The organism is Parabacteroides sp. TM07-1AC (assembly GCF_003480915.1).
GTDB classification, from domain to species: domain Bacteria; phylum Bacteroidota; class Bacteroidia; order Bacteroidales; family Tannerellaceae; genus Parabacteroides; species Parabacteroides chongii.
Window position 1 is genome coordinate 115,343 of record NZ_QUKD01000006.1, and the last position, 57,671, is coordinate 173,013.

At 45.3% G+C, this 57,671-nt stretch carries 38 protein-coding genes (2 of these 38 running past the window's edge); 16 read left to right on the plus strand and 22 right to left on the minus strand.

What is annotated here, in order from left to right:
• The 7 genes from DXD68_RS13745 to DXD68_RS13775 all read left to right on the plus strand — a co-directional run.
• On the plus strand, positions 1-367 hold the 3' portion of the coding sequence (locus DXD68_RS13745; protein ID WP_075559572.1) for a YitT family protein. The gene continues 524 nt to the left of window position 1, outside the view; only the last 367 of its 891 coding nucleotides appear in the window; its start codon lies off the left edge, out of view; its stop codon occupies positions 365-367.
• A 481-nt stretch (positions 368-848) separates the two neighbouring features.
• A complete protein-coding gene (locus DXD68_RS13750; RefSeq protein ID WP_122362137.1) occupies positions 849-1,397 on the plus strand; it encodes an RNA polymerase sigma factor in 549 nt (182 codons plus the stop codon).
• A gap of 66 nt (positions 1,398-1,463) precedes the next feature.
• Positions 1,464-2,546, plus strand: a complete 1,083-nt coding sequence (locus DXD68_RS13755; protein WP_122362138.1) for a FecR family protein — start codon at positions 1,464-1,466, stop codon at positions 2,544-2,546.
• 121 nt (positions 2,547-2,667) lie between these two features.
• The gene (locus DXD68_RS13760) at positions 2,668-6,132 is read left to right on the plus strand and encodes a TonB-dependent receptor (protein ID WP_122362139.1); all 3,465 of its coding nucleotides are present in this window, start codon (positions 2,668-2,670) and stop codon (positions 6,130-6,132) included.
• Positions 6,133-6,151: 19 nt separating this feature from the next.
• A complete protein-coding gene (locus DXD68_RS13765) occupies positions 6,152-7,942 on the plus strand; it encodes a RagB/SusD family nutrient uptake outer membrane protein (RefSeq protein ID WP_122362140.1) in 1,791 nt (596 codons plus the stop codon).
• A gap of 159 nt (positions 7,943-8,101) precedes the next feature.
• Positions 8,102-9,043, plus strand: a complete 942-nt coding sequence (locus DXD68_RS13770) for an endonuclease/exonuclease/phosphatase family protein (protein ID WP_122362141.1) — start codon at positions 8,102-8,104, stop codon at positions 9,041-9,043.
• 4 nt (positions 9,044-9,047) lie between these two features.
• Positions 9,048-11,525, plus strand: a complete 2,478-nt coding sequence (locus DXD68_RS13775; protein ID WP_122362142.1) for a PQQ-binding-like beta-propeller repeat protein — start codon at positions 9,048-9,050, stop codon at positions 11,523-11,525.
• Between the two features lie 57 nt (positions 11,526-11,582).
• Here DXD68_RS13775 and DXD68_RS13780 read toward each other — a convergent pair whose 3' ends face one another.
• The 8 genes from DXD68_RS13780 to DXD68_RS13815 form a co-directional block, all read right to left on the minus strand.
• Complete coding sequence (locus DXD68_RS13780) at positions 11,583-13,748, minus strand: glycoside hydrolase family 3 C-terminal domain-containing protein (protein WP_233577160.1); 2,166 nt, start codon at positions 13,746-13,748, stop codon at positions 11,583-11,585.
• A gap of 42 nt (positions 13,749-13,790) precedes the next feature.
• Positions 13,791-15,056 carry a glycoside hydrolase family 5 protein gene (locus DXD68_RS13785; protein WP_122362144.1) on the minus strand — a complete coding sequence of 422 codons (1,266 nt, stop codon included), beginning with the start codon at positions 15,054-15,056 and terminating at the stop codon, positions 13,791-13,793.
• A 5-nt stretch (positions 15,057-15,061) separates the two neighbouring features.
• A complete protein-coding gene (bglX, locus tag DXD68_RS13790) occupies positions 15,062-17,314 on the minus strand; it encodes a beta-glucosidase BglX (RefSeq protein ID WP_122362145.1) in 2,253 nt (750 codons plus the stop codon).
• A gap of 95 nt (positions 17,315-17,409) precedes the next feature.
• Complete coding sequence (locus DXD68_RS13795; RefSeq protein WP_122362146.1) at positions 17,410-18,846, minus strand: PKD domain-containing protein; 1,437 nt, start codon at positions 18,844-18,846, stop codon at positions 17,410-17,412.
• 33 nt (positions 18,847-18,879) lie between these two features.
• Entirely contained in the window at positions 18,880-20,409 is a 1,530-nt protein-coding gene (locus tag DXD68_RS13800; RefSeq protein WP_122362147.1) for a RagB/SusD family nutrient uptake outer membrane protein, read from the minus strand.
• 21 nt (positions 20,410-20,430) lie between these two features.
• Positions 20,431-23,640 (minus strand): SusC/RagA family TonB-linked outer membrane protein, encoded by a 3,210-nt coding sequence (locus tag DXD68_RS13805; protein ID WP_122362253.1) that lies wholly within the window; start codon positions 23,638-23,640, stop codon positions 20,431-20,433.
• Between the two features lie 214 nt (positions 23,641-23,854).
• Positions 23,855-25,567 carry a DUF6377 domain-containing protein gene (locus DXD68_RS13810; protein WP_122362148.1) on the minus strand — a complete coding sequence of 571 codons (1,713 nt, stop codon included), beginning with the start codon at positions 25,565-25,567 and terminating at the stop codon, positions 23,855-23,857.
• A 124-nt stretch (positions 25,568-25,691) separates the two neighbouring features.
• Positions 25,692-26,594: an MBL fold metallo-hydrolase gene (locus DXD68_RS13815; RefSeq protein WP_122362149.1), complete on the minus strand. Its 903-nt coding sequence runs from the start codon at positions 26,592-26,594 to the stop codon at positions 25,692-25,694.
• Between the two features lie 293 nt (positions 26,595-26,887).
• On the opposite strand from DXD68_RS13815, the gene DXD68_RS13820 reads away from it, so the two are divergent.
• Positions 26,888-28,105, plus strand: a complete 1,218-nt coding sequence (locus DXD68_RS13820; protein ID WP_122362150.1) for an ATP-binding protein — start codon at positions 26,888-26,890, stop codon at positions 28,103-28,105.
• 313 nt (positions 28,106-28,418) lie between these two features.
• Here the strand turns inward: DXD68_RS13820 and DXD68_RS13825 are convergent, their stop codons facing one another.
• On the minus strand, positions 28,419-31,229 hold the full coding sequence (locus tag DXD68_RS13825; RefSeq protein ID WP_122362151.1) for a M16 family metallopeptidase: 2,811 nt from the start codon (positions 31,227-31,229) through the stop codon (positions 28,419-28,421).
• A 26-nt stretch (positions 31,230-31,255) separates the two neighbouring features.
• On the minus strand, positions 31,256-31,834 hold the full coding sequence (locus DXD68_RS13830) for an HU family DNA-binding protein (RefSeq protein ID WP_122362152.1): 579 nt from the start codon (positions 31,832-31,834) through the stop codon (positions 31,256-31,258).
• Between the two features lie 596 nt (positions 31,835-32,430).
• On the opposite strand from DXD68_RS13830, the gene DXD68_RS13835 reads away from it, so the two are divergent.
• Genes DXD68_RS13835 through DXD68_RS13850 form a run of 4 tightly spaced genes read left to right on the plus strand, consistent with a single transcriptional unit; the run spans position 32,431 to position 38,651 of the window.
• Positions 32,431-35,673 carry a DUF2723 domain-containing protein gene (locus DXD68_RS13835; RefSeq protein ID WP_122362153.1) on the plus strand — a complete coding sequence of 1,081 codons (3,243 nt, stop codon included), beginning with the start codon at positions 32,431-32,433 and terminating at the stop codon, positions 35,671-35,673.
• 3 nt (positions 35,674-35,676) lie between these two features.
• Complete coding sequence (locus DXD68_RS13840) at positions 35,677-36,288, plus strand: polysaccharide deacetylase family protein (protein WP_122362154.1); 612 nt, start codon at positions 35,677-35,679, stop codon at positions 36,286-36,288.
• Between the two features lie 30 nt (positions 36,289-36,318).
• Positions 36,319-37,365 carry a tRNA epoxyqueuosine(34) reductase QueG gene (queG, locus tag DXD68_RS13845; protein ID WP_122362155.1) on the plus strand — a complete coding sequence of 349 codons (1,047 nt, stop codon included), beginning with the start codon at positions 36,319-36,321 and terminating at the stop codon, positions 37,363-37,365.
• Entirely contained in the window at positions 37,362-38,651 is a 1,290-nt protein-coding gene (locus DXD68_RS13850) for a S28 family serine protease (RefSeq protein WP_122362156.1), read from the plus strand. The genes queG and DXD68_RS13850 overlap by 4 nt, the downstream gene beginning before the upstream one ends.
• 3 nt (positions 38,652-38,654) lie before the next feature.
• Here DXD68_RS13850 and DXD68_RS13855 read toward each other — a convergent pair whose 3' ends face one another.
• The 11 genes from DXD68_RS13855 to DXD68_RS13905 form a co-directional block, all read right to left on the minus strand.
• Positions 38,655-39,797 (minus strand): DUF4221 family protein, encoded by a 1,143-nt coding sequence (locus tag DXD68_RS13855; RefSeq protein WP_122362157.1) that lies wholly within the window; start codon positions 39,795-39,797, stop codon positions 38,655-38,657.
• Positions 39,798-40,014: 217 nt separating this feature from the next.
• Positions 40,015-40,464 (minus strand): YqaA family protein, encoded by a 450-nt coding sequence (locus DXD68_RS13860; protein ID WP_122362158.1) that lies wholly within the window; start codon positions 40,462-40,464, stop codon positions 40,015-40,017.
• Positions 40,449-41,459 (minus strand): hypothetical protein, encoded by a 1,011-nt coding sequence (locus DXD68_RS13865; protein ID WP_122362159.1) that lies wholly within the window; start codon positions 41,457-41,459, stop codon positions 40,449-40,451. The genes DXD68_RS13860 and DXD68_RS13865 overlap by 16 nt, the downstream gene beginning before the upstream one ends.
• Positions 41,460-41,559: 100 nt before the next feature.
• Positions 41,560-42,828, minus strand: coding sequence for a phosphoribosylamine--glycine ligase (purD, locus tag DXD68_RS13870; RefSeq protein ID WP_122362160.1), 1,269 nt, complete (start codon positions 42,826-42,828; stop codon positions 41,560-41,562).
• 119 nt (positions 42,829-42,947) lie between these two features.
• Complete coding sequence (locus DXD68_RS13875; RefSeq protein WP_122362161.1) at positions 42,948-45,149, minus strand: S9 family peptidase; 2,202 nt, start codon at positions 45,147-45,149, stop codon at positions 42,948-42,950.
• Entirely contained in the window at positions 45,133-46,704 is a 1,572-nt protein-coding gene (locus DXD68_RS13880) for a class I SAM-dependent RNA methyltransferase (protein WP_199715678.1), read from the minus strand. Before DXD68_RS13880 ends, DXD68_RS13875 begins: the two co-directional genes overlap by 17 nt.
• 24 nt (positions 46,705-46,728) lie before the next feature.
• Positions 46,729-47,628, minus strand: a complete 900-nt coding sequence (locus DXD68_RS13885) for a serine O-acetyltransferase (protein ID WP_122362162.1) — start codon at positions 47,626-47,628, stop codon at positions 46,729-46,731.
• Positions 47,629-47,687: 59 nt separating this feature from the next.
• Positions 47,688-48,125, minus strand: coding sequence for a hypothetical protein (locus DXD68_RS13890; protein ID WP_122362163.1), 438 nt, complete (start codon positions 48,123-48,125; stop codon positions 47,688-47,690).
• Between the two features lie 13 nt (positions 48,126-48,138).
• Positions 48,139-48,621: a pyridoxamine 5'-phosphate oxidase family protein gene (locus tag DXD68_RS13895; protein WP_122362164.1), complete on the minus strand. Its 483-nt coding sequence runs from the start codon at positions 48,619-48,621 to the stop codon at positions 48,139-48,141.
• Positions 48,622-48,676: 55 nt separating this feature from the next.
• The gene (locus DXD68_RS13900) at positions 48,677-50,314 is read right to left on the minus strand and encodes a TlpA family protein disulfide reductase (protein ID WP_122362165.1); all 1,638 of its coding nucleotides are present in this window, start codon (positions 50,312-50,314) and stop codon (positions 48,677-48,679) included.
• A gap of 141 nt (positions 50,315-50,455) precedes the next feature.
• The gene (locus DXD68_RS13905) at positions 50,456-51,817 is read right to left on the minus strand and encodes a phosphatase PAP2 family protein (RefSeq protein WP_233577152.1); all 1,362 of its coding nucleotides are present in this window, start codon (positions 51,815-51,817) and stop codon (positions 50,456-50,458) included.
• 274 nt (positions 51,818-52,091) lie between these two features.
• Between DXD68_RS13905 and DXD68_RS13910 the strand changes: the two genes are divergently transcribed.
• The 3 genes from DXD68_RS13910 to DXD68_RS13920 are packed head-to-tail and all read left to right on the plus strand — an operon-like array spanning position 52,092 to position 55,575.
• Positions 52,092-52,817 carry a succinate dehydrogenase/fumarate reductase cytochrome b subunit gene (locus tag DXD68_RS13910; protein ID WP_122362167.1) on the plus strand — a complete coding sequence of 242 codons (726 nt, stop codon included), beginning with the start codon at positions 52,092-52,094 and terminating at the stop codon, positions 52,815-52,817.
• 31 nt (positions 52,818-52,848) lie between these two features.
• Positions 52,849-54,792, plus strand: a complete 1,944-nt coding sequence (locus DXD68_RS13915; RefSeq protein WP_075559508.1) for a fumarate reductase/succinate dehydrogenase flavoprotein subunit — start codon at positions 52,849-52,851, stop codon at positions 54,790-54,792.
• Positions 54,793-54,819: 27 nt separating this feature from the next.
• Positions 54,820-55,575 carry a succinate dehydrogenase/fumarate reductase iron-sulfur subunit gene (locus tag DXD68_RS13920; RefSeq protein ID WP_122362168.1) on the plus strand — a complete coding sequence of 252 codons (756 nt, stop codon included), beginning with the start codon at positions 54,820-54,822 and terminating at the stop codon, positions 55,573-55,575.
• A gap of 299 nt (positions 55,576-55,874) precedes the next feature.
• Here DXD68_RS13920 and DXD68_RS13925 read toward each other — a convergent pair whose 3' ends face one another.
• The gene (locus DXD68_RS13925) at positions 55,875-56,720 is read right to left on the minus strand and encodes a helix-turn-helix domain-containing protein (RefSeq protein ID WP_122362169.1); all 846 of its coding nucleotides are present in this window, start codon (positions 56,718-56,720) and stop codon (positions 55,875-55,877) included.
• Between the two features lie 240 nt (positions 56,721-56,960).
• Between DXD68_RS13925 and DXD68_RS13930 the strand changes: the two genes are divergently transcribed.
• Positions 56,961-57,671, plus strand: partial view of a radical SAM protein gene (locus DXD68_RS13930; protein WP_122362170.1) — the 5' portion only. The gene runs 504 nt beyond the window's last position; the window shows 711 of its 1,215 coding nt (coding positions 1-711); the start codon lies at positions 56,961-56,963; its stop codon lies off the right edge, out of view.

Here is a 57,671-nt window from a genome sequence, read left to right on the forward strand (position 1 = left end):
CAGTTATTTTGTCCTGCATGATTGGGAAAAGGTGGTTTATGGTTTTGCAACATTGTATATTTCCAGCTTTGTACTCGACCAGGTTGTGAACAGCGCCCGTCAATCCGTGCAATTTTTTATAATCTCCAAGAAACATGAAGAGATAGGACGTCGTATCAATAAAGATCTTCATCGGGGTGTAACGGTTATAGACGGAACCGGCTTGTATACAGGGCTCGGAGTGAAGATGATGTTCGTATTGGCAAAAAAGCGGGAGTCGACTACTATTTTCCGTTTGATCAAAGATATAGATCCGGAAGCCTTTGTTTCACAGAGTGCCGTTATCGGTGTGTATGGAGAAGGGTTCGATCATATCAAAGTAAAATAAATAACTCTTTATAATTACTTCTATTCAGGCACGGGATTTATATATTCCGTGCCTGAATAGTTTGTAGAAAAGGCTTTTATACTTAGTTCTCCCCACTGCAATGGGGAAAAGAACCCACTATAATGGGGATAAACCCCCACTGGTATGGGGGAAATTCCCCGCTTAAGAAAATAAGTGGGGAATTTTAATGACAATTTAAGACGTACATTCTTCTTCCCGATTTAACCTATTGTAATATAAAATGAGCTATATTTGCATCCGTGAGGTTGTTAATTCTAGCAGGATTATTTCCGACCTTTTATTTTTAAAGAGGTAGATGCGTTAAGAGTGTAATACTATTTATGAGCTTATGAAATTATATGATCCGGATACTAATATTTACTTAATTTTGATGTAATATGAGTGTAATAATGCATTTTTATTTTTGCGCCCTAATTGTTGTTGAAAGACTGTTACAATAATTATATAAGTAGATATTTATATGCAAATATCCGATGAAAAATTATGGGGATTATGTTTGACAGGGGATAGAGAGGCTTTTAGAGAAATCTATTGCCGCTTCTATTCTTTATTGTATAATTATGGCTCCAAATTGGTCTCGGATAAGGATTTAGTAAAGGATTGCATCCAGGATATTTTCATAAAGCTAATTCAGAACTACCAGTCTCTTTCTGCTACCCCGAACGTGAAAGGGTACTTGATCAAAGCCTTACGTAATAAATTATATGATACACTCGAAAAAGAGAAAGCCACCGACGATATCTCCCTGTATGAAGAAGTGTTCGTGACCGATGAACTGATGCCGTTGCTTTCTTTTGATGAATCGGAAGCTGATAATCAAGCAAAACTTCTGATGCAGGCCTTTTCACAATTATCTTCCCATCAACAAGAGGTTATTTACTTATATTATGTGAATGAGTTAAAGCATGATGAAATAGCCGAGATTATGGGAATAAATTATCAATCTAGTAAAAATCTGCTATTCAGGTCATTATCTAGTCTTCGGAAATTATATCAAAAAAATAATTGATTTTATTCAAAAAAAGTGAGTACCAAATGAACTCTTTCCCGTAATAGGAGTAAAAAGAGGTTACTCGTGAATAGAAAACAAAAAATATCAGATAAGAAATCGTTCGAACAGGCCGGTAAGGACTTGCTCCGGAAAATACATGAAGCAGAGCCCGATCGTCGGCAGGAAGCATTGGCGTCCTGGCAGGAGATAGAGGCTGGCTTGAGTCGGCCACATACTTCATTCCGGTTGCGCTCCCGCTTTATATGGTCTGTTGCTGCCTCAATAGCCGTACTTCTTTCTGTCGGTCTTTATTTTTGGACAGACGGAAAAAAAGATTCTTCCATGTCGCTAGCTTTGCTTGAAAATAACACATCTTCCTTGTCCGGTAATGAAATTGTTCTGATTGAAAGTAAAGAGAAGTTGCAGCTGAAAGACGAATCGTCTATTACATACGATGCAGAAGGAAAGTCGAACGTGGAAGAACACGTTGTAAAGAAAGAAACGGCGGAAGATAGAAAAGAGAAAAAAGAAGAAATAAACCAGATTATTGTACCAAAAGGCAGAAGGGCGGACATTACTTTTTCGGATGGAACGCGGATGTATGTAAATGCCGGTACACGTGTTTTCTATCCTGCTGTATTCAAAAAAGATAAAAGGGAGATTGTCGTCGAAGGCGAGGTTTATTTGGATGTGGCGAAAGACCCTTCGCGCCCATTTATTGTCAAAGCGAACGGTTTCGATGTCAAAGTGCTTGGTACACAGTTTAATGTTTGTGCTTATAAGGAAGATGCGTCGGCTTCCGTAGTCTTGGTCGATGGACGGGTAGAAGTTAGCTCCGGTAAGAATACTAAATCTATACTCTCTCCTAATCAAATGATTGAAATAAATGATAAAGGGACGGATGTAAAGGAGGTAGATGTTTTTGAATATATCTGTTGGAAGGATAACATGATGATGTTAAGTGACCGGAAAGTAGGAGAGACGCTGGACCGGTTGTCTCGTTATTACGGACGTAAGATTTGGTATAATGAAGAGATTGGGAATATCCCCATTTCCGGGAAGCTGGACTTGCGAGAAAATATGGAGGATGTGATCAGTATCCTCTGCCAGTCCCTATTCCTTCAGTATAAAACAGATGCGAATAATAATATAATAATATCAAAATAGAATGCCTATGGGGAAGACATTTAATTAAAAAAGAACCGAACGATACGGCCATATCACTCGGTTCTAAAGTCTCTTGTTTAATCTATTAATTTATGTATCAAAGAAAAAACATTACAAATGTATGAAAAAGAATGAAGAATTCAGCCGAAAACCGGCTCATTTTCTTAAAAGTGCATGTTTAGCCTTATGTCTGGTTAGTTATGGAGGATCTGCCATCTACGCAGCATCGGCCTATGCGGAGCAAACCACATTGACCGTTCGTATGAACAACCGGACCGTAAAAGATGTATTTAATTACATCGAAAAGAACAGTGAATTTATTTTTGTGTATCACGGTTCAAATATCAATTTGAACAGGAAAGTAAGTGTGGACGTTCACAACCAGACGGTTGAAATGATACTGAAGAATATGTTCGAAGGAACAGACATCGAGTATATCATCAACGATCGTCAGATTATCATTCGCCGCAATGAAAAAACTAACAGATCTGTTAGTTTTGCTGCTGAACTTCAGCAGCAAAAGAAGATAACTATTACTGGTAATGTGAAAGATGCAACTGGCGAGCCGTTGATCGGTGTGAACGTGCTGGTGAAGGGGACAACTATCGGTGGGATTACGGATATGGATGGTAATTTCTCTTTGTCGGATGTGGATCCGAATGCGACAATCAGTATTTCTTATATTGGTTATAGAACACAGGATATTGCGTTAAAAGGGAAAAGTGCATTGAATATTACTTTGAGTGAAGACAGCGAGGCGTTGGAAGAAGTGGTTGTTATCGGTTACGGTACACAGAAGAAAGTGGATTTGTCCGGAGCAGTAGCAACTGTTTCAACTAAGGTGTTGGAAAACCGTCCGGTCTTGACAGTCGGACAGGCCTTGCAGGGTTCAGTTGCTAATATGACCGTTTCTATCGGTAGTGGCCAGGCAACGGATTCACCTACATTTAATATACGTGGTACGACTTCTATCAATGGGGGTGATCCGCTGATTGTTATTGACGGTGTTGTCTCTACGGGAGAGGAGCTGAACCGTATGAACCCTTCTGATATCGGAAGTATTTCTGTTTTGAAAGATGCTGCTTCGGCAGCTATCTATGGTTCACGTGCTGCATTTGGTGTAATTTTGGTAACAACGAAGACGGCGGGACAGGAAAAACTGACCGTAAATTATAGTAACAATTTTGCCATGCGTAAGTTGAGTAGTATGGCAGAGGTGATTACAGATCCTTATACGGTGGCAACGGCGCGTAATGATTTCTATTATCCGTGGGGTGTGAATCACAACCAGGAAGAATTGGAATATGCGAAGCGTGTTTCATCTGATCCGAGCGTATCCCCTTATTTCCTGAAGCCGGATGGAACTTATGCTTATTTCGGTCAGACCGATTGGTTTGGTGAAGCCTATAAGAACCTGGCATTCTCAACGAATCACACTGTCGATGTCTCCGGAAAGACCGATCGTCTGAATTACTATTTCTCTGCTGGTTATAACTTCCAGGATGGTATGGTTTCGCAAGGGACGGATAAGTTTAACCGATACAATTTGCGTTCCAAGCTGGATTTCAAACTGACTGATTGGTGGACGTTGGGTAATAATACCAGTTTGGTAATTTCCGATTATGATGCTCCTTACTTTTTGGGGGATGATTATTATTGGGCTGTAAACCGTCGTAATGCGCTGGTGCCTATAAAGAATCCGGATGGTTCTTATACTGAAGACGGCGCCGCTATCATGGGACGTTTTGCGGAAGGCGGACGTAAGAAAGAAAACAAAACTACTTTGACAACGCAGTTTACGACTAAGCTGGACATTATTAAAGATGTTCTTTTTGTAAACGGTTCGTTTGCCTATGTCGCTAACCGGAACAATAAGGACGGTGCGCAATTGTCTGTTCCTTACCGGAAAGGTCCGGAAACTCCTATTCTGTATCAGAACTCGGTTTCTTCTGCTTTCTTCGATAATACTGAAGCGTCAACGGTTACTTTCGATGCGTATGCAACTTTCCATAAGTTGTTTAATGATAAGCACGATTTCACGGCTATGGTGGGTTACAACCAGGAAAGCTGGAGTGAATCTTATGAGTATGCCCAGCGAAAGGAGCTAATTACAGACGGACTGCCTACACCTAATTTGGCTACGGGCGACATGACTGTTACTCAACGTATCAGAGAATTGTCTTTCCGAAGTGTTTTCGGCCGTTTGAATTATACGTATGATAATCGTTATATCCTGGCGGTGAATGCCCGTTATGACGGCACTTCACGTTTCCCGACAGATTCCCGCTTTGTTTTCAACCCGTCCGGATCTGCTGCATGGGTCATTTCACAGGAAGGTTTCTTTGAGCCTCTTAGAGATGTGGTTAACTTCCTGAAATTACGTTTTTCTTACGGTAGTTTGGGTAATCAATATCTGAAAGACAACTATTATCCCTATTTGGCAACAATGGGTTCCGATAAGTCGAAAGTCATATTGGATGGCAAACAGCCTGTCTATGTTTCTTCTCCGGGGTTGGTAGCCGGCGATTTGACTTGGGAAACGGTGACGACTTCCGACTGGGGTATGGATGTCAACTTCTTTAATAATCGCTTGACGGCTACTGTCGATGGTTATATCCGCCGTACGAAAGATATGTTGAGAAGCGGTGCGAAACTGCCGTCAGTATTGGGTACGGCTGTTCCGCTGGAAAATGCGGCCGACTTGAAGACTACCGGTTGGGATTTGACAATCAGCTGGCGTGACCAGTTTAAACTGGCAGGCAAGCCGTTCAACTATGGCGCGAGCTTTAATATCGGCGACAGTCGTTCTAAGATCACAAAATATGCCAATGAAACAGGTAGTTTAGGCGATCATTATGTAGGTAAAGAATGGGGTGAAATCTGGGGATTGGTGAATGATGGTTTCTTTACTTCTCAGGAAGATATTGACAACAGTGCCGACCATACAGAAGTCGATCCGTATCCCGGTACGCCGCCTATGGCTCCGGGTGATGTCAAATATAAGGACTTGAACGGCGACGGCAAGATCAATAAAGGTGCCAACACATTGGCTGACCATGGTGACTATAAGGTCATCGGTAATGATCAGGCCCGTTATGCTTTCGGTTTCACAGCCAATGGTGATTGGAACGGATTCGACTTCAGCATATTTATACAGGGTATTATGAAAAAGGATTACTATCCGACCCGTGACCCGTATTTCTGGGGTATGTATTATGATCCGTGGACAAATCTTACGTATGGTAACTATAACGACCATTGGACAACAGAAAATCCGAATGGATTCTTCCCGCGTGTCAAGTCTTACCAGGCCTATGTCGCTAACAGAGGATTGGCTATTCCGCAGACACGTTATTTGCAAAATGCGGCCTATGCCCGTCTGAAGAACTTGACGTTTGGTTATACGCTTCCTCAGAAGTGGGTGGAAAAGGTTAATATCAGCCGCCTTCGTGTTTTCTTCTCCGGCGATAACCTGTGTGAAATCACTGGTCTCTACAAATACTATAAGATGGATCCGGAATGTTTGGGCGGACAGATTTATCCGTTGCAGCGCTCCTATTCTTTCGGTTTAAATGTTACATTCTAATTTTAGCAAGACATAAGTTATGATCAAGAATAATATAAAAATATGGATGTTCGGGTGCATCGGTCTTTTAGGTTTAAGCGGATGTAACGACTCTTTTTTGGAAAAACATCCGGAAACTTCAATCACGGAAGACGGATTTTTCAACAACACAAGCGATTTGGAAGCCTATACAAACGGTTTGTATGAAAAGATTACTTCCGGCTACTCGGATGCTCCTTCCGATAATATGATTTATACGGAAAGTAAGGATATTTACAGCATGATGCGTGGCGAGGTGAATCCAGATAACCGGAGCACCTGGGATTGGGAAGATATTCGGGATGTCAATTTTATGTTGGCCAGAGCCGGTAAGGCACAGGGCGATCCTACGGAAATCAACCATTATATTGGATTAGCTCGTATGTTCCGTGCGAAATTGTATTATGACAAGGTTTTGTCCTTCTCGGATGTGCCTTGGTATAGTCGTGATTTGCAGACAACAGACAAGGATTTGCTCTATAAGACACAAGATCCTCGCGCCTTGGTTGTAGACTCTATCATGGCGGATTTGGAGTTTGCCGTTAATAATATGACAGCCGGAACCAGCCGGACTCGTTGGTTTAAGAATGGCGCTTTGGCCATGCAGGCTCGTATTGCCCTGGATGAAGGTTGCTGGCGTAAATATCATCCGGAATTGAATCTGAATGACTCCGAACGTTTCTTGCGGGTGGTGATAGATGCTTGTCAAAAGATTATGGATTCGGGTATGTACGAATTGTCGACTGCTAAGTCTGGCGATATAGATGCTTATGAAGCAATGTTCTGCAGCCAGGATTTGAGTGGCAATAAAGAGATGATTATCTTCGAAGATTATGATAAGGCGTTGGGTCGTACTCATAATGCCGGAGGATCATTGTTCGACTTCAACTCCAGTATGTCACGTGATTTGATGGAGGATTATTTGGTGGTGGAAGATGGAAAGACAAAACGTTTCCAGGATGTGCCGGGGTATGCGACTAAGAAGTTCACAGAAGTGTTTGAAAATCGTGACCCGCGTATGCGACAGACTTTTATGACACCAGGCTTTGTTCGGGCAGACAAAGTAGATGCCTATCGTCCGAAGCTGACAATGGGTGGTTATCCGCAGGTGAAGTTCTCACCTCGCACGGCTGATCAAATCACTTGGAGTAATTCTTATACAGACCTTCCTCTGATTCGTTATGCCGAAGTTTTGTTGATGTATGCTGAAGCGAAAGCTGAACTGGGCGAGTTGACACAGGACGACGTGGATCGGACAATCAATCTGTTGCGTGAACGTGTCGGTATGCCGCGTGCTTCGTTGGCTGACTGGTTGAGTAACATCGATCCGGTACAGGCTAACCGTTATTCGAATGTCGCTTCTTCACAGAAGGGTGCTGTTTATGAAATACGTCGCGAACGCCGTATTGAACTGGCATGTGAAGGTTTCCGCTATGGTGATTTAAGACGTTGGGGTTGTGGTAAACTGCTGGCTAATGTGCCGGAAGGCGTTTATTTGGAACCTGGTTATTTGGATGTAACCGGCGATGGACAACCGGATTATGCCATTGTTGCTACAAAGGCTGATGCAGATGCTATTCCGCAGGAAGATAAGGATAAATACAATCTGCAAGTTGAAATATTGGAAGGCAATACTTATTCGCTGACCAATGGGAATAAGGGATATGTCCGTATGATATCACAGGTTGGTCGTTGGAATTTTATAGAACCTAAATATTACTATACTCCGATTGCGACAGAGGACTTGACTTATAATCCGAATCTGGTTCAGAACCAATATTGGAAGCAATAATTCATCACGCTTTTATTTGTAGGTAAAATAAATTATTCTTATATCTCAAAAGCTGTATCTGACATTGTAACGGATACAGACTTTTGAGATATATTTTTGAATCGCTTTTATCTTTTTATCTTTGTGGTAGAATTACATTAATATCGATAAGTTATACACATGAAAACACAGATCCTCGCTTGTATTGTGTCGGCAATATTGCTTCTCAATCTGTTTACTTCCTGCTCCGAACAGGAAAAAGAACAAGAACTCACTGTCCTTGCCTGGAATATCTGGCATGGCGGCCATTCAAAAACCTATGGTCAAAAAGCCTGTGACGGCATTATTGGCGTATTGAAGAAAAGTCAGGCTGATGTTGTCCTGATGGTTGAAACATATGGGGCAGCACCTATGGTTGCCGATTCGCTCGGATATGAACATTATCTGATTTCCGATAATCTTTGTATCTACAGCCGTTATCCGATTGTAAAGAAATATACTTATCCAGACGTGATCGGTACATTCAATTTCGGAGGAGTGGAAATAGATATGGACGGAACACCAGTCCGCCTGTTTGACACCTGGATACATTATCTACCTGATATGCGTCTGACACCTACCGACAAGTCGGAAGAAGAAATACTGGCCTGGGACGATGCCGGTACACGTGACGACGAGATACGCAAAATATTGGGTGTCCTGAAACCAGTGATAGCCGAGGCTGATAGCATTCCGGTCATTATGGGAGGCGATTTCAACAGTCATTCTCACTTGGACTGGACCGAAGCGACCAAGGATATGTATAATCATGGGGGCGCTGTTGTCAACTGGACGGTATCCAAAGAAATGGAAGCCGCTAATTTTAAAGACAGCTTCCGCGAGATCAATCCCGATCCGGTGAAGAACATCGGAACGACCTGGCTGACAGATGCTGATTCTTTGGAAACAGTGAACCGTCAGGACCGTATCGACTTTATCTATTATCAGGGTAAGACGATACAGGCAGTAGAGTCCCAATGCTATGATAATATCCTGGGCGAAACATTCTCTTTCAAAGGAGATGATTTCTTTTATGCTTCCGATCACGGATTCGTATTGACAACTTTCAAAATAACACATTAATCACATGAAAAAAACATTTCTGAACATCGCCCTGTTAAGCTGCGTGGCATTCTCTGCCAGCGCAGCCTATACTGGACGAGTCTTTGTAGATAAGAACAATAACGGAGTTTTTGATAAGGGAGAGAAACCGATGGCTGGTGTTGCTGTTTCCGACGGACTGAATGTCGTGAAAACGGCTTCCGACGGTTCGTTTTCTTTACCGGGACATCCCCGCGAACGGTTTATCTTTATTACCACTCCTTCAGGATATAAGACGGATAACAAGCATTATATCCGTATCGACGGCGAACAGCGGACGTACGAGTTCGGTTTGCAGCCTTATAGCGGCGGTATTAAAAAAGACGGTAGCCATAAATATGTCCATATCGCCGATACCGAGATTTTCAATACGGAGAATCATGGCGACTGGGTAAATAACGTACGTGACTATGCAGCCAATGAACAGGTTGCTTTTATTATGCACACAGGCGATATCTGCTATGAAAAAGGCTTGAAGGCACATATCCAAATAATGAATACTGCCAATATGGACTGCCCGATGTTTTATGCTATCGGTAACCATGATCTGGTGAAAGGGAAATATGGTGAGGAGCTTTTTGAAAATATCTACGGTCCTGTTTATTATTCTTTCGATGCCGGTAGTACGCACTATATCGTGACTCCGATGGCAGGAGGCGATCATCAACCCGGTTATACGAAGGAAGATGTCTATCGCTGGCTGAAGAACGACCTGGCACAGGTTCCGCAAGGTAAGCCGATCGTTGTTTTCAACCATGACCTGTTGACGTATGGCGACCAGTTCATTTTCGGTATCAACGACCAGGAACAGATCAACCTGAACGAACATAATCTGAAGGCCTGGGTATACGGTCACTGGCATATCAACTATATGAAGAAGCAGGGAGATGTATATTCTATTTCTACGGCAACATTAGATAAAGGTGGTATCGATCACTCGACCAGTGCTTTCCGTGTGCTGCATGTCGATAAGAAAGGTGATTTCACCTCTGAACTTCGTTATACTTATCTGGATAAACAGATTCAGATCGCTTCCCCGGTAGAGGGACAGGTTCCTGTATTGGCTTCGGGTGCCGTGCCTTTGGCTGTGAATGCTTATTCATCGGTAACTCCGGTAAAAGAGATAACTTATACCTGTCTTGTAGATGGTAAAGCCCTGTTCAATAACAAGAAACTGCAACAAGCTACCGATTGGTGCTGGAATGCCGAAGTCCCTTTGACTGCCAAACAGGAGGGAAAGGCTGTTACCTTAAAGATAAAAGCCCGTTTCAATAACGGGGAAACGGCAGAAACAGAAAGTGCCTTTACATATCATGCTGCTCCTGCGGAGGTGAAACTGGGTGGTAACTGGCTGAACCTGTTGGAGAATCCTCAACATGCCGCACCTGCCGGGCCTGCATTGAACCAGCCTTTACAGATGGCCTGGATCAAGAATGTAGGAGCAAATATTTATATGACATCGCCTCTGGTTTATAATGGAAAGATCTATATCGCTTCTGTGGATGAGAACCTGAAAGGGGAGGCTCATGTATATGCCCTCGACGGTAAGACCGGTGAACTGATCTGGAAATATCCGGTGCGCAACTCCATTAAGAATACGATCGTTATAGATAACGGCCAGGTTTTGGCACAGGATGCACAGGGTTATTTGTATGCTATTAATGCCGAGAGCGGTAAACTTAGCTGGGAAAAACAGTTGCCTGTAAACGGTCTGCCCGCTCTGATCGAAGGTCTGGTTGCCTCCGATGGTATTGTTTATGCCGGCACAGGTAAAGGTCTATGTGCTATCGAAACGAAAGACGGTAAAGTGCTTTGGCAGAATAAGGATTGGGGACAGGGAGAAGGAACAACTACAACTTTCTCTGTTGCAGGTGACAAGCTGATCGGCTCATCCCAATGGAATGCCCTTTATGGCAACGACCTGAAGACCGGAGCATTAAAATGGACTGCTAACACCAACGGTCTGCGTAATCGTGGTGCCTCGGCTGCTGTTCATGGTAATTTATTGTATTTGATTTCAGATAAGTCTTTCTTTATCCTGGAAGCTAATACCGGCCGGGTGGTTGTACGTAAGGAGTTACCTTTCAGTGTGGATGTTACCTCTACTCCTTTATTGACGGATAAAGAGATCATCTTCGGCTCTGCTAAAGACGGTCTGATCGCTTTGGATAACGAGACACTGGAACTGAAATGGAAGTTTGCAACCGGCGACGCATTAGTCTTCACTTCTCCTTATTCCCGTAAACCGGCTGCCACCATTGAAACCAGTCCGGTACTGGCAGGAAATACAGTCTATGCAGGTGCTTCCGACGGAACTATCTACGGAGTGAATAAAGAAGACGGGAAACTGGTGTGGAAACATGCGACAGGTGCTCCGGTATTCGGCTCGGTAACTGTTTCAGGCAATGCACTGATTGCTGTCGACTTCGGTGGCAATGTGTATACTTTTGTGGCAGGAAATTGATATTATATCTTTGATAAAATAAGAAGAGGGAAGCTTAACAAACTTCCCTCTTCTTGTCTATTTTAATTCAAACACAACTTTTCCCCGAATATCGGTCGAGGAAGCTCCCACTAATGTCTCGAACTGTCCCGGTTCGGCAATCCATTCGTGCTTACCGTCGTCAAAGAAACTCAGTGCATCCGTACCGATGGTGAAAGATACCTGTTTTACTTCTCCCGGCTGTAGGTAAACCTTTTGGAAACCTTTCAGCTCCTTAATGGGGCGGGGGAGCGATGATTTCTTGTCGCTGATATAAAGCTGTACGACTTCCGCCCCTTCGCGGTCACCTGTATTTTTTACGGTCAGGGTGAACGTGATAGGTTCGTCTTTTACAATCGCTTTCTTATCGGCTGTTACTTTTCCGTATTCGAATGTCGTGTAACTCAGGCCATGGCCAAAGCTGAAAAGCGGCCGGGTTTTCTGTTTGTCCGCCCAACGGTAGCCGACGAAGATACTTTCGTTGTACTTCTCGTCTACCAGGTTGCTGCCGTCGTTTCTGGGAGTACCCGGATATTCGCCCAACTGGTGTGCACCTACATCCTGTAAAGAGACAGGGAAAGTGAACGGCAGCTTACCGGATGGATTTACATCTCCCAGCAATACCGAAGCAATAGCATTCCCCGCTTCCGAGCCCAGATACCACGCCTGTACGATGGCCGGAACTTCTTTCACCCATGGCATGGCGATGGCATTCCCGGAAATATTAACCATGATCAGATTTTTGTTCGCCTGAGCCAGGGCAGCTATTACCTGATCCTGCCCGTAAGATAGACCCAGTTCCTTGCGGTCTGCATCCTCACAGTCCTGATGCGCACTCTTGTTCAGACCGCCGATAAAGATCACATAGTCGGCCTCCCTGGCTACAGCCACGGCTTCGGCTATCAATTCCTCCGGCGAACGGCTGTCTTCCAGATCCTGTCCGGACTTTACTCCATTGTATTCACCACTCGGATCGCCTACATAACCACGTGCATAAACGACTTCGGCTTTGTCGCCCACTCGCCTGCGGATACCATCCAGCGGAGAGAGTTCGTATTTCACTTTCAGGGAAGAAGAACCACCGCCTACGGTCATCATCTTGACGGCATTTTCACCGATAACGGCTATTTTCTTTGCGCGGTTCAGGTCGATAGGAAGTACATTATTCTTGTTCTGCAATAAGACGATACCTTCTTCGCCGATTTGGCGGGCTGCGGCAAAATGTGCATCCGAGCAAAGTGAGCCGTAAGGACGGTTTCTATCCATATTCGTGCGATAAGCCAAGCGAAGGATACGTCTAACCTTATCATCCAGTTCTTTTGTGCCGACTTTACCTTCCCGGATCAACTGAAGATAGGGGTCTGCCAGGTAATAATTATCGTAAGCGTTACTTGCCCCGTTGGATAATCCGTTGGTCCAGCTACCGAACTCCATATCGAGTCCGTTGGTTATGGCTTGTTGTGTATTATAAACGCCTCCCCAGTCGGAAATGACAACGCCGTCGAAACCCCATTCGCCTTTCAGGATATCATTCAACAGATACTGATTATGGCAACCGTGCTGGTCTTTGTATAGGTTGTAAGAACCCATGATTGCCCAGGCTTTCCCTTCCTGGACAGCGGCTTTGAAAGCGGGCAGATAGATTTCATACAGGGCACGGTCGTCTACAATGACGTTGGTTGTATGGCGGTTTACTTCCTGGTTATTCAGTGCATAATGTTTTACACAGGCAGCCACGCCATTTTGTTGAACGCCTTGTACATAGGGAACTACCATTTTTCCGGCCAGATAAGGGTCTTCGCCCATATATTCGAAGTTACGTCCGTTCAAGGGTGAGCGATAGATGTTTACGCCGGGGCCCAATAATACTGTTTTGTTACGGTAGCGGGCTTCTTCCCCGATACTCTTTCCATACAATAAAGCTATTTTCGGATTCCAGGTAGCAGCCAGGCAGGTCAGTGCCGGGAAAGCCACGCAAGAGTCGTTGGTCCATCCGGCTTGCTCCCATTCATCCCATAAAACTTCGGGACGAATACCGTGAGGGCCATCGGTCATCCAAAATTCAGGAATACCCAGACGAGCCACTCCCGGCGAACAAAACTTGGATTGCGCGTGTGTCAATGCCACTTTCTCTTCGAGTGTCAGGCGCGATAAGGCGTCTTCCACCGGATCGCTTTGTTGTGCCTGGGCAAATGTAGGAAGCATCAACAGGGAGCAAGCAATATACTTAATCAGTTTCATATCGTTTTATTGTGCTTTTAAACTTAGTGAGCGGATATATTCTTTCTGAATGATACAGTTTTGTAACCGGCTGTTCTCTATAAATTCCATCAGGGCCGCTTTAGCCTCTTCCTGATCCGGACGAGCTTCGCGTATCTCCTGATAAGTACCCCGGGGAGCTTCCGAGAAAGCAACGATACGGTCCCAATTCTCAGGAGTTTTAATACCGGCGAAAGAGGACTCATCGATCTTTTTATAAGGCCAGAAGGTCCAGCCGATATTGTTTTCCTGCATGACGTGGCAGAAAGCATTTTGCCAGGCTGTCGTGTTGTGTCCGATCTCTCCCATGTACATGGGCAGGTTCACGCGGTCGCGGAAATCGATGATCTCCTGGATAGCGGCTTTTGTCGCTTCTCCGCCGTAACGGTGGCAGGTGTACATGATCTTATCGTCGAAGGTGGAATCGGTGAACGGGCGGAAATTGCCGTTCCACTGGGCACCGCCCAGCAAGATGATATGGTTGGTATCCACTTCACGGATAGCGGCTGTAGCCCGTTTGTATAACGGTTCCAATTTGCCGTTTAGTTCTTCCATATTACTGAAATAGGGGGCGATAGGCTCGTTAATCAATTCGTAACCCAGGATTACGGGTTCATTCTTATAATACGTTGCGATCTTCTTCCAGATGTCGCAGAACTGTTGCTGGCTGGCTTCGCTTTCAAAGAGCCAGGGATAACCGTAGCTGTCGTCGATGTTATCGCCGGTCTGTCCGCCCGGTGCATCGTGCATATCGAGGATCAGGTATAACCCGGTCTCCCGACACCAGCTGACCACACTATCTATGCGGGCGAATCCATCCTGGTTGGAAGTCAGTCCCATATAATCTTCATCGGTGAAGAGTTTGTAATGGAAAGGTAGACGGATGGTGTTGGCTCCTGTCCCGGCAATGAACCGTACGTCGTCGCGGGTGATGTAATTGTCTTTGAAAGCCTTCCAGAACTCAGCGGTAAAGTCGGGGCCGACCATTTCACACAGCATTTGGTTGATACGTCCCGGTGAGTTCGTTTTGCTGAAGCCGAACATATAACCTTCGGGGTTCAGCCAGTTCCCGAGATTGGTTCCCTGGATGAAGAATTTCTGTCCTTTGGGAGTGACCAGGCCGGTACCGGAGATACGCATAAATGCTTCCGGGGGCATATCGGTCGTATCCGTACCTGCTGTTGCTGCGTCCTGCCGGCATCCGGTAAAGGATACCAGCAGAAGCAGGATCATTAAATATATATTCTTTTTCATATCTGTTATTCTACTGTGAATGTTGTTTGTAATCCTTCTGCACTGTTGGGGCCGACCCAGAGGTTGAACTCGCCCGGCTCTACTACTTTCTGCATATCTATGTTCCAGAATGCCAGTTCTTTGACCGGGAGAGAAAAGGTGACGGTTTTCTTTTCACCCTGCTTCAGGGAAACGCGTTGGAAACCTTTCAGTTCTTTGACCGGACGGGTAACAGAGCCGAAGATGTCCTGTACGTACAATTGTACTACTTCTGTTCCGTCGTATTTACCGGTGTTAGTCAGGTCGAAACTGATTTCCAGTGTTCCGTTGGCAGCCAACTTATCGGTTGGCAGTTGCAGGTTGTCGTATCCGAATGTGGTGTACGACAATCCGTAACCGAAGGGGAACAGAGGATCGAAACCGGCATCCATATAGAAAGAGGTACAGCCCAGTGAGGTCTGTCCGGCTTCCAGCGGAATAGCGTCGATCAGTGTTTCCTGGCGGGAAGCGGGGCGGCCTGTATTGTTATGGGCATAGTAAACGGGTATTTGTCCTACCATCTTCGGGAAGGTAACCGGCGTTTTACCGCTCGGAGCCACTTTACCGAAAAGCAGGTCGGCAATAGCCGGACCACCCATAGTTCCCGGATGGAAAGCGTAGAGAACGGCATCCGACTGGTTTACTTCCTGCTCGATCGTCAGCGGACGACCTGCCATGATAACCGTTACGAGGGGTTTCCCTGTCTTTGTCAGGGCGGTAATCAGTTCGCTTTGCGCTCCCTGCAGGTGTAAATCTGCTAAAGAATGGGCTTCCCCCGAGAGGATAGACTCTTCCCCGACGCATACCAGTACGGCGTCCGCACGTGTGGCGGCACTTACGGCTTTGGTGATATTGCCTGTGTTCTTGTCGCGGCTGTAACCTAATCCGGGTTCGTAGATAAACTGTACCTTGTCGCCATACATCTCTTTCAAGGCTGCCAGTACGGTTTGGGTATGTGCTTTTTCTCCGTCGAATACCCAGGTTCCCATCTGGTCGTGAGGGGCATCCGCCAACGGACCTACGACCGCAATGGTACGGATCTTATCGGTGAAAGGTAAGGTCTCCCGGTCGTTCTTTAACAGGATAACCGATTGCTCTGCTGCTTCTTTGGCTTTGGCGAGGTGTTCAGGTGCATATTTTACATGTTGGTCTGTGTTTACATAAGGATTATCGAACAGTCCCAGACGGAACTTAAGACGAAGGATGTTGCGTACCGCATTGTTGATAGCCGCTTCCGATATCTTCCCTTCTTTTACAAGTTCTTCCAGGTGGCGGATAAAGGTACCGCTGACCATTTCCATATCGATGCCGGCATCAACCGATTTCAAGGCAGCTTCCTTTTCGTCTTTGCAGAAGCCGTGGGAAATCATTTCGGCTGTCGAAGCCCAGTCGGTAACGACCATACCATCGTATTTCCATTCATCGCGCAATACATCTTTCAGGATAAAGCTATTCCCTGTCGAAGGAATACCGTCATTATCGTTGAAAGAGGTCATAAAGGTGGCACATCCGGCTTTTGCCGCCGCTTCGAACGGAGGAAAATAGACGTTACGTAGCTGGCGTTCGGGGATGAATGTCGAATTGTAATCGCGTCCTCCTTCTGCTGCTCCGTAGCCGATAAAGTGTTTGGCACAGGCTGCAATGGAGGTCGGATCGTTCAGGGAATCGCCCTGAAACCCTTTTACCATGGCTACACCCATGACGGAACTTAGATACGGATCTTCACCACAACTCTCTGCGATTCGTCCCCAGCGGGGATCGCGTGAGATATCGATCATCGGGGCAAACGTCCAGCGGATACCGTCGGCAGATGCTTCGATAGCGGCTACGCGGGCACCGTCCTGCACGATCTGAGGATTGAAAGTAGCGGCCTGTCCCAGGGGTATTGGGAATATTGTTTTATATCCGTGAATGACATCACGCGACATCAACAGGGGGATACCCAGCCGGGATTCTTCCACCGCTACTTTTTGGATTTGATTGACAATGGCCGGATCTGTAATGTTCAGTAAGGAGCCTACTTCTCCGTTGCGGATTTGTCCGGCAATCTCTTCCGGGGGGCCGAACGGGCTCAGTTGGTTCATCTGTCCGATTTTCTCCTGCAAAGTCATTTTCCCGAGCAATGCTTCCACTTGTTTTTCAACAGCGTCTCCTTTCCCTGATCCGGCAGGCTGGCTACATGCCATCATGGAGAGAGCCAGTAATCCGGCATAGAAGATATTTAATTTGTATGTTTTCATGGTGGTTATTATGTGATTGAGTGTTTCATCTTCCCGTTTTGAATGAGTAGATAGAGAGCTGCTGTATTGCCAACTCTCTATCTGTTGTTTGTTTCTTATTTATTGAAAGAGAAATCATCGAAGAAGAAGATTCCCGGGGCGGCATGGCCTTCTGCACCGAACTGGATAACAATCTTGTTATAATCGGTACGGTCTTTTACCGTGCTGAAATCAAATTCGAGTTCGATCCATTTATCGGTCTCCAGATTTGCTTTTACAATTTCAGTCTGGCTTTCCCATGCATTATCGCCAGCTTCGGTGTTCTGCAATTTGACAGTAACCTGTTTCTGCAGCTTATTGACTGTGATCCAATCGCCTGCAACAGCTGCGGCAGTCGTATAATCGTTGTAAGACGGAATATATACTTTCATACGGATCTTGTTATTTTCCGACAGGTCGAACTTAGTATCTTCCGATACCCATGAGATATTGGAGTAGAACTCTTCCGATTTCTGATAGAGATATACTTTTTTAGACGTATTGATGCCGACCGGTGCCGGATTCGAGTAGACAGGGCCCATATCTCCCATCTTTTCAGGGATGAATTCTACGGATAATTTATCTTTCTCAAAATCTTCAACCAATGTAACAGGTTTAATTTCCACTTCGGGTTTTACGTTCTTTTCTTTCGGAATGAAACGATACCACCAACCATTACCGCTTTCAACGGTACTGGTGCATTTCAGATACAGTTCGTCGTCTGTCAGGCTCAGGATCTCGTAAGTGGATGTTCCTGCATAATGGCCGAAGAAAGCACCGTTGTTCAGTGTGATTGTCTTACCCGTTTCATTCAATGTAAAAGTATATGCGTCTTTAGGTTCATACTTTACGTCAAAGTCTCCGGCGGGGGGAACAACAGCTGTACCTCCCAATGCGTTTTTACCCGCTTCGTTCGTATAGATATACCCATTGTTTTTCCAGATCATTTTTACTCCCACCTGGATAAATGTAAACTCCTGGGTATAAAGACTCGATTCCAGTTTGCCGTTGGCCGGGCATGACCACCATGAAGGCGCTTCGTCCGTACTCGGTCCGACTCCGAAGTGTCCGCTATGATATTGGTCGAATACCCAGGTTTTACCTTGCAGATTTTCGGCACCTCCTGTCAGGGCGTTGTACATAGGAGTGTTCAATAGGGACATATCGTCCTGTGCAACCGTGACTTCCTTTGTGATCGTTGCCGATCCTCCGGTAGTATACATGGTCATCGAGATCACATAAGTTCCTTTAAACGGATATTTCGCATCTGCCGTTTCTCCTTTGGCGGTCGATCCGTCTCCCATATCCCAGGTGACGACACCTTTTATGCTCGATTCATTTTTCAGTGCGATCACGTTCGGTTGTTCACTTTTCGGTGTGGCGGAGAAAGCGAGCTGGCTTTCTTCGGGCATTGCACCCAATGAATGGTCGTCATTGTCTTGCGGGTCGCAAGAGGTCATGGCCAAAATGGCCATTAGGACGATGATTCCTGATTTGAATATATTTCTTATCATATTATTGTCTGTTTTATCGTATTAGCCATTCGGTTATTTCCAGTTACCGTTTTGTTTCAATTCGAATTCGGTTCCCAGCGTCTTTGTCATTTCTCCCTGAGGAATAGGAAGATATTTCATCCATTCTTCAAAGGTACGGACAGAGTTGAACTCGGAATTGTTTTCTGTCAGCACACTCGGAGCATCTCCCCAGCGAACCAGATCCCAGAAGCGCATTCCTTCACCCAGAAATTCTTTACGACGTTCGTTCTTGATATTCTGTGCTGTGATAGCGATCGGTTTGTCGGTTCCGAAGGCACGGCGACGTATCTGGTTGAAACATTCATCTGCACTTACACCCTGAGCTTCGGGAGCACCTCCCATCTTCACCAATTCCACATAGTTCAACAGTGTTTCGGCATAACGGAAAATACGCAGGTTATTACAGTAATTCAGATCCTGGTCGCCTGGAGGAGGGTTATATCCTTCTCGGGCAGCATATTTACGCTGGAACAGGCCTGTATCCTGGAAACGTTTTGAATAACTGCCTTCGCGCCAGTCGTTGATAGAGGCATCACGACGCAGGTCACCTTCTTCGTACATCTGGTAAGCGGACAAACGGACAGGAGCAAATCCCCAGCCTCCTTTGAACACTCCGTCAGGATCTTTCAGTTCATTCGGAGAGATAAATGCCGGTAAGTTCGTACCATATCCCTGCCAGCCTGTATCCCAGGTTTTACCTTCCGGCAACTGGTTGCTTTCAAAGATGGATTCTTTGCAGAATTCATTTTCGTCCAACCACATGGCATCGAAATCGTCCATCAGTTCGTAATCGCCGCTTTTGATGATCGTGGCCATATCGTTGGCTACTTCGGCATATTTAGACTGATCTTTCTGATACATCACTACGCGTGCTTTCAACATCAGGGCGGCAGCTCTGTTGGCACGTCCCAGGTTGGCTCCGCTGACTTTCATCGGCATACCTTCTCCGCAGGCTATTTCCAGGTCGGCCATTATTTTTTGGTATATTTCGTCCGCACTCATCTGAGGAGCCAGGTAAGGATCGTCCAGCGGAGCTTCGAAGTAAGGAATATTTCCCCAGAATTTCCATAACAGATGCGTATAATAAGCACGCAGGAAATGGGATTCTGCCGTATACTGGGCTACTTTTTCTTCCGTCACATTCACTGCATTCTTACAGGCAATAACTGCATTGTTCGCGCGTGCCAGGCCGGTAAAATAGATACTCCACAATCCGTCGAGAGTTTCTGCCGCACTGGAACTGAATTGCGACAGTACATATAATTGATGCTGGTCGCCGGCATCGCCTCCCCCTTTGAACAAGTCGTCGGAACGCAGGTCGGACATAAGTAACACAGCATTATAATTGTTGTTTGCATAGCTGTCAAACATCAGGATCTGATAAGCCGAACCCAAACTGGACAGGATCGTTCCTTCGGTTGCGGCTGCACCGGCTTCCGGCTTTTCTGTCGGCCCGGCTGTCAGGAAATCGTCTCCACAGGAAGTGGTCATGACGGCAGTTGCCAAAAGAGATGCAAAAGCGAATAATTTATATCTTTTCATAATGATAAATACGTTTAAATGTTAGAAAGTGATATTAGCTCCTAAAGAGATCGTTCTTGATTGCGGATAGATACCTTTATCCACGCCGATCGTAGTATAATTGCCGGAGGCCAGTTCCGGGTCGAAACCGTCGTAACCGGTGAATGTGAACAGGTTCTCTGCCGATACATATACTCTTAGTCTTTGTATGGACGCTTTCTTAGTCCATATAGTAGGCAGGGTATATCCCAGCTGGGCTGTTTTCAGGCGAACATAAGATCCGTTCTTTACATACAGGTCGGAAGAACGCCAGTTTCCGTTCGGGTTCTGGGCTGTCATGCGGGGGATAGAGTTGGAAGAACCTTCACCCATCCATCTGTCGAGTATCCATGTCGGACGGTTCATTGCCGGGATATCGCCACGTTGTGCGAAGTCGAATATATCGTTTCCGAAAGTTCCCTGGAAGAAGAGATTCAGGTCGAATCCTTTCCAGTCTGCGCCCAGTGTCAAACCGAATGTCCAGTCGGGCATCCCTTTACCGATCTTTGTTCTGTCGGTATCGTCTACCACTCCGTCTTTATTCGTATCCACGAAGCGAACGTCACCGGGTTGTGCCTTCGGCTGTAAGAGTTCGCCTTTATCGTTCGTATAAGTATTTACTTCGTCCCAGGTCTGGAAGATACCATCCGTTTTCATCCCGTAGAAATAAGGCCAGACATCCCCGTTGGTTGCCCGTACATATTCACCTACTCCGGATGCACCGGCACTTTCGTAAGTTGCCAGACCGGAAGCATTACCCAGGTCGATCAGCTTGTTTTTCAGGTAAGAAGCGTTGGCGCTGATTGAATAGTTGAAATCTTTGACAGAAGACTTCCAGCCCAGTTCGAATTCAAGTCCCCAGTTCTGCATTTTTCCGGCATTACTCATCGGAGCACTTTGTCCTACGTAGCTTGGGATCGGTTTGTCCATTAACATTCCGTTTGTTTTCTTCTTGAAATAGTCGAAACCGAAATTCAAACCGTTATTGAAGAAGCGGGCATCGAAACCGAGGTCGATCTGTTCCGACTCTTCCCATTTGATATTAGGATTGGCAATAGCTGCCGGTGAAGAACCGTATTGCATTGTTCCGGTTTTACCGTTATCTTTTACGCTGTAACCTCCACCGAAATAGTAGTTTTGTCCGCCATCCATTAGGGCTGTATAACGGAAGTTACCGATATTTTCGTTACCGTTCTTACCCCAGCTGAAACGTACCTTCATAGAATTGAATACGTCGCTCTGGAATTGTCGCATATAAGGTTCGTTCAACACATTCCAACCGACAGACAATGCCGGGAATGTAGCCCATTTATGATTGGGTCCGAAGCGGGAAGAACCGTCGCGGCGCATTGTGAATTGCAACATATAACGTTCGTCGTAGTTATAATCGATACGGCCGAAATAAGAAGCCAGGGCAGTAAAGTTGTAACCATCCGTGCCACCCCATGTACGTTCGTCGTCGCGGCTGCCGGTAGCAGAGTTGATATTAGCCTTGTTCGGGTCTGTTTCAAGCAGGTCGTAGTCGCTGCCACCCAGTTTACGAACTGAGTATTTTTGTGCAGACTGTCCTAAAACGACTGTCAGGTTGTTCTTTTCAAAGAATGTTTTATTGTAGGTCAATACGTTTTCTACCTGCCATCTGTAGCCACGGTTCATTTCGCTTTGTACCCAGCTCTGTTCGTTTTTCTTCATGGAGCCCATATAATATTCGAAACCATATCCGTCGGCACCCCAGAATGCCAGGTCGGCACCATAGCTGCTTTTGAACTTCAGTCCGGGAAGTACATCCAGTTCAGCCCAGAAAGAGCCGACGAACTTGTCTTCATTATTTTTTGTTACGGAAGGAGCATTCAACTGGGCAACCGGGTTGGCCAATTCCTGATAACCGGAAGGCGGCAAAGAAAATACACGTCCGTTTTTGTCTACGACAGCTGTCGGATATTTTGCCAGGATTTCAGCCGATTCTTTTTCATTAGCATAAACAGGAACCAGGGGAGAGAACGTGATGGCACTACCCAGGATAGAACCGTATTCCGAGTTGGATTCGACAGTAGAATTCGTACCTCTCGAGTAACCGATATTGACACCTACCTTCAGTTTGTTGAGGAATTTACGGTCTTGTGCTTCAAACACTTCGTAGGTAGAGTTAGAACGAAGGCTCCAGCGGTCGTAGTTTGATTTACCGTAGTCACCGCCGACGATACCTTCCTGATTGAAGTAACCTAAAGAAAGGAAATATTGCATTTTGTCGCTACCGCCGTTAATACTTACCTGATGTTGCTGAACCGGAGCGTCATAGTTGAAAGTGGCATCCTGCCAGTCGGTTCCGTTACCTGCGGAAGCAATTTCTTCCTGCGAGTAAAGAGGGGCGTTTCCGTCGTTCACCTGTGCTTCGTTCATAATAGTCATGTATTCGCGTGCGTTCAGGACTGCTTTCTTTTTCCAGGGATTCTGCCATCCGTAGCTGAAATCGTAGTTGATCGTCGCTTTACCGCTTTTACCGCTCTTGGTCGTTACAAGTACAACACCATTGGCTGCGCGGGCTCCGTAAATAGCTGCCGATGCAGCATCCTTCAGGATCTCGACAGATTGGATATCCACCGGGTTCAGGTAGTTGATACCACCGTCTACCGGCATACCGTCTACGATATATAACGGATCGCTGTTGTTGACCGTTCCGATACCGCGGATGCGCACTTTAGAGTCTGATCCCGGCTGGCCGGAACTTTGTGTGATCTGTACGCCGGAAACTTTTCCTTTCAGCGCATCTTCCACACGGGAAGGTTTGGCTGCATTCAGTTCGTCGGCTGTTACACGGCTGATAGCCGCTGTTACCACACTCTTTTTCTGAACACCATAACCCACAACGACAATTTCGTCCAGTGCCTGGCTGTCTTCTGCCAGTGTTATGATTAACGGTTTGTTATCAGAAATTTTCACCAGTTGGGGTGTATAACCGATAAAAGAGATTTCCAGGACGGAGCTTTGCTCAACGTCAGGAATAGAGAACATACCATCCAGGTCTGTAATGGTCCCGTTGGTCGTTCCTTTTATAATAACATTTGCACCGATGACTGGTTCGCCCTGAGTGTCTTTTACTTGTCCACTGATCGTGAACTTCTGGGCGAATGCAAGTGTCGGGAATAATAATAACAGGCATAAGATGGGGATGATACCTCCATAATACCTCCGTTTAAATAAAATGTTCTTCATAAGATAAATACATTTTAAAGTTAACATACTAATCGTTTTTTACTTTTATTGTATTTGCAAAAGTAAAGTGTGGTTCGTGGGCTTCAATAGTCTGGTAAACAGCAGAAGTAAGTCGTGGTATTTATTATATTATTGATAAATAGCATTTTATGGATTTTATGAGCCTGTAAAAAGTAAGTTATTTTATCAGGTTAAGGAGGCTTTCAAGTTTGTTTTAGCGCTCTATTTTTCCTAAAGATTTTACAATTTCTGCAAAATGTTCTTTGGGTACGATTGCTTTGCTGCGTGTTTTCAGCCGGTTGTTATAGACTGTCTGGGCAGAGCAATGGAGGAATTCGGCTATTTTTACACTGTCGCTGATTCCCAGACGGACCAATGCATAGATACGTAGTTCGGTATTTAATAATTCTCCTTCTTTAGGTATGATCTGTTTATCCGGTTCGAGCAATGCATTAAAGTCGGAAACAAAGTCCGGATAGATATGCAGGAAGATGGCGTCGAAATTGCGGTAAAATTCTTTTAGTTCATTGGAAGCCATTGAAGAACTATCCGTCATCTTTTTCACTTCGTCTATCATACCGGTTTTGATCTTCCGGTTTATATTTTTCCTGTATTCATCGAGTTTACTGATATAGTTTGAACATATATTGAATACATAACCGATATATTCTTCTTTGACATAGTTTGATTCCGTCAGTTTATTGTTGGTTTCCAATAATTGTTCGTTCAATGATTGGAGCTGATTATTCACTTCAGCCAGTTGTTCATGAGCCTGCTCCAGTTCTTCGACATGTTTATTCAGGCTCTGGTTGGCTTTGTTCAGTTTCTTTCGTGACTCTTTCAGCCGTTTCATTTGTAATCCGATGAAGAATATGGCTGCAAGCAGAACCAACAATAACGTACTTACAATGAATAGATAGCGGCGTAAATCGGCTTCCTGTTTTTTATTTCTTTGTTCATAGGTTTTATGGATGGCGTCCAATGCAGAGGAAATACCGATCATACGTATCCTGTTTTTATATAGCTGTGCACATCCGAGGCAATAATTGAGATAAGAATAGGCGCGGTCTATGGCACCTCTTTCTAAAAGGGTTTTTCCCAGTTCTTCCAATGATGCGATATCATGATTTGCCGACCGGATATCAGCCATGGCTGATAAGATGAGGTAACGAAGATATTCCTCTTCGTTACCTTCGTCTCTATTCATTATTGCTAAAATATATGCATTCATGGCCTCCTTTCTGGAATCGAACGAAGCAGAAGCAAGCGATAATCTCAACTGTTCTTTTGCCTCTTCTGCCATAGGAGTTCCGTTATACTGCCATCCTTTGTACCATAAATAATAGGGATGATTATCCGGTATACTGGAAAAAATAGAATCCCGGTATATCTTTTCCTGGGCATAATAAAGTATACTTTGCTGGGAATCTTCCCCGGAATATTGGCCGTAATGCGAATAAAGATACATCATCTGTCCGTAATAATCCGTTTTGGCATAAGATGACAGATTATCTACATTTATCTCATTCAAAGCATCCAGTGCTTCTTTCAGGAATCCGGTAGCCGATAATATAAAAGATTGTTCGATATTCCATTGTGCGATCCACTGTGGATTGTTCAGTTTTCGGGCGATATTCAGGTTTTTATGTATGTAACTTAATGCCGAATCGCTGTCGTATACCATAAATTCTTCATAGAACAGTTTATTCATCCAGTATTGCTCTTCTTCCGTCTGAACTTTCTGTTCCATTTTTCTCAGTTCTTCGATCCGTTTCTCTTTGGCAACGACAAAAGTCTCTTTTTCAGCAAGAAGCGAGTCAAGGCTTTGCAGCATTTTTTCGATGTTTTCGGATACTGATTGCCCGTTGGCATATCCTGAACAAACGAATGAAGGAATGATAAATAATAGTATTATCCTGATATACATTGTTGTCTGATTTAAGGTTTACGGATCAAAGATAAAAAAAGAGGATGACTTTATCCTCTTTATTTGTTTTTTAGTTACTTTTTCGTTAGATTATATGTGTACTCCCATGAAACAGATGGATACGCTATTTTAGTTTTGATAAAAACCTGTATCCTCCGGAAATTTCATCTTTCACAATCTTTCCCGGCTGTGGAACCGGAACATGCATCCCTATTACAGTGATGTCCTTGTCGGCTAGGTATTCCAACACTTTGAGGCGTGTTTCCCGTGCCATGTCGGGATCGACGTCATAGGTGATAGATATCTCGGGGTGTGGCATCTGTATAGCTAGGGCATGTGTCAGGTCTCCCCATACCAGTAGCTTTTCGCCGCCGTCGGAGATGAGATACATTATGTGTCCCGGGGTATGTCCGTAGGCCTCTATCGGGAAGATGCCGTCACCGTAATCCCCGTCGAGCGCAAGAGCTTGTACTGTTTTGACTTTCGTACCGTATTGCTCCTTTATCTTCTGCACTGTATGGAAATTTTTGCGCTGGTCGGGCGGGAATTTGTTCATTTCTACATTACTGCTCCAATAAGCCAGTTCTTTGTCGCCTACGGCTATCGATGAGTTTACGAAAATAGGATTTCCATCCAACAGCATTCCTCCTACATGGTCTCCATGCATATGTGTCAATAGTATTTGGTCTACATCCTGGTATTCAACACCAAGGTTCTTCATTTGCTCGAAAATTTTCCATCCGTAGCCGGTATCTATGAGCCATACTTTGCCTTTCCCTTTTATCAATACAACGTTTGTTGCGATCGGGAAGGTTCCGTTTGGAGCATATTTAGCTGTTATATCTGCCGGCGCGTCTATCAATAAGTCCGTCTCCGCATCTCCTGAACCTTCGGTAAATACAAACACTTCATAATCTCCCACTTTATAACCAGTGTTTAGTTCGGTTGTCAATTCTTGCGAATATCCATTAAAACTGATACACAAAAAAGTAATAAGGATAGAAAATAAATAAGATAAAGTTCTCATATTCGTAGTTTTATATTATTTGAATATCTCTACATATTTTTTTAAGATATAGATCCGTCCATGTTTTCCACCTGTAATCTCTTTTAAAACGTTGGTTGATCGATTTCCTAATTGTTTTATGCACTCGTTATTTTAGTTTTCACTACAAAAGTAAAATAAGGAGAACGATATTCCAATAAAATCACTAATTTAAAATATGAGAAAACTTGTTCATTTTTTGATGACAGCAAAAGACTTCTTTTGTTGTTATCGAAATAAACACATATATTTGTGGAAACTAATTCGTTCACACTATGTTAAGACAAGAGCAAATCGCAGAGGTCATAGACGCTCAACAGGTAGACTTTCTTAAAATTGATGATAAACTTCCTCGTGAAGCTCTGTCTCAGATACCTATTGTAGATAATTTTGCTACCATTATAACCGGAGTGAGACGTTGTGGCAAGAGCACCATACTGCTTCAACTGCTGAATCAGAAGTATAAAAAGAGTATCTATTGCAACTTTGAGGATATTCGTCTGGTCTCTTTTGATACTTCTGACTTTGTACGCTTGCATGCAGAGATAAAGAAAAGAGAGGTGGACGTATTGTTTTTCGATGAGATACAGCTTGCCAAGGGGTGGGATGTGTTTGTTCATCAGTTATTACGTGAAAGTTTCAAGGTTTTCATTACCGGCTCGAATGCTTCATTGCTCAGTAAGGAGTTGGGTACACATTTGACAGGTCGCCATATCCCGATGGAGCTATTCCCATTCTCCTATAATGAATTTTTGGAGTACAAAAAACTGGAAGCCTCAGAGGATTCGATGAAACAATATTTAAGTATCGGTGGTGTACCGGAATATGTAAAAACCGACATGCAGATGATCCTGACAACGATGATGGATGATATACTGGTAAGGGACATTGCCATAAGACAATCGATCCGGGATGTGTCATCTCTCAAACAACTGGCTCTTTATTTGCTTTCAAACATAGGGAAACCGGTAGCAGCAAATAAACTTACGGGGTTGTTCGGGGTAAAAGCACCGTCTACCATTTTAGAATATTTTTCGTATCTATCGGATGCCTATTTGGTTGAATTTGTCCCACAGTTCTCTTATTCATTAAAAACGCAGAGCCGCAATCCTAAAAAAGTTTATGCGATAGATACGGGATTGGTTACGGCACTGTCGATGTCGTTTACAGATGATTTTGGACGGCGTTTAGAAAACCTTGTTTATCTGCATCTGCGCCGTAAGTACAAAGAGATATTCTTTTTTGCCAATAAAGGGGAGTGTGATTTTGTAGTCTTCGACCGTTCTACAATAAAACTGGCCGTTCAGGTGTGCTACCATATTGATGATTTGAATTTTGAACGTGAACTGAACGGATTAACGGAGGCAATGACCACTCTGCATCTTTCGGAAGGAATAATCGTTACAATGAGCCAAAGTGACTCTTTCGAGAAAGATGGTAAGCGGATAAAAATGATTCCTGCATATCATTTTTTAAGAACAGAGATAGAGTAATTCTTTAAAATTTCTGGGATATTTGCTTCAGAAAGAACTTTGCAAGATTGTTTTTTTGCTAAAAAAAGACTTTACGAGATTTATTTTCGATATTTATGCTAGAACAAGAAGACAATAAAATGGAAGAAAAAGACAGTCGGTGGGCGAACAAAAACGTTTGACCAGATAAAGGATGTTTCCGATAGTTTTTTTTGGTGGTAGATGGTACGGAAGTGGGATATCATAACAGAAGGTTAAAATCGCCAAATTTGAAATAAGACAGTATCTCATACGAGTTCCGTCCTATTTTAAATTTGGCGAATGTTATATCGTATTACGGCTCCATCACCACCTCGATACTATTTCCCTGGGCAAGTAGCTTTTTGGTGAAGGCCTGTATTTTGGCAGGAGTGATGCTGTTGACTGTTTCGACATATTTCGTTGCGGCGTCGAATCCTTTGTAGTAATAATTATCCAGCGTATTCAGCCAGTAACCATTTTCCTGTTGGTTCTCTGCATGACGTTTCAGGATATTGTCCTGCGTCTTTTTGAAATCTTCCGGACGCGGACCGATATCGGAGATACGTTTCAGTTCGTTGCGTACGATTGTGTTCATCTGTTCCCGTTTGTCAGGATCGGTGTCGAAATAAGCCTGCAGGAAGGTTTGTCCTTTGGGGAAAGAAGAGATACGGGCAGAGGTCTGTACACCGTATGTGCCGCCTTCTTCTTCACGTACCTTTTCCATATACACCAGGTCGAGCACCTGTTTCAACATGGTGGCCGTGATGATGTTTTCCAGGTTGTAATCCATTTCTCCGGAATAGAAGTTTACGACGGAAGCTTTCGGGGTTTCCATCTGACGTTTGAAACGATTTACGTATTCACCTTTACGGATGGCCGGAACCTCTTTTATATTTCCCTGTTCTATTTTACCGTTGGCGGGCAGAGTTGCCAGATATTGTTCTACCAATGGACGGATACTGTCGGTATTGATGTTTCCTACGAAAGTAAAGACAAAACCGGAGGCATCGCCGAAGCGTTCCTTGTACATTTCCATGATACGCGGATAGCTGATATTCTTGAAATCGGCCGGATCGATACGCATGGCACGCGGGTTATTATTATAAATCGCTTTCGTCAGTGAGTCGCTGAAGGCTACCATCGGATTCAGTTCCACATTTTTCAGCTGGGCAATCATACGGTTTTCAAAAGATTTGTACGCTTCTTCATCCATACGCGGAGCCGTGAAATTGAGGTAGATCAATTCGAATAATGTCTTCAGGTCGGAAGGAGTGGAGGAGCCGTTTACGTTTTCGCTATCCATTCCGAGCGAAGTAGAACAGGATACTTTCTTGCCGGCCAGCATCTTGTTGAGGTCGATTGCCGAGAAATTTCCCAAACCGCCGAGGTCGATGACTTCGTTGAATACTTTCAGGTTGTCGATATCCTTATTTCCGAATAAGGTACTTCCACCTGGACTTGTTGCCGTCATAATGATCTCGTCCTTTTTGAAATCGGTATGTTTCAATACTACTTTAATGCCGTTATTTAAGGTCAATACGGTGGCACCGAACAACGGATCTTCTTTGCTATCCGTGATTTTACCCGGGGCTGGTAGTTCCGAGATCAAAGGTTCGTTCGAAAGTGTTTCCTTATAAGGTTCTACCGGAATGCGTTGCGCTTTCATAAAATCGCGGAGCAGCTGTTCGTCGGTAGGATAGGTGACACCTTCTTTTTCCGGGCCGGTCAGGCTGATAACGATATTCCGGTCGCCGATCATATCCTGGATATATTTGTTGACCTGTTCAACCGGAACAGCCTGGGCGATCTGCCCGATCAACGCGTATTCCGTTTCAATACCCGGAATATATCCACCTTCGGTAAAGTGGCGTACATATTCGTTGGTGAAGGCACTGTTACGTTGTTTGTCGCGGTCGTTGTAGAGCGATTCGTATTGTTTGAGTACATTAATGCGTGCCCGATCATATTCAGAAGGAGTGAAACCGAAACGTTTTACGCGTTCTGTCTCTGTGACCAGCGCATTCATGGCAGAGTCCACTTCATTGTCTTTAACCAATGCGGCTACCGACCAGGCACCTTTTGTTTTCGATATCATATAATCGCCGTCTGAAGCTTGTGCTGCAACGAACGGGGGATTGGCTTTCTGCACCATTTCGTTGAAACGTTCGTTCATCATCGTGGCTGCTACGCTCTGGATATAATCTTTTACCACTCCGGCGATCGTACTATACATATCCTGCGGCATCTTTTCATGTTTGTAGAAGATAGACAGGATCGTGTTTGAAGCCTCCTTATCGGTGGCAATGGAGATCAGCGGCATATCGTTGTCTGCCACTTCGAACATTTCGCGGGGAGCCGGGTTTACCGGAGCCGGGATATCGGCAAAAATCTTTTTAACGGCTGCTTCCACTTTATCGACATCGATGTCGCCAACGATGATAATGGCCTGTAGGTCGGGGCGATACCATTTGTGGTAGTAGTCGCGTAGTTCGTTCGGTTTGAAGTTGTTGATCACATCGATCGTTCCGATCGGCATGCGGTGGGCATAACGGCTGTCCGGATACATCTTCGGTAGTTGCTGTTCCCAGAGACGTGCCTGCGCATCTTGGCGTGTACGCCATTCTTCACGGATCACGCCGCGTTCTTTCTCTATGGCGGAATCGGCCAGTATGATGAAGCCCGACCAGTCATGCAGGATCAACAGGCAGGAGTCTACTACACTTTCACGGGTGACCGGAGCGTTCATGATCATATACACTGTCTCATCGAAGCTGGTATAAGCATTGAAATTTTCGCCGCCGCGCATACCTACACTCTCGGTGAATTCGTCCATTCCTTTATCCGGGAAGTTTTTTGATCCGTTGAAAGCCATGTGTTCCAGGAAGTGAGCCAGTCCGCGCTGGTTCTCTTCTTCCAACATGGAGCCTACGTTTTGCGCAATATAGAAGTCGGCCCGTTCTTTGGGAAGTTCGTTGTGACGGATATAATACGTCAATCCGTTCGACAGTTTACCGTAGCGAACCTGCGGATCGATAGGCAGTGGTTGCATTTCCTGTTGTGCTGCCAGTTGGAAGAGGCAGAAGAAACTTAACAGGGAATAGATTAAAAATCGTTTTTGTTTCATTCGGTTATTAATTATTTTATTCATTATTAATTCGGTAATACATACATGACATGCGTTCCGCCTCCTATTTTAGAAAGAACACCTTTTTCGACAAATAGTTTTATATCGGCAGTGGCACGATAACGTGAACAGCCGTTCAATTCTGCATAGTCGAGTGTTGAAATCCGCTTGTTTCGTTGCAGGAAATCCAGCATCTTCTTTTTCCGTTCGTCGAGTGTCAGCTTAGCCGAAGTTTTAACATGTTCGAGTTCTGCATCTCTTAATCCTTCTTTCAGCTTTTCCGAGCAACGGAAATTTACTCCGTCCACCATAACCGTCATTTTCTTTCCGTCGGCCGACGGCTGGGTACGAAGTGAAGGTGAGAAATATCCCAGTTCCTCCAGTTCCACATGCTGCCCGCTTTTTAGGCATAGGGTGATGGCCCATGCAAAAGAGTCGAGCACCGCTTTTACGTCTGCCGAGGAGATTGTAGACCGGGAGCAGATCATTTTGCATAGATAGTCCATTTTTGCTGTACCGTCGGATACTGCCCGTGCATGACTTAATTTCTTCCCTGGCCGATTCTTCGGCTGCGGTGTCTCATGCACTTTGAATTTTATTCCCATTCTTATTCTTGTTTTATACTAATGTGTCTGTAAAAACAATGTGATGTCACTCTGGTTTCCTGCCGACATAATTGCTTGTCGACAATTGTGGGCAAGCCTGTCGATAATTATGAACAAGCCTGTCGACAATTGTGAGCAGGCCTGTCGATAATTATCGGCAACCAATAAGGATAGAGACAAATATACAACACAATGCAGGGAATTGTTCTCCACGTAGGGATAATTATTGAATATTTATCATTCCCATTCGGTAAAAACACGATTTAGTCTAAGTATGTTTCGGCATTAATCTATTCTTCCATACTCGGAAATTTTACATCCTTACTTTTAATCATAACTTACAAACGGGAGAAAACGAGTGTGTTTGTAAGTTGCGCTTGATGAAATGGCGGTTTTTGCTATCTGACATTCCTGTCATACAAATGTCATCTTCAGTCACTTAAAAATCAGACTTTTTTTAATATAATTCTAATCTCTTCAATACAATTTATGAGGTATTAAGGCGTTGGTATTAAACGTAAATGCTTACCTTTGCGGCCGACTGTCCGTGTGAGGATAGCTTATTTTGACAATTAATTATCACACTTTATACAAACATGAGAAAGTATAAACTAATCAACAACGTGTTGGGGTGGGTTGTTTTTCTGATCGCCTCTACCGTTTATTTGATGACTATGGAACCCACTGCCAGCTTCTGGGATTGTGGTGAGTTCATTTCTTCAGCTTTTAAACTGGAAGTAGGGCACCCGCCCGGAGCACCGTTCTTTATGTTGACGGCTAACCTGTTCACGCAACTTGCCTCGGATACATCCATGGTGGCTAAAATGGTGAATTCGATGTCGGCACTGTTTAGCGGGCTGACCATTTTATTCCTGTTCTGGAGTATTACGCACCTGGCACGTAAGATCATGGTGAACGATGAGAACGAAATCTCATTAGGCAAAATGATTACGATCATGGGTAGCGGTCTGGTAGGTGCGTTGGCTTATACCTTTAGCGATACATTTTGGTTCAGTGCGGTAGAAGGTGAAGTATATGCTTACTCTTCTCTGTTCACGGCATTGGTTTTCTGGCTGATTCTTAAATGGGAAGAGGCGGCAGACCGTCCGCATGCCGACCGTTGGATCGTGCTGATCGCTTACCTGATGGGGTTGAGTATCGGTGTCCACCTGTTGAACTTGCTTTGTATCCCGGCTATCGTGCTGGTTTATTATTATAAGAAATTCCCGAATCCTACGATGAAAGGGACCATCTATGCGTTGCTGGTTTCTTTTGCGATCGTCGGATTGATGATGTATGGTGTCGTTCAGGGACTGGTCGAGGTTTGCGGTTATTTCGAACTCTTGTTCGTGAATGTACTGGGTATGCCTTACAACTCGGGTGTCTTTGCTTATGTGATCGCATTGGCCGGCGTATTGATCTGGGCTATTTGGGAAACGATGCGCGATGAGATAAATCCGGTGCGCATGAAGATCGCTTTTATCGTATCGATCGTGCTGGTAGGTGTTCCGTTCATCGGTAGCGGTTATGTGATCGCTGTGATCCTGACGGCTGCACTGACAGCTTACCTGTTCATGAGCAAAAAGGTGAATATCAAATTGCTTAACACGGTTTTGGTTTGCCTGATGGTGATCGTTGTCGGTTATTCATCTTATGCACTGACGATGATCCGTGCAACGGCGGATACTCCGATGAACCAAAATGCACCGAGCGATATCTTCACATTGCGTTCTTATTTGGCACGCGAACAGTACGGTAAGACACCGCTGATCTACGGACAGACATTTGCTTCGGAGGTAAAACGTGAGAACCAGGGAGGAAACTGTGCACCTGTCACTAAGGAAGGTGAAGCTGTATGGAGCCGTGTGATCAAGAAAGATCCGAATGAAAAGGATAAATATTTCGTTTCCCGTCATGATGTCGATTATGAATATGTGGATGAGCTGAATATGCTTTTCCCGCGTATGTACAGTAATGTCGATGCCCATGTGGGAGCTTATAAGGAATGGTCGCAGTTTAAGGGAGAACCTGTGAAGTTCAACCGTTGTGGTGAGAATGTGACGGTGATGAAACCGACGTTTGCCGAAAATCTGCGTTATTTCTTCGCTTATCAGCTGAACTTCATGTACTGGCGTTACTTTATGTGGAACTTCTCCGGACGTCAGAACGATATCCAGGGAAATGGCGAGGTGATGAACGGTAACTGGATCACCGGTATCAAGGCGATCGACGAGGTGCTTGTCGGTCCGCAGGATAACATGCCGTCCGATATCGCGAACAATAAAGGACATAATGTCTATTATATGCTGCCGCTTCTGCTCGGTATCTTGGGACTGTTGTATCAGGCTTATTCCGGCCAGCGTGGTATCCAGAGTTTTTGGATCACTTTCTTCCTGTTCTTTATGACTGGTATCGCTATCGTGCTTTATCTGAATCAGACACCGTACCAGCCGCGTGAACGAGATTATGCGTATGCAGGCTCCTTCTATGCGTTCTGTATCTGGATCGGATTCGGTGTCGCGGCGCTTGCCAAACTGATCGAGAAGTATGGAAAGTTACCTGCTGTAGCTGCCGGTTCCATCGCTACCGTATTATGCCTGTTCGTTCCTATTCAGATGGCAGGACAAAACTGGGACGACCACGACCGTTCAGGACGTTATGTTTGCCGTGATTTCGGTGCTAACTATTTGGAATCCTGTGAACCGAATGCAGTAATCTTTACCAATGGCGATAACGATACATTCCCGTTGTGGTATGCGCAGGAAGTGGAAGGTATCCGTACTGATGTCCGTGTATGTAACACCAGCTATCTGCAGACAGACTGGTATATCGACCAGATGAAGAAGCAGGCTTACGAATCGGCACCGCTGCCTATTTCGTGGGATCGTGCGGATTATATACAGGGTACACGCGATGCAGCCTATATCGTTCCGATGATGGATAAGCCTATCGACCTGAACACCGGTTTGAATTTCGTACGCAGCAATGACCCGAAATTCAAGAAGATACCGGGATTCAACCAGGAACTCGATTATATTCCTTCAGAGACATTGATCTATAAAGTCGATTCGGCTACAGCTATGGCGAAGGGTCTTGCCGACTCTACCGACATGCTGAAAGAAATGACTATCAACCTGAAAGGTAAGACTGCACTGGGTAAACAAGAGTTGATCATCCTGGATATGTTGCAGACCAACAACTGGGAACGTCCTATTTACTATGCGATCACTGTAAATCCTGATCAGTTTGTCGGTCTGGACGGCTATTTCGAACAGACAGGTCTGGCATATCAGATCGTTCCGAAGCAGGCGAACAAAGGTACCAACACAGAGAAGATGTACGATAACGTGATGAACAAATTCAAGTGGGGTGGCGTGGATAAACCTGGTATTTACCTGGATGAGAATGTGATGCGTATGTGTAAGAGCTACCGTATGGCGTTGTTCAATAAACTGGCTGAAGACTTGCTGAAAGAAGGTAAGAATGAGAAAGCATTGAACGTGTTGAACAAGAGTATGGAAGTATTGCCACCGGAAAACGTTCCGTTGGATTACACGGCACTTTCTACGGGTGAGCTTTATTATGCACTCGACCAGGATGAAAAGGCTGAAGAGGTATTTACCGGAATTGCAGAGAATGCTATGCGTAATATCGACTGGTTCTTCCGTCTGAAACCGTCTCAGCTGGCTTCTGTGACAAGAGAGTTGGAACATAACCTGGCCGTCATGCAGCAAGTGCTGGCCGTCAGCAAACATTATAACCCCGAATTTGCTAAGAAGTATCAGGAAGAGTTTGACAACTACCGGATGGCTTACGGTTCGGTTCGCGGAAATAAGTAACATATGTTTATAGAACAACCGCCCTGGTTCTACAGGGTCCTGTTCCCAGGGGTAATCTGGCGGATACCGGCCAAGGAGAAGTGTGTATATCTCACCTTCGACGACGGCCCTATTCCCGAGGTTACCCCTTGGGTTTTGGATATACTCGACAAATATGGTGTGAAGGCGACCTTCTTCTGTGTAGGAGATAATGTCCGCAAGCATCCTGAAGTTTATCAGATGGTGCTCGATCGCGGACACCGGGTAGGCAATCACACTTTCCATCATATTCAGGGGCTTCAATATTGGACGAAGAACTACCTGGATGACATTGAGCAGGCTGCCGGATATATCCACAGCGACCTGTATAGACCACCGCACGGACATATGCGTTTCCCGCAGGTAGTGGCCCTCAGAAGGAAATACAAGATTATCATGTGGGATGTGGTGACCCGCGATTACAGTCCGCATATGACTCCGAACGGTGTTTTCAATGTGGTGAAAAATTATACCCGCAACGGCTCTGTCATCGTCTTCCATGACTCTCTCAAAGCCGAGATGAACATGCGTGAAGCCATGCCTCGTGCCATTGAATGGTTGCAGCAGGAAGGGTATACGTTTAAGGTGTTTGAATAATGTGTCAATGGGGTAATGTGCCAATATGCAATGAACCTGTCTGCCCAAATAAAGAACAAAACAAAAGAATTAGGCTTCGATGCCTGCGGAATAGCTGAAGTGGCATCTGCAGACACCGAAGCTTTGTTTTTTGACCGTTGGATAGCAGAAGGATGTCATGCTGGGATGAAATATATGGAGAACTACCGGGATATCCGTCTGAACCCTGCCGGCTTGGTCGAAGGTGCCCGTTCGGTTATCTCTGTCGCCCTTAATTATTATCCGGCACAGAAGCAATCTCCCGATGCCCCCCGCATCTCTTACTATGCTTATGGCAAGGATTACCACCTCGTCCTGAAAGACAAGCTCCGTCAACTCTGGCAATACATCACGGAAGAACTTCTTCCAACCTTCCCTCAGGCACTCGATTCTTTCGGACAACAGGTAGTGACTGGGAGTAACTTTTCCCCTCTTGAGAGGGGGCAGGAGGGAGGTAATCCATCTGCTCCGGAAAACCTTGAAGCTCGGGTTTTCACCGACTCCGCACCTCTTCTCGAACGTTATTGGGCCTGGAAAGCCGGCCTTGGCTGGATTGGCAAGAATACCAACCTTATCATCCCCGGTAAAGGCTCTTTCTTCTTCCTCGGTGAGATTGTCACTACGCTGGAACTCGACTACGACAGCCCCCAGGAGAACCGTTGCGGCAATTGCCGTCGTTGTCTCGATGCCTGTCCGACGGGGGCTTTGGAGTCCGCCAGGCATTTGAATGCAAACAAATGTATCTCTTACCTCACTATCGAGCATAAAGAAGATATCCCTTCCGAGCTTGCCTCCCGCCTGGGCAACCGCCTCTACGGCTGCGACACCTGTCAGGAGGTCTGCCCCTGGAACCGCTTTGCTGTTCCTACCCGTGAAGAGACTTTTATCCCCTCACCCGCCTTCCTTTCCTTTAAAAAAGAAGACCTGACGGACTTTACCCGTGAAGATTATAATCGTATCTTTGCCAAGTCAGCTGTCAAACGGGCAAAATATGAAGGCTTGATCCGGACGATCGCTAACAAACGAAAAATTATAAACAACAAGAAAGATAAACCATGAGAAGAACATTCAATCTTCTGCTCCTCTCTTTTCTTTGTACCCTGGCTGCCTTTGCTGCACCGGGAGATTTGAAAGAGAAGCTTGCCTCCCTGAAGGGAATCACTAATATCGAACAACTCGAATCGGATGTCTATCCGGAAAAGTACCTGGTGCGTATCACCCAACCTATCGACCCGAAGCATCCGGAAGTGGGAACTTTTACCCAGCGTGTCGTTATCGGACATGTCGGCTTCGACCGTCCGACCGTTATCGTAACAGAAGGCTACGGAGGTGCGTATGCCATGAATCCCAAATATCAGGAAGAACTGACGAAGCTGCTCGATGCCAACCTCGTCTTCGTGGAATACCGCTATTTTCTGGAATCCACTCCCGAACCCTGCAACTGGGATTATCTGACTGCCGAGAACTCCGCTTACGACCTGCATAACGTCAATCAGACATTTAAACAGCTTTATACCGGCAAATGGATCAGCACCGGCATCAGCAAGGGCGGACAGACTACTATGCTTTACCGTGCATTTTTCCCGGACGATGTAGATATTTCAGTACCGTATGTAGGTCCGCTGTGCAAGGGGGTGGAAGACGGTCGGCACGAACCGTTTCTCCGTAAGGTAGGTACGAAAAAAGAGCGTAAGAAGATAGAAAGCTTTCAGCTGGAAGTACTGAAACGTAAGGCCGATATGCTCCCTTTGCTCGAATCGTTCTCTAAAGAGAAAGGCTTGGAATACCGTATTCCGATAGCGGAGGTGCTGGATTATTGCGTGTTGGAATATCCTTTCGCCTTGTGGCAGTGGGGAACATCTGTTTCCGTTATCCCTTCTCTACATGCTGAAACGAAAGTGCTATTCGATCATCTGATGGATATCAGCAGTCCTGATTATTTTGCCGAAAACCAGCCGAATATCTCATTCTTTGTGCAGGCAGCCCGTGAACTGGGTTACTATGGCTACGACACAAAGCCCTTTAAAAAGTATCTGACTATAGAAAGCAGTAAAGGATACTTAAACCGTATCATGCTTCCGAAAGAATTGGTAGACAAGGTGGAATTTCGTCCGGCTCTTTATCATAAGATATATAACTTCCTGAAGGATAACGACCCGAAGATGATCTTTATCTATGGCGAGATCGATCCGTGGACAGCTGCACATGCTCCGGTTTTCAAAGGAAAGAAAAACGAACAAGTCTATTTCCAGCCCCGCGGCAGCCACCGTTCACGCATCAGCAATATGCCCGAAGACATCAAGGAAAAGATTCTGACGCAGCTACGCCAGTGGCTGGCGGAATAACGCTTACTCTGCTTTCAGCTCAAACCGCTGGAAGCAGAGCTCTTCATCACTATAATTCTCATTGAAAGTATGCGAGGCTGAGATATATAATCCATCCTCACGTACGAACAGGAGGTTTGAGTTATAAGTATAGTCCGGCATCATCGTTTCGCCGAGCAGACGGAAGTCCTTATCGAGTATCATGATTGAGAAATTCTTTCTACCGAATTGAAGCAGTTCCATTGCTTCCCGGTCTTTCAGCTTACGACCAATCTCCGTGGCAGGGTAGGCGATGCGGTAGTAGACTTCGCGGTAAGGATCGTATAGGATACCGCCATAGTTCGGATTCTCCGCTCCATCCTGGAAAGTCAGATTGCCATAGTCGTCTAATAGCTTGGGCTGGCTGATGTATTGGCTTTTAGCCGATACGCGTGTCATTTCCATCTGTGAAGGAGAGGCTACCAGCAGATCTTCAATGTAGTAGAAGGAATAGACGAAGTTTGTCCCATTGAAGCAGCGTTGCATGGACTCTTCCCAACTCGCTCTTTTCTGATTGTTTTGATTCGGAAAGGTGTCATATTCAGGAGGATAGGTATGTATCTCTTCCGTTTGTATGTTGATGACGGCTGCAATAGGGTCGTGGTCTATCCATCTGTTTGCTGTGGCTATGAAATAGAGGGAGTCGCCCTGCAATAGCGCCTCTCCACCTTGTACGAAAAAGTTTGCAGCTTGTAGAGGGATACCTTCCCGGCTCTTTTTTATAGGAATGCGTTTGATGATCTCTGCTTTCCGGTTTATCAGAGTGAGTTTATTTGCATAATGGGAAGTAAGGTAGATGCTATCAAGGGTATGGATATAATAGCCGCAAATCCTTCCAGCTCCGTTCGGTCCATCGGACTCAACCTTGATCTCAAACTCATGTCTGCCCGAATCCATATCGTAAAAATGGATGGTGTTGCTATCACGGCATTGAAGGGTGAAATATTCTTTCCCGCCCGCATCAGTATAGGGTAATACGCACATCATGAAAGGAAACGTTTTCGTATCAAGGGGAAAGGTTATCTTTTTATCGCTTGGTACTAGTGTATAGTTTTTACTTTCCTGTTTTCCCCCGCAAGATAAAAGCAATGGGAGAAATAAAAGGTAAATAAGTAATCGCGTTTCCATGAACTATAGTCTTTATTAGGTTATTATGAATTGTTCGTAAAGATAGTGGCTGTTTTTTGTCTGGTCAAGCAATACATTCTCTAGAGATCCCCTTTTGACGTCTTTTAACACCCGGGTCTTAGCAATATGCACACCTGGATGTCGAGATGGCTGAGACCCGGATGGCAATTAATTTGTGTAGTTATCTTTGGGATAATAAGAAGTGTCTCTGATAGGATTATAACATCCCCTGCACCTTATAAACAAACTCCATCCACACCCAATAGCGGATGGCCTTGCCCAGGAACATCGAAATGGCAACGATCCAGATATTGGCGCGGAGGAAGCCCAATGCTACCGCTATGAAGTCACCGATACCGGGGAGGAAGACGAAGAAGCCCATCCATGATCCTTTTCCTGCGATCCAGTCCTGTACCTTTTGGAGCTTTTTGGCATCCAGTTTGAGGTATTTTTCGATCCATTCCACTTTCCCCAACATACCAAGCCAGTAACAGCTCATGCCACCCAGGAAGTTCCCCAGTGTGGCGGCAATCATGCAAGGCCAATAGGCTGAACCGGCTAGCAGTACGCCTGTCAGTACGACTTCGCTGCTGAAAGGCAGAATGGTTGCAGCAAGGAAAGAGGCAATAAACACCCCGATGTATCCATATTCTATAAGAAATTCCATATACGTAAGAATAAGAGGGCAAAATAAAGCACGATGGTCGAATAGAATGTCCAGAAGATGATCCTGCCGCGCATAACGGTGAAGAAATGGGCGATCAGTATCGAAGCCGGGACACAGGCTGTTTCAAGAAACTCTTCCGAAGCCTGTTCGTAAATGAAATAGAGCGCAAACGCCCATACGGACAGGACGATAAGGAAGGATAAGAATTGGCGTGTACGTAAAACATCCTCATATTCGTGCGTAATGATATTGATGGCGGAAACCGCCGTTAAAAGAGCCACGGCAGCAATCGCTATCCAGTCGAGCAGTCCGATTCCGGTAGCAATCAGGAAACGTATTTTGAACAATCCTGCGAACGGAACGGTGAATGGCGTGAAATCGCGAAACCAGACACACCAGCCCAGCAGGAACCAGTAAACAGTGCCTACACCCAATAAGGATGCGATAAATGTCCGGATATTCAGGGTCCTGAAATTATACATCCCTATCCAGAAGATCGGAATGAACCAGAGGATATGTACCCATAACAAACTACCTATCCCGATCAGCAAGGCGGCATTATAGGCGTTGCTTTTGGCATAGGGATCATGGTAGGATGTGAATAGTTGGTAAATAGCCAGGATCAGGCAGAATACGCCGAGTGAGGTGGACTTCAACGGTAGGAAGTCCGGATTGGTACTAATGAACAGTACATAAAACAGAAAAGGAAGCAGCGTCTTTTCGCGGATCAGCACCAGGATATAGTTGGCCCGGTGGAGCAGGAAAGCTCCCCCGAACATCAACAGCATACCTATGGTATACGTAAAAGCCTTGCCAGGCAGAACCTGGCAGATGGCGTTCCACAGGGGAGGGGCTGTCACCTCTCCGTATACCGGATAACCGATCGAATTGAAGTAGCTTACGACCCAGCAGGCAATACAAGCTATCAGCACGACCACAAAAGTGCCTGTGCCGGAAATGCTGTGCCTGCGGGAGTAACTGTATGTATTGTTCATTCTTACTGATTCTGAAGGCTGTAAGCCTGATCACAAATCTAGCCCAAGGTTAAAACCTTGGGCTAGATTTGGCTCGTCCTTACAGGACTCTTGATTGTTTTTACAAATCGAACCCGATATCGCTCCGGAAATATTTCTTGTCGAATAAGATCTTCTTCGCACCGGCAAAAGAGCGGGCCAGAGCTTCTTCTTTGTTGGCTCCGTAAGAGCTGACGGCAATGACGCGTCCGCCATTAGTCAGGATGCGACCGCTGGCTGCAACGGTACCGGCGTGGAAAAGGATATTGTCGGATGGCACGTCATCCAGTCCGTAGATTATTTTGCCTTTTTCATACGCTTCGGGATATCCGCCGCTTACCAGCATAACTGTAACGGCTGCACGCGGGTCGTGAACCAGGGTGCGGCTGTCAAGGTTGCCTTCGGCTATACCTTCCAGCAGGTCTACCAGGTCGCTTTGGATACGGAGCATGACTACTTCTGTTTCCGGGTCGCCCATGCGGCAGTTGTATTCGATCACCTTCGGATCGTTCTCGTTGATCAGGCCGAGGAAGATGAAACCTTTATAGTCGATACCTTCCGCTTTCAGTCCTTCGATGGTCGGACGGATGATCTGTTCATCCACCTTTGCCATATAGGCTTCATCGGCAAACGGGACGGGAGAAACGGCACCCATACCACCTGTGTTGAGACCTGTGTTGCCTTCGCCGATACGTTTATAGTCTTTGGCTACCGGGAGCACTTTGTAGTTTGTCCCGTCGGTCATGACGAATACAGAGCATTCGATACCTGTCATGAACTCTTCGATAAGGACTGTCTTGCTGGCGTCGCCGAACATTCCGTTCAGCATATCGCCCAATTCCTTTTTCGCTTCTTCCAGTGTATCGAGGATCAGCACGCCTTTACCCGCCGCCAAACCGTCGGCTTTCAGCACGTAAGGAGCTTTTAGCGATTCAAGGAAAACATATCCTTCTTCCAGGTTTTCAGCAGAAATACTTTTATAGCGGGCAGTCGGGATGTTGTGGCGCATCATAAATGCTTTGGCGAAGTCCTTGCTGCCTTCCAGCTGTGCACCTTCTTTCGACGGACCTATCACAGGAATACCTGCCAGTGAAGCATCGTTCTTGAAGAAGTCGTAAACACCTTTTACCAGTGGGTCTTCCGGACCTACAACTACCATGTTGACGTTGTTGGCCAATACGAATTCTTTGATGGTCTGGAAATCGTCTGCCTTGATATTAACATTGGTTCCTACCTGGGCTGTGCCTGCGTTACCGGGGGCAATAAATAACTTGTCCGTTTTCGGACTTTGGGCGATTTTCCAGGCTATTGCGTGTTCGCGGCCGCCGGAGCCTAATAACAGAATGTTCATATTTTATAGTTGTTTTTTAGTTGACAATTTATGTATTTAGTTGACAGTTGACAGTTGACAGTTGATAGTTTTGATACAATAAGCATTTTAACTGTCAACTGTCACTTGTCAACTGTCAACTATTTAAGGTAGTCGTCAAAGTACCGTGTAATCTTTTCATACAGATGCGGACGGTCTTTGCCGATCACGTTGTGCTGATGGCGTGGATAGACGAAATAATCCGGATATGTATCAGCCTCCACACAGGCTTTCAGAAAGCCCAAACTGTGCTGCCATACGACCACAGGGTCAATGTCGCCATGAATCATCAGGAGATGTCCTTTCAGATTACCGGCTTTTAGCTTCATGTTGGCATTCTTATATCCTTCAGGGTTATCCTGCGGACGGTCCATATACCGTTCTCCGTACATGATCTCGTAATTGCTCCAGTCGATTACCGGACCGCCGGCTACGCCAACCTTGAATATTTCCGGATAGGAGAGCATCAGATTGGTAGTCATGAAACCGCCGTAGCTCCAGCCATGTACGCCGATGCGGTCGGCATCCACGTAAGGAAGTGATTTGAGGAAGTCTGCCCCTTTGACCTGGTCCGCCATCTCGTTGACACCCAGGTTGCGGTGGATAACGCTTTCAAATTCAAACCCGCGGTTGGCTGATCCCCGGCTGTCTACCGTCAGCATGACGTATCCGCGTTGTGCCATATAGATATCCCATCCCCGTCCGCCGTTCATAAAGTCGCCGGTAATCAATTGGGCATGCGGACCTCCGTACACATAGATAATGGCGGGGTATTTCTTGCTTTCATCCAGTCCGACCGGCTTGACCAGGCGGTAGTTCAGATCCGTTACACCGTCGGCAGCTTTGATTGTACCGACTTCTATCTCGGGTAGGGCATAGCCTTCGTACGGGTTTTTCGCTGTCAGCAGGGTTTCTACTGTTTTCCTATTTTTCGTCTGTACGATCTCTATCTTTCGGGGAATATCGGGAGCGGAATAATTGTCGATGGCATATTTCCCGTCCGGGCTGATCGAGAGGTTGTGTACCCCCTGTAAGCCTGTGCCTCCGGATATCAGATGAGTCTCTCCTTTCTTCATATCCAATCGCCAGCCGTTGATATTTAGCGGTGTCCCGTAACTAAACGAACTCAGCGGATGCGGTTGTGTGGACGTGATGAACAGGTTTTCACCTTTCGGGTCGAAGCCCAAAACATTCATTACGATCCAGTCTCCTTTGGTCAGCTGTTTGAGCAGCTTACCACTGGTGTCATACAGATAGAGGTGGTTGTAGCCGTCGCGCTGACTTTGCCAGATAAACTTCTCCGGATCATTCGGGAGAAAGAGAACCGGGTGTTGCGGCTCTACGTACCGATCGTTCTTTTCAGTAAACAGATCGGCTTCCTTTTCACCGGTCAGGGCAGAATAACGGACCAGGTGCATTTCGTTTTGGTCGCGGTTCAGCTCGGCAATGTAGATGCTTTTTTCGTCCGGGCTCCAAGCTATGTTTGTCAGATACTTCTCTTTAGGTGTTCCGGTTTGCAGCCAGACTGTTTCTCCGTTTGACAGGTTATAGATGCCGACCGTTACTTCATGGCTTTTCATGCCTGCCATCGGATACTTTTGCGGTTCTGCTTTGGCACAACGCGCATCGATATTCACGATCGGATAATCGGTAACCATGCTTTCGTCCATCCGGTAAAAAGCCAGGGCAGAACCTTTCGGTGACCAGAACAGACCTTTGTTGATCCCAAATTCCCGCTGGTGAACAGCCTGTCCGCAGACAACACCGTCCATTGTTTCACGTGTAACAATGCGGGTCTGGTTGTCAGGTGAAAGGATTTTGATATTGTTTCCGTCCGTAAATGCCAGGTAACTGTTTGCCGGACAGAACTCATAGTTGCTGCCCGCTTTATCCAGCTGATAATCGGCGACAACTTTCCGTTCCTGCATATCGTAATGAATACGATGCTGTTTATGGGTAAAAGCCAATATCTGTTGTCCCTTGTAAGGCACAGAGAATACCGGCATACGGGCAACTGAATCGAGTCCGGCAGCCTGCAGCGCCTGGTTCAGTCCGGAACGGCTGACGCGTATTTCCGGATAATGCTTCGGCTTGGCACCTATTACGCTGTTTTTTTCAACATATATATACATGTCGCCGGCCCATTGCAATCCCGATCGGTTCTCTGGAACAAAACGACTGTATGTTTTTCCTCCCGGGATCAGGTCGTGTAAGGTAAACTGTTTGTCTTGCGCCATCATTTTTAAAGGAGTAGATAAAGCGAACACACAAAGAACCAGGAAAATCTTAATCTTCAAATTCATCTTTATCTCTTTTAAACGGTTTCTTGAATGGGCGACCTTCTCCGCGTTTTCTGTCTCCGAAACTCTTTCTGTTGCCAGAGCGGCGGTCGTCTTCATCCCGGTAGCGCATCTTAACCGGACGTTTCTCGCCTGGTTTGCTGAACGATTGACGATCACCGCCGAATTGTTTGCGGGCAGGACGTCCGTCTCCGCGTTCATCACCAAAGAATCGTTTTCCCGGTATTGCTGCGATACGTTCGTCTTCATTATCGCTATGGGCAGCAGCGAAACGACGTTCCGGACGGTCTAAACGATCCATTTTGAAGTTCGGGCGACCGGCAGGACGAGTGTCATATTTCTTTTCCGGAAATGTCGGCCTGGATTGCGGAGTTGTTGTTTCTGCAGTACCCTCTTCGTTTAGGGCTTTTTTGTAATCTTTGTTTTTACCTTCAAATATTTCGTAGCGACGGTATTCGCAGTCGAGCGAGCCGTTGATCAGCTTCATTCGTTCGCTCGGGCGTAGACCTATTTTGTCGAAACACTCGTCTTTATAGCTGAGTATCCATACGTTATAGCCAGTGAATACATGCTTGATACGTTCGCCGATCATGTTATACAGTCCCAACAGGTCGCGTGTGGAAATACGTTCTCCATAAGGCGGGTTGGTAACCATGATACCCGGTTGCGGGGCTTCCGAATATTGCTGGAAAGGCAATACTTTCAGGTCGATGTATTTAGCAAGTCCGGCACTGCGGATATTCTTTTGGGCAATCTCGATGGCTGCCGGGTTGATATCCGATCCGTAGCATTTGAAAGTGAACTCGCGTTCATTGCTTTCATCGTTATAGATACGGTCGAACAGCTCCTGGTCGAAGTCGATCCATTTCTCGAAAGCGAACTCTTTGCGGTGGATGCCCGGAGCGATGTTCAGGGCGATCATGGCGGCTTCTATCAGCAATGTACCGGAGCCGCACATCGGGTCGACGAAGTTCGACTCGCCTTTCCAGCCTGTCTTCAGGATCATACCGGCAGCCAGTACTTCGTTCAGCGGGGCTTCCGTCTGTTCCACACGGTAACCGCGTTTGTGGAGGCTCTCACCCGAACTGTCGATAGACAGGGTACAATCGTTATGGGAGATATGTATATTGATGTATAAATCAGGATTATTTACACGTACGGACGGGCGTTTGTTGTGCTTCTCCATGAAGTAGTCGACAATCGCATCTTTTGTACGGTAAGCCACGAATTTGGAGTGATTGAAATCTTCCGAGTAGATCACGGAGTCGATCGCGAAGGTCTTATCCAGTGACATGTAGTTTTCCCATGCGACCTTTTTCACTTCCTTATAAACCGTGTCGGCATCTTTTGCTTTAAAATGATAGATAGGTTTCAGGATGCGTAAGGCGGTGCGGCAGCAGAAGTTCGCTCTGTAGAGGACTTCTTTATCTCCTGTGAAGGATACCATTCGACGGCCAATCTCTATGTCGTTGGCACCTACAGCTAATAACTCACCGGCCAGTATTTCTTCTAACCCGTACAGGGTTTTGGCCACCATTTCAAATGTCTCGTTGTTCATTTGTGTGCGTTGTAAGAAAAGATATTATTTAGTTACTTTATTTTGTGTTATGACAGCACCGGAAGGAATATCTCCGGTGATCCATACGTTACCACAGACTGTCGCACCTTTGCCGATCCGTATCCTACCCAGCAAAGTGGCATTGGAATAGACGGTTACGTCGTCTTCCAGGATCGGGTGACGGGCTACGCCGCGGATAGCATTCCCGTTTTCGTCGGGGGGCAATTTCTCTCCGGCAAGGCTGACGCCCTGGAAGATACGTACGCGGTTCCCGATGATACTGGTTTCGCCTATTACGGTTCCTGTTCCGTGGTCGATAGAGAAATAGTGTCCGATCTCAGCTCCTGGATGGATGTCGATACCTGTCTCGGAATGAGCCATTTCGGTGATCATACGGGGGATGAAAGGGACATGGAGCTTATAGAGCTGGTGTGCGATACGGTAGTTGCAGATGGCACGGAACCCGGGATAGCAGAATATCACTTCACTGATGTTCTGTGCGGCGGGATCGCCGTTGTAGGCGGCTTCGGCATCGGTTGCGAGCAGGCTTCGCATCTCCGGGAGGGTTGCGATGAATGCTTCGGTAAGTGCTTCTGCGCGGGCTTGTATTTTTTCTTCCGGGCAGGAAGTACAGCTGGTATCGGCCAGGCAAAGTCCGGCATAGATTTGCCGGCAGAGTAAGGTATGCAGGGTTTCTACGTTCACTCCGGTATGGAAGCGGATCGTTTGTTTGCTGATCCGCGCATTCCCGTAGTAACCCGGAAACAGGATTGCGCGGCACAGGTCTATGATGTCCTTCAGTACTTCTCCCGAAGGTAATGCCTCTTCGTCACGGTATGCATGGAACAGTTGTTTGTATGAGCTCTCGTCCGAAAGCTTCTCTACTGTTTCATTCAGTACCTTGCTATGCTTTTGCAATCCCATTATTTTGAAAGTCTTATTTTGGGCAAAAGTACATTAAATATCTGATATATGCGTACTTTTTAATAGTTTAAAACAACTTGGAAATACTGCGTCGGCGGACGTTGGTCGACAATGAAATCTCCGAATTTAACCGTAATCATAATACCTCCGGGGTAATATTCGTAACCATATATTTCATTATACTGGTTGCCGTCTTTATCCTGCCGTTGTTCCGTATGTTCCAAAGGAGTAAGGGCTTCTATATTGGTATCAAAGTCCAGGAACATTCTAACCTGAACTTTTCCTCCGTCATAGACATCTTTATCCAGGTTATTAATATTATATTCATAGAAGTAAAAGGGTACGCCTTCCGCATTCTCTCCTAATTCCCATTGACTGCTGTTCACTTTTATTGGATCGCTCACATGCCACCAAATGCCTTCTCCGTCTTTTCCTGCGGGGCCTTCACAAGAAGCGAACAGGAATACCATTAAAAATATTGCTAACAGATTCTTCATAAATTCTATTTTGTTATGCTTTGTATTTATCGTGTGGAGCCCCGAACTCTTTACATGTTACTTCATCGAGGTCAACCAGCCATATTTTTACGTTCTTTACTGCCGGATCTGAATAACGGAATTCTTTGTCCGAGTATTGCTTCATAATGATATTCAACGCTTCTGTTTTCTTGTCGAAATCCTCTTCGAACCGTACTTTCCCCCAGCCTATGACACTTTTGGAGCGCATGCGGTAACTGCAGGCAACTTCGGGATGCTGGAATACCAGGTCGTGGTCGGTGCTGAAGGTGACGCACACCTTCGGATTCCGTTCCAGGATAGAGATACTTCTGCCTTCCTGCGCTGAATGTAAATAAATAACACCATTCTGATAGCCAAAGTTCATAGGAATGACGTAAGGGGTACCATCCGTATCTGCCAGTCCGACATAGCAGACATCACAGCTACGGATGATCTCCTCGATATGTTCTTTCTCTGTGTGTACCAGTGTTTTCATTACTTTTTTAATTATACTTTTGCAAACATAGCTAAAAAAGTTCAATTCTACTGGCTTAACGGTTGACTAATTCGCTTAATTTCTTTTGAACCTCTTTCTTGTTCGTGTAGATGAATTGGTCTTTGATCTCTCCTTTTTCATCGATGATCAGATAATAAGGAACACCTTGCAGTTTGAAGCGATTCCACAAATAGCCCCATTGTTCGGCACCCAGCCGGTAATGTTCGCCTGCAATGTCGGGGATCAGCGTTTTCCATAATTCAAGTGGTGAAGTCTCGTTGGTCAGATAGACGAATGCGACGTTTGGAAAATCTTTCTTCAAAGGTTCGTACTCTTTGATCGTTTGTCGGCAGCCGCCACACCAGGTAGCCCACATATCGATTAGTTGTATTTTCCCTTTATTCTTTTCGATGATGGCATTCAACACCTGATCGGCTGCGCAATCGGGATTTTCACGTAAGATGAAGCCGGCTTTGGGTTGGGTTTTCTTTTTGGGTTTCATGCTATCGTTGGCATCGTTCAGTAAGGCGATACATAGTGGGTTGGTGAGAGACTGTTTGTAATATGCTTCATATTCAGGGGTTAACGGTTTGAAATCCATGAAGAGGAAACGGGCAAACCGGATGTCGGCGAGTTCCATGATTATCGGATGTTCCTCTCCGGTCAATAATGGGAGCTGTTTTTTTAGTTCTGCCAGGTCCTTTTCCCGTTTCTTTTGGTAAATATACTGGTATTTCATGCTGATAGCCATTACTTCGTTTACTTTAGGGTAATTGTCAGTAGTATATTTTTTAGCGATAAAGTCTTTGATCATCTCTTTTTCTTCCTGGCTCATCGGAGCATTTGCCAGTATGTATTTATTATACTCATCTTCATCTACATATGTGTCGTAATAACCTGGGAAAGGAATAGCCGAACTGAAGTTATAGCATAACAAGGCATCCGGCTCATTCAAAGGTATCTCTTTCAAAAAGTCGAAATAATTGTCGGGTAAGCGGAAGTCTTTGTATAATCCGAATGCTTCCATACGTTGCAGACTGTCTTTTTGCATGCGGGAATAAATAATCGCATATTTGCAGCTGCATAAATTATCGAGACACTCGAAGGCATTGGTCAATTCCATCAGCTTTTTAGCCTCCGGGCATATATCCGGAAGGCTGTTGTTTTCTGTGTTTATTTTATTCAGGTCTTGCAGGCATTTCCCTTTGTATTGGTCGGGAGTGAGGTCGCAGGTGGTTGGAACGAACATGTTTACTGCCAGGCGTTTCAGTTTGAAATTGAAACTATTGTTGATCTCTGCGTATGGTCCGGAAATATGGATAGGCATTTTTGACCTTTTTTCGTTTGCTTCGATAGAAAGGTGATATTCCTGATTATCGGGCGACATCAGCAGGTACAGATAGTCTTTTCCTATTTTAACCCTTACCTGGGTCGTGTATTTTAGTACGACGGACTGACGGAAATGACCGGAACTGTCCGGCTGTATGAAAATAGGATCTGTCCGCATCATTATCAGGTTGGGAGCAGCGCAGCGGATGTCCAGGTTCTGATCGGGATTGAAATTCTTTATATCCCCTGTCAGGATGGCTGTTCCCGGCTGATATTCAGCAGCGGGTAGCTGGGCTCTGACTGATTGGAGTAAACCTGCTAATACTAAAAACAGGGTACATTTCATTAATACATTTGCTTTCATGGCATTCACTTTTTATATTGATAAAGCAAACATACGAAATGTTCGTAACACGAAATACGAATAAGTCGTAAAACTTTGTGTAATTTCGTATTTATTAGTATTTCATCTTTTTATTCCTTAATAATGTTACTTTGGGATGAATTACCAGAACAAGGCAGTCACTGTTGCCCCGATCGTGAAATAGTGCATTTTATGTTTACTTAAATGGGATTCGCCATAGATCGGCTTTTCGTCGGCGAGGCTGGTCAATAACTGGTAGGGAGCTTTCAGAAAAGTATAATCGTAATCCACGAACATACGGATCCCGAGGTTGCGATTCACGATTCCGATAGCTGAAAGGCCGGTACGCAGGATATAGTTACTGCTATTTTCGCCTTTCATGAATACTACATTGTTGAGGGTTGTGTAGGGAGCCTTTTTTTCAACGAAATCCATTTCCACTTCATTTTTCACCAGATGGGAATAGCCTGCCTGAAACTTTGTTCCCAAAAGCAGTTTGCCGGCTACCGGTAAGGAAAAGTAAGGTCCTGCCGTGAAAGAAAAGATACCGGTAGGGTCTGCATGGACACGTGCAATATCATATTTGGCTGAAGGGGTTGTTCCGGTGTATAACGACATGTCAAAAGCCATCGGGCTTGCCAGTGCCGTAATTTCACCTCCCACACCGAAATAGGGATTGAAGAAATAACCGCCTTTCACACTCATATTGGTTGCTCCCGGCGAACTCAACCGTATGTTCTTGCCGATCTCGATGCTCCCGTTAATGATGCTGTATCCGACGGAGAACTCAAGAAAAGACGGTCTCCCTCCTTTGGGGGCAGATTCCCGTAGCTTATTCGGGAGGTTCAGCCCCTTATCCTTGAAAATAAGGTCGGCAAGGAAATAGCCCAGTTCGGCGGACAGGACACCGATACCTGCTCCTGCCAGTACATCACTCAGCCAATGCCGGTTGTTCAGTTGACGGCTGAAAGCGGTGGCAGTCGCGACCGTGTATCCGCCTATACTATATAAAGGACTGCGTGTCAGTCCATACTCCCGGTGCATGATCGTAGCCGCCATGAAAGCGGTGGCCGTATGTCCCGAAGGAAATGAGTTGTTTTTCGAGCCGTCCGGTCGTTCCCGTTTGATCGTGTATTTCATGCTGTTGACAGCCGTTGCCATGATACCGGCGGCTAATATATCCGACACAAGCAGGCGAGGCCATGAGCTGCGACTTTCCACACCTCCCAGTTTCAACCCGATTACGGCTGCCAGCGGGGCATATTGCAGGAAGTCGTCATATCTGTAATGGAAATTGGGAACATGTGTGTTACGCAGTGTCCGGAACTTATCTCCCTGGTCATAAGTGATGGCCGATATGGCGAAAAGAGGTACCGGGACGCACAGCATCCGGTATACTTTATTCTCTGATATTTTGTTGTAAGCGGTTTCAAACTCATTCTCCGAATTTATGAATATCAAACTGTCTTTCTGCAGGGCGTGAACAGCTGATGTTATAAGCATTATCAATAAGATGCTTAGTGTTTTACGTTGTAACATGCAATCCTCTAATTATTTTACGAAGATATGAAAAAGCAGGTGCGCACAGATTACATTTTAGTTAAATTCTGTCTTGATTAAATGCCGTGTTTTACTACTCCCGATATGTATGGCTTGAATTGGCGAAATATTTCTTTAATCGTTTGCGTGATACGTGTATTTAGCATACCTTTGCGTGACAATTAAGCTAGTTGAAACGAATCTTTAAAAACAATTAAATAACTTAAATTATTATCTTATGTGGTTACTTAATTCTTCTATCGGGAAAAAGCTGATAATGAGTATTACAGGGCTTTTTCTTGTTTTGTTCTTATTGTTCCACTTGTCAATGAATGTGGCGGCTGCTTTCTCGGGAGAAGCCTATAACATGATTTGCTCATTGTTGGGAGCTAATTGGTATGCCGTTGCAGCAACATTGGTGTTGGCAGCAGGCGTTGTGATTCACTTTGTGTATGCAGTTCTTCTTACACTCCAGAACCGTAAGGCTCGCGGTAACGACCGTTATGCAATCAACGCTCGTCCGAAAGGGGTAGAATGGGCATCTCAGAACATGCTGGTACTGGGTATTATTATTGTCCTGTTCCTGGTGTTGCACTTCAGCCAGTTCTGGTATAAGATGATGTTCGCTGAACTTTTGGGCAATCACACAGTAACTCTTTGCGATGGAACGACTACCGTATCTCCTCAGGACGGTGCAGCGTTTATCAACTACTACTTCCAGGGTAATATCCTGAACACAGTTCTTTACCTGGTATGGTATGTAGCTTTGTGGTTCCACCTGACTCACGGATTCTGGAGCGCAATCCAGACAATCGGTTGGAACAACACAATCTGGATGAACCGTTGGATCTGCATTTCAAAGATCGTAGCAACTGCTATTTGCGTGATCTTTGCTATTATTACTATCGTATTCTACCTGAATGGTGTAGGCGGTGATTATGTAGCTGTTTGTGCAGGACATTAATTTAAGGTGTAACAATTGAAAATAAATCATTATGACTCAGATAGATTCTAAAATCCCTCAGGGCCCGTTGGCTGAGAAGTGGAAAAATTATAAAGATCATCAGAAACTGGTGAATCCCGCAAACAAACGTCGCCTGGACGTAATTGTAGTTGGTACTGGTCTGGCCGGTGCTTCTGCTGCTGCCTCTCTGGCTGAAATGGGATTCAATGTATTGAATTTCTGTATCCAGGATTCTCCCCGTCGTGCACACTCTATCGCTGCACAGGGTGGTATCAATGCTGCAAAGAATTATCAGAATGATGGTGACTCGGTTTACCGTCTGTTCTACGATACAATTAAAGGTGGTGACTACCGTGCCCGCGAAGCAAACGTTTATCGTCTGGCTGAAGTGTCAAACTCTATTATCGACCAGTGCGTGGCACAGGGTGTACCTTTCGCTCGCGAATACGGTGGTCTGCTGGATAACCGTTCATTCGGTGGTGCTCAGGTATCCCGTACGTTCTATGCCCGCGGTCAGACCGGACAGCAGTTGTTGCTGGGTGCTTACTCTGCTTTGAGCCGTATGATCGGTTTGAACAAAGTAAAGATGTACACTCGTCACGAAATGCTGGACGTTGTTAAGGTGGATGGCCGCGCTCGCGGTATCATTGCCCGTAACCTGATCACCGGTAAGATCGAACGTTTCTCTGCTCATGCCGTAGTGGTTGCAACAGGTGGTTATGTAAATACATTCTTCTTGTCTACTAACGCAATGGCTTCCAACGGTTCTGCTGCATGGCAGTGCTACAAGAAAGGTGCTTACTTCGCTAACCCTTGTATGGTGCAGATCCACCCGACTTGCGTACCGGTGAAAGGTGACTATCAGTCTAAGTTGACTTTGATGTCTGAATCTTTGCGTAACGACGGTCGTATCTGGGTTCCGAAGAAACTGGAAGATGCAAAAGCATTACAGGCCGGAACTAAGAAAGGTAAAGATATTCCTGAAGCAGACCGCGACTACTATCTGGAACGCCGTTACCCGGCATTCGGTAACCTGGTTCCGCGTGACGTGGCTTCACGTGCTGCTAAAGAACGTTGCGACGCCGGCTTCGGTGTGAACAACACAGGTTTGGCCGTATTCCTTGATTTCTCCGACGCTATCAACCGTTTGGGTAAGGATGTTGTGAAAGCTAAATATGGTAACTTGTTCGACATGTACGAAGAAATTACCAACGACGATCCATATGAAACTCCAATGATGATTTATCCTGCATTGCACTACTCGATGGGTGGTCTGTGGGTTGACTATGAATTGATGACTTCTATTCCGGGGCTGTTCGCTATCGGTGAAGCTAACTTCTCTGACCACGGAGCTAACCGTCTGGGTGCCTCTGCGTTGATGCAGGGATTGGCCGATGGCTACTTTGTATTGCCTTATACAATCCAAAACTATCTGTCAGATCAGATCCAGGTTCCGCGTTTCAGCACCGACCTGCCTGAGTTTGCAGAAGCTGAAAAGGGTATCAAAGACCGTATCAAGAAATTGATGAGTATAAAGGGTAAAGAGTCGGTAGATTCTATCCATAAGAAACTGGGTCATATTATGTGGGAACACGTAGGTATGGCACGTGATGCAAAAGGTTTGCAGGAAGCGATCCAGATGTTGAAAGATCTGAAGAAAGAGTTTTGGAGTAATGTATATATCCCGGGTGAAGCCGATAACCTGAACGTAGAGTTGGATAAAGCATTGCGTTTGGCTGACTTTATTGAGATTGGTACATTGATGGCACACGATGCGTTGGATCGTGCCGAATCTTGTGGAGGACACTTCCGTACAGAGCATCAGACCGAGGAAGGCGAAGCCCTGCGTCATGACGATAAGTTCATGTACGTATCTTGTTGGGAATACCAGGGTGAAGACAAAGACCCGGTTATGCTGAAGGAAGATTTGAACTATCAGTTCGTTGTTCCTCAAACACGTAACTACAAGAAGTAATAATCATCAATCACAAAAATTAGAATCATGGATAAAGATATAAAAGTAACACTTAAAGTTTGGCGTCAGAAAAGTCCGAAAGATAAAGGACAATTTGAGACTTACCAAATAGACAAAATCAATCAGAGTGTTTCTTTCCTGGAAATGTTAGACATTTTGAATGAACGTTTGGTCAGTGAAGGTAAAGAGCCGATCGTATTCGACCACGACTGTCGTGAAGGTATCTGCGGTATGTGTTCATTGTATGTAAACGGACATCCGCACGGACCGGCAACAGGTGCTACTACTTGCCAGTTGTACATGCGTCGTTTTAACGATGGCGAAACAATCACGATCGAACCGTGGCGTTCTGCCGGTTTCCCGGTAATCCGCGACTTGATGGTAGACCGTTATGCTTACGATAAAATCATCCAGGCAGGTGGTTTCGTTTCAGTGAACACTGGTGGTGTACCTGATGCCAACTCAATCGCTATCCCTCGTGCAGACGCTGAAATGGCTATGGATGCTGCTGCATGTATCGGTTGTGGTGCTTGTGCTGCTGCTTGTAAGAACGGTTCGGCTATGCTGTTCGTTTCTGCAAAGGTTAGCCAGCTGGCTTTGTTGCCTCAAGGTAAGGTGGAAGCTGCTCGCCGTGCAAAAGCGATGGTTGCCAAGATGGACGAACTGGGCTTCGGTAACTGTACCAACACGCGTGCTTGCGAAATGGAATGTCCGAAGAATATCTCTGTCAGCAACATCGCTCGCCTGAACCGCGAATTTATTGCTGCTAAATTACAAGACTAATATACATATATATAATGTATAGCTTGAGAGGCGTTGCTTTATGCAGCGCCTCTCTCTTTTTGCCTTCATTTTAACATTTCGAAATCTAATAATAAATATCTTGAATCTTGTTAGTCTTTCTTATGTGCTGTACAACACTAATTAGCATTTTAACTATTGACAAGTTGGAGAATACCCGTATCTTTGTACTGTGGTTTTTTCATAATAGTATTAGATTTAAGGTTAACAAAGTTGGTTAGGGCTTGTCGTGAGACAGGCTTTAATTGTTTATAGGGGGTTGCATTCGGCATATCCCTTTTTTAGCTCTCCCTGTATTCCTGGGGAGTCATTCCCACGTGTTGTCTGAAATATTTATTGAAGAACGACAGGTTGTCGAACCCCAGGGCGAATGCGATCTTCTTAACTGGCATATCGGTCGATTTAAGCTGTGCCTTCGCATCCATGATGATGATATTGCTCAGGATATCCAACGCCGTCCGACCGCTGACTTTCTTTATCACATAACAGAAATGTTGCAAGGTAATGTTAAGCCTCTTGGCATAATAAGAAACGCTATGCTCTTTCGTGTAGTTTTCCATTGCCAGCTGCACGAACTCACGGCATATCTCCATGTTGCGTGTCATCGGAGCATTGCTGTAAGGTGTATGATGTTTATACAGTTCGATCACTCCCTGCATGAAAATGGTGAAGATCGCCTTGATAATCTCTTTATTCTCGATGGTCTTAGGCAAAGAATACGCCTTGATCAGCAAGGAAAAAGCCTCCTGGTATAGCAGGGAAACCTGCTCCGGTAAAGGCATGACCGGACTGTCGAAGATAACGGGCAGATAGTTCGTGATAGTTTTGATATAGTTGATATGACTCACAAACGTAGAAGAGAATCCGGCAAAACACAGTTTGACATCGTCGGATACTTCGTGTATCTGGATAAAACATCCCGGAGGAAGCGTAATGAAATCATTGGGTTTGATAATAAATTTTGTCAGGTTGACGGTGGCCTGTACACTGCCCTGTACACAAAGCACAAAAACGCCGGCTTTGATCTTGCAGGGGAAGCGACCGTACTGATTTAATATTTCACCCGTAATGCTGTCTCCGACAATAAAATCCAGAGGAATGTCGAATTTAGGAATGTTGTCTTCCATGTTGTTATCTCCACTATTTGATTGTGCAAATATAAAACTATTTAGACTTGTCGTGCGATAATCTTAAATATAGAACATCGAATCCCACAAATGGAGATTGTTTGGTGCTGTATAATAGTTGAAATTTGCGAATGTTTTCAAGTCTGGCCGGTAGCTTTAGCTGCGAAGGTATATATTTGTCTATCTGCTCAATAAGAAATGAAAGCTAATACTAATAGAGAATTCTAATAGAAAATAACGATGGGTACAAAACGAACAAAGAGCTCTTTCAGAACAATGAGTACAAACAGAAAATTAGAATCTGTTTTCCTGTTTGTCACAGGACGATGTAATGCAAAATGCAAAATGTGCTTCTATGCGGAAGACATGGATAAAAAGGAAAAAGACCTGACCTTTGATGAGATAAAGAAAATATCTGAAACGGCCGGACAATTTAACCGCTTATGGGTTTCCGGCGGTGAACCGACTCTACGCGAGGAGCTTCCCGAGATCATAGAAATGTTCTATAAGAACAATGAGATAAAAGATGTCAACATTCCTACCAACGGCTTGAAGCCCGACCGGATCATTGCCTGGGTAAAACAAATCCGCCGGAATTGTCCGGAACTGAATATCAATCTGAGCCTCTCTATGGATGGCTTTGGCGATACGCACGATATACAACGTGGCGTTCCCGGCAACTTCTACAAAGCGATGGGAACCTTGAAGATGATTGAAGAGAACTTTGCCGACGACGGCAGGGTATTGAAGAATCTTGCTACCGTAATTACAAAATATAACCTGGAAGAGGTGCAGGATCTAATGCTTTGGGTGTTAGGTCGATTCCATTTATCCAACCATATCATTGAAGCGGCACGCGGAATGACACGCGACGACGGAGTGAAAGTACTTACCGAGCCTACTTTGCGTGCTTTGCAGGATCAGGTGGCACCTATCTATAATGTATATGGC

What these genes read in the sequence shown, in the direction of transcription:
- DXD68_RS13750 (WP_122362137.1), top strand. Translation starts at nt 849, where the DNA reads ATGCAAATATCCGATGAAAAATTATGGGGATTATGTTTGACAGGGGAT.
- DXD68_RS13760 (WP_122362139.1), top strand. Translation starts at nt 2,668, where the DNA reads ATGAAAAAGAATGAAGAATTCAGCCGAAAACCGGCTCATTTTCTTAAA.
- DXD68_RS13765 (WP_122362140.1), top strand. Translation starts at nt 6,152, where the DNA reads ATGATCAAGAATAATATAAAAATATGGATGTTCGGGTGCATCGGTCTT.
- DXD68_RS13770 (WP_122362141.1), top strand. Translation starts at nt 8,102, where the DNA reads ATGAAAACACAGATCCTCGCTTGTATTGTGTCGGCAATATTGCTTCTC.
- DXD68_RS13775 (WP_122362142.1), top strand. Translation starts at nt 9,048, where the DNA reads ATGAAAAAAACATTTCTGAACATCGCCCTGTTAAGCTGCGTGGCATTC.
- DXD68_RS13780 (WP_233577160.1), bottom strand. Translation starts at nt 13,748, where the DNA reads ATGCTTCCTACATTTGCCCAGGCACAACAAAGCGATCCGGTGGAAGAC.
- DXD68_RS13785 (WP_122362144.1), bottom strand. Translation starts at nt 15,056, where the DNA reads ATGAAAAAGAATATATATTTAATGATCCTGCTTCTGCTGGTATCCTTT.
- bglX (WP_122362145.1), bottom strand. Translation starts at nt 17,314, where the DNA reads ATGAAAACATACAAATTAAATATCTTCTATGCCGGATTACTGGCTCTC.
- DXD68_RS13795 (WP_122362146.1), bottom strand. Translation starts at nt 18,846, where the DNA reads ATGATAAGAAATATATTCAAATCAGGAATCATCGTCCTAATGGCCATT.
- DXD68_RS13800 (WP_122362147.1), bottom strand. Translation starts at nt 20,409, where the DNA reads ATGAAAAGATATAAATTATTCGCTTTTGCATCTCTTTTGGCAACTGCC.
- DXD68_RS13805 (WP_122362253.1), bottom strand. Translation starts at nt 23,640, where the DNA reads ATGAAGAACATTTTATTTAAACGGAGGTATTATGGAGGTATCATCCCC.
- DXD68_RS13810 (WP_122362148.1), bottom strand. Translation starts at nt 25,567, where the DNA reads ATGTATATCAGGATAATACTATTATTTATCATTCCTTCATTCGTTTGT.
- DXD68_RS13815 (WP_122362149.1), bottom strand. Translation starts at nt 26,594, where the DNA reads ATGAGAACTTTATCTTATTTATTTTCTATCCTTATTACTTTTTTGTGT.
- DXD68_RS13820 (WP_122362150.1), top strand. Translation starts at nt 26,888, where the DNA reads ATGTTAAGACAAGAGCAAATCGCAGAGGTCATAGACGCTCAACAGGTA.
- DXD68_RS13825 (WP_122362151.1), bottom strand. Translation starts at nt 31,229, where the DNA reads ATGAAACAAAAACGATTTTTAATCTATTCCCTGTTAAGTTTCTTCTGC.
- DXD68_RS13830 (WP_122362152.1), bottom strand. Translation starts at nt 31,834, where the DNA reads ATGGGAATAAAATTCAAAGTGCATGAGACACCGCAGCCGAAGAATCGG.
- DXD68_RS13835 (WP_122362153.1), top strand. Translation starts at nt 32,431, where the DNA reads ATGAGAAAGTATAAACTAATCAACAACGTGTTGGGGTGGGTTGTTTTT.
- DXD68_RS13840 (WP_122362154.1), top strand. Translation starts at nt 35,677, where the DNA reads ATGTTTATAGAACAACCGCCCTGGTTCTACAGGGTCCTGTTCCCAGGG.
- queG (WP_122362155.1), top strand. Translation starts at nt 36,319, where the DNA reads ATGAACCTGTCTGCCCAAATAAAGAACAAAACAAAAGAATTAGGCTTC.
- DXD68_RS13850 (WP_122362156.1), top strand. Translation starts at nt 37,362, where the DNA reads ATGAGAAGAACATTCAATCTTCTGCTCCTCTCTTTTCTTTGTACCCTG.
- DXD68_RS13855 (WP_122362157.1), bottom strand. Translation starts at nt 39,797, where the DNA reads ATGGAAACGCGATTACTTATTTACCTTTTATTTCTCCCATTGCTTTTA.
- DXD68_RS13860 (WP_122362158.1), bottom strand. Translation starts at nt 40,464, where the DNA reads ATGGAATTTCTTATAGAATATGGATACATCGGGGTGTTTATTGCCTCT.
- DXD68_RS13865 (WP_122362159.1), bottom strand. Translation starts at nt 41,459, where the DNA reads ATGAACAATACATACAGTTACTCCCGCAGGCACAGCATTTCCGGCACA.
- purD (WP_122362160.1), bottom strand. Translation starts at nt 42,828, where the DNA reads ATGAACATTCTGTTATTAGGCTCCGGCGGCCGCGAACACGCAATAGCC.
- DXD68_RS13875 (WP_122362161.1), bottom strand. Translation starts at nt 45,149, where the DNA reads ATGAATTTGAAGATTAAGATTTTCCTGGTTCTTTGTGTGTTCGCTTTA.
- DXD68_RS13880 (WP_199715678.1), bottom strand. Translation starts at nt 46,704, where the DNA reads ATGAACAACGAGACATTTGAAATGGTGGCCAAAACCCTGTACGGGTTA.
- DXD68_RS13885 (WP_122362162.1), bottom strand. Translation starts at nt 47,628, where the DNA reads ATGGGATTGCAAAAGCATAGCAAGGTACTGAATGAAACAGTAGAGAAG.
- DXD68_RS13890 (WP_122362163.1), bottom strand. Translation starts at nt 48,125, where the DNA reads ATGAAGAATCTGTTAGCAATATTTTTAATGGTATTCCTGTTCGCTTCT.
- DXD68_RS13895 (WP_122362164.1), bottom strand. Translation starts at nt 48,621, where the DNA reads ATGAAAACACTGGTACACACAGAGAAAGAACATATCGAGGAGATCATC.
- DXD68_RS13900 (WP_122362165.1), bottom strand. Translation starts at nt 50,314, where the DNA reads ATGAAAGCAAATGTATTAATGAAATGTACCCTGTTTTTAGTATTAGCA.
- DXD68_RS13905 (WP_233577152.1), bottom strand. Translation starts at nt 51,817, where the DNA reads ATGCTTATAACATCAGCTGTTCACGCCCTGCAGAAAGACAGTTTGATA.
- DXD68_RS13910 (WP_122362167.1), top strand. Translation starts at nt 52,092, where the DNA reads ATGTGGTTACTTAATTCTTCTATCGGGAAAAAGCTGATAATGAGTATT.
- DXD68_RS13915 (WP_075559508.1), top strand. Translation starts at nt 52,849, where the DNA reads ATGACTCAGATAGATTCTAAAATCCCTCAGGGCCCGTTGGCTGAGAAG.
- DXD68_RS13920 (WP_122362168.1), top strand. Translation starts at nt 54,820, where the DNA reads ATGGATAAAGATATAAAAGTAACACTTAAAGTTTGGCGTCAGAAAAGT.
- DXD68_RS13925 (WP_122362169.1), bottom strand. Translation starts at nt 56,720, where the DNA reads ATGGAAGACAACATTCCTAAATTCGACATTCCTCTGGATTTTATTGTC.